Source organism: Streptomyces blattellae (genome assembly GCF_009709555.1).
Classification (GTDB): domain Bacteria; phylum Actinomycetota; class Actinomycetes; order Streptomycetales; family Streptomycetaceae; genus Streptomyces; species Streptomyces blattellae.
On the sequence record NZ_WJBG01000127.1, the window covers coordinates 57,672 to 114,519 of the forward strand.

Genomic DNA, 56,848 nt, shown 5'->3' on the forward strand with positions numbered 1-56,848 from the left:
TCGGGTATGCGCCGCTCGTCCATGCGGGCGGCGAGCTGATGCCTGAAGTCCTCGCGGGTGAGGTCGGCTTCCTCGGCGAACTCATCGCTGTCCGCCCCCTTCCCCCACAGGTCGGCCTTGCACACCACCGGCAACAGGGCACCGGCGGGAAACGGCCGGGGGTGATCCGGGTCGACGGCCTCGCCGGTGACCAGCGGCAGGAGGTCCGTGGCCGCCCCGCCGAACAGCCTCCGGCCGAGGAGAAGCAGCAGCGCGTCGGCCTCCAGCAGGGCGGTTCCGGCCCGTTCCGCGTGCAGTGCGTCGCCCGCCTGCACGCCGGGGGTGTCGACGTAGCGCAGTCCGGCGGAGCGCACCGCGTCGGCCCCGAAGGTCTCCTTGCCTCCGCTCACGGTCGCCCATGCGGGGACGGGGGTGCCGTCCTCCGCCAGCAGGCGGCGCAGCAGACTGGTCTTGCCCGCGTTCTGCGGGCCGTAGAGCACCACGGTCACGTCCGGATCGGCCTCCCGGACGGCCCACTCCCCCTCCAGGACCGCGGCCGCGCGGTCGCCCACCGCCTTCCGGACGGCGGCCAGGGCGCGGTCCGGCCAGTCGGCGGGGGTGTTCCTGGTGCTGTCGGCCGTGTTCATCGCCGTCCGCCCTTCCTTCGCCCGTCGTGGGTGTGCCGGTCGCCCGCGGGATCGCCCAGCCGCAGGCGGGCCCCCTCGATGGCTGCGGTGTACCGTTCCGCGCGTCGGCGAGTCGCCGTGAGTTCGTCCAGCAACTCGCCCTGTCTGCCCGTCAGTTCCACGGTCAGGGACTCCAGCCGGCCGCACACCTCCTCCACCGCGCCGCAACCGCCGCGCACGCCCCGCGCCCAGGCCTTGGCGGACTCACGCATCGTCTTCAGGAGGGAGACGCGGGACGCCTCCAGCTTCGCCTCACGGCCGGCCTCCGCGCCGAGAGCGCTGATCATGCTGACGGCGTTGGCGATCTTGAGGAAGACGCCGACGTTGTTCACATCCGCCAGAAGGTCGTCGAGCTGCCCGGCGTCGAGCACCACGTCGAAGTGCGCCGCCAGCGCGACGAGATCGTCGGGCCGCAGCTCGGCGGCCGGAGTGAGACCGACGGTGGCGCCCGCCAGGACCTCCCTGCTCCAGGCCCGCAGCGACTCCCTGGAGAGGAACGAGAGGTCGGCGCGGGACCCGGTGTCCGGGAACGCCGCGGCGTAGGCCGGCGAGGCGGCCCTGCGCTCCACGGCGTTCGCCACCGACGTCAGCCACGCCTGTGCCTCCCGCTCGCAGTCGGCGCGGTGCCGCTTCCAGTCACCGGCGAACTCGTTGTCCTCGGCCCAGGACTCCAGGCGCCTGCCCCTGGCCTTGCGGACCGGTGCGTCCACGCCCGCTTCCAGCGTCTCGTGCACGAGACGGGTGGTGAACGCGACCGCCAGGCGCTCGGCCCTGCTGGTCATCGAGGTGACCAGGCCCCGTCCGGTGCGGGCGCCCGTCGCCGCCTCGTCGGCGAGCCGGCCCGTCTCGGTGATTCTGCGTTCGAGATCCTCCGCGTGCCTGAGGGTCCGGGAGCGCAGCACATCCAGGCGGGCGGCCCCGCCGTGCAGCAGGGTGACGTCCCTGGCGTTCGGCTCCAGGGCGAGGCGCAGCCTCCGTACGGACGCGGCGAAGTCCCGGAAGCCGTCCCACGCACGGAAGTCGTCGTAGTGACGGCTGTGTGCGGAGCGCAGGCCGTACGGTGCGGCCGCCATGGACACGATGTGCTCACGGTGCGGAGGCCGGCCGGCGGGGGTCGGGGCGATTCGTTCCAGCGCGGAGGCCAGCTCCCTCTCCGCGTGCCCGATGTGGGCGCGCAGTTCGTCCGCGTCTCCGGCGACGGCGATCCGGTCGATCTTGTTGATCACCCACAGGATCCGGCCCTGTTTGCCGACGTGTCCCGACCCCGGTGCGCCTCGCAGCAGGAGCAGGAGATCGGTGCGCTCTCCGACCGCCATGAGGGGAGAGAAGAGGTGGATGACGGCGGCGGCGTCGGCGAGGGCCGTGCGGGCGGCCTCGGAGTGGCCTTCCCGCCCGCTCTGGAATCCGGGCGTGTCGATCAGGATCAGGTCCTCCCAGTCGTAGTGCACGGCCCGCCAGGTCTCGGGACCGGCCGCGCTGGTCAGCGACTCGGGAACGGCCTGGCCCGACTCCACCAGGAGACGGTGGATGAACGCCGACTTCCCGGTGCTGAGGTTTCCGGCGACCGCGATCCGCGGCCTCGGGTCGGCGGCCAGCGCGTCAAGTTCTGCCAGCAGACCGGCCGCGTGGGGGTCACCGGCGAGCTTCCGGTGCAGCGCCCCGAGCCACTCCGTTCCAGCGCCCGGCGCCGGGCCGTGCGGGTCGCGCCGGAACATCTCGCGCAGCCGGTCCAGGACGTTCGGGGCGAAGCGGGGCGGCCGCCACCGGCGCCGGCCCTCCGCGGCCCTGTCCCCCTCGGAGAGGTTGTGCGGGTCGTCGCACCAGTCGGCGCCGAGCCAGAACCGGTCGGCCTCGGCGGGATGGGTGACACCGGCGGCGGCCTCGGCACGCCCCATGGCCTCCGCCAGGATGTCGGCGGCGGCGCGGCCCTGCGGCAGCTCGTCCACCGTCCTGGCCAGCCATGCCGTGTCACGGGACGCGGCCTCGGCGATGCGGCGCAGGGCGACGGCCTGCCGGACGAGCGGTCCCGCCTCGGCCAGTACGGCATGCCGCACCATGCCCGTGCAGTGTGCGGCGACCCGCTCCCGCAACGCCTCGACCTCCCGGTACACGGCCTCGCGCACCTCTTCCCGGTGGTCCGCCCGGGCCGCGTCCCGTAGCTGCTGCCCGCGCCGCAGACCGAACCGGGCGGCGAGCCGGCCGGCTCCGGCGACGACGGCGAGCCCGGCCGCGGCGGCCCAGCCCACCGGGGTCGACAGGAACACCACCGAGGCGACGGAGAGACCGGCCGACAGCAGGCCCGCTCCCGCACTGGTGTAGCCGGCGCCGCGGCCGAACGCGCGGTATCCGGCCCCTGCCTTCCCTTTCACCTCCTTCCCCAGGCCGCCCACCTGAGCGTCCACCTCAAAAAGCCCCGCCTTGAGATCGTCGACGACCAGGCTGACGCGGCTCTCCAGGTAGGAGGTGAAGGAACCGACCGCCTCCTTGATCACCGCCGTCAGTTCGCCGGGCCTGAACACGGCCGCGTCGAACTCCTCCCGGGACAGCTCCTTCCGTTCCCGGAATGCCTTCTCCACCAAGTTCTCGGCGCGGGCCTGCAGCGTGCCGCGAAGCTTGCCGAAGCCGGCGGCGAGCAGGTGGTCCAGGTGGGCGGGGGCCTCCGCACGCGCCGGCACGGCGAAGGACCCGCCCCGCAGCCTCTGCAACTCCCGCAGGGCGCGCAGCATGCCCGCGTAGGCGTCCTCGCTGTCCCGGTCCGGCGCCGATACGCCCCCGGAACCCCCCTCACCACCGGGAGCGACCCGGGGAGCCGCGTCAGGTCCGGTGCCGTTCCCGTTTCCTGTGCCGTTCCCGTTCCCGGTGTCATCCCCGTTCCCGGTGTCGTCCCCGGGCGGGAGGAGGTCCTCCGGAAGACCCAGGACACCCAGCAGCTCCTCCAGGGCCGCCTCGATCGTCCTGGCACCTTCGAGGGCCGGTGCGGCCAGCGCCCTGTCGAGTTCGCCGGCGAGCCCGCCCAGCGCGCCCGCCGTCTGCGTCAGCAGACCGCCGTAGCGCAGCTGCGCCGCGCCGCTGCCGACGGCCTCGGTGAGGAGGGCTTCCAGGACCGGCAGGTTGGACCGTCTCAGGAGCGTCGCCCGGTCGGCCCGGCGCCGCATGGTCCGGATACTGTTCCCGTCCTTGCCTCGGTACGGCTCGGTGGCCCGGGCGGCGACGGCGCGCTGGGTGTTCAGCGCGACCACGGGGACGTGCGGAAGCCCACAGGTCGCGAGCCACTCGCGGATGTGCCCGGCGTGCTGCGCCACGGTCGTGGACAGGTGGACCCGGACCGCGCGCTCGGCCACCTGATCCGGGTCGCGCCAGATCGGCACCTTGCAGTTCAGCACGACCACGGCGGGCTTGCGGTAGGCCAGGACCCACTGGGCCACCTTCGTGAACTCGCCCTCCAGCTGACTGTCGTCGTCAAAGCACAGCATCACCACGTCGGCCACCAGGACGGCCTGCCTGGCCGCCTCCTCCAAGTGCCGGTTGTCGCCAGCACGCCCCCAGCCGTTGGTGCCGGGCGTGTCGAACAGCCGCAGACCCGCCCACCGGACGTCCTCCACCTCCGTCGTGTGGTCGGGTCGGCCCGGGGAGATCCGCGCCCCGTCACCTGCGATGAGCGCCTCGACCAGCGAGCTCTTGCCCACCCCTGTACGGCCGAAGAGGACGACGTTGAAGGTGTCCAGCGCCCGTAACCGGCCACCGGCCAGTTCCCGCACCAGTTCGACGGCACGGCGCCGCAGCCGGCGGTCCTCGGCGTACAGGGCACGCTGTTCTTCCGTCAGGGCCGCGCCGCCGGACAGATCCGTGGGCCGGCCCACGGTCCGTTCCACTTCCCGCAGCCTGGCCGCCAGATCCCGGGCCAGCGGGGCGCTCTCCGCCACCGCCCGCGCCGCGGCCGCCCCCAGCCTTGACTCGTCCATGTCCGCCTCGCCCCCGTCCGACCGTCCGACCGGCCGACCTTGCAGTACATGCAGCCTCTTCGTGCCCAATTGCAAGGAAAAGCAACCCTGTTGGCGACACACGTGGTATCCGGGCCCTTGACCGGGGCCGGACGGGAATCAGCGGTCGGCGGTCGCGTTCGCGCGTGTGTGCCCGCAGTGCGGCCGAAGTCTTCGGAGGTGCGCGGGCCGGTCACGGCACCACTTCCCAGTGATCACCCGGTTGCCCGGACGCCGGGGACGGACCTCCTCTGCGAGGGCCCGTTCAGCCGCCCCAGGCCCAGTCGGCGACCTCGGGCAGGTCGGTGCCGTGTTCGCGGATCCACTCGCGGTGGCGCAGGCGGGCGTCCTCCATTCGCTGGCGTACGGCCGCGGCGCGCACCGCGAGGCCCGGTACGCGGTCGATGACATCCATGACGAGCCGGTACCGGTCCATGTCGTTGCCGACGACCATGTCGAACGGCGTGGTGGTGGTGCCGATCTCCTTGTATCCGCGCACGTGCAGGTGCCTGTGGCCGGTGCGGCGGTAGGCGAGGCGGTGGATCAGCCAGGGATAGCCGTGGTAGGCGAAGATCACCGGCTTGTCCGGGGTGAACAGGCCGTCGTACTCGAAGTCGCTCATCCCGTGCGGGTGTTCCTCGCTCGGCAGCAGCCGGGCGATGTCCACGACGTTCACGACGCGTACGGACAGCTTGGGCAGGAGGCCGCGCAGCAGCTGGGCCGCGGCCAGTACTTCCTGGGTGGGCACGTCGCCCGCGCAGGCCAGTACGACATCGGGTTCGCCGCCGTCCTCGGTGCCGGCCCAGTCCCAGATCCCGGCGCCGCGGGCGCAGTGGACGCGGGCCTGGTCCATGGTCAGCCAGTCGAAGCAGGGCTGCTTTCCGGCGACGACGACGTTGACGTAGTCGCGGCTGCGCAGGGCGTGGTCGGCCACGGACAGAAGGGTGTTGGCGTCCGGCGGCAGGTAGACCCGTACCGCCTCCGGGCTCTTGTTGAGGATGTGGTCGACGAAGCCTGGGTCCTGGTGGGAGAAGCCGTTGTGGTCCTGGCGCCAGACATGCGACGTCAGCAGGTAGTTGAGGGAGGCGATGGGAGCCCGCCAGGGCAGCCGGCGGGTGACCCGCAGCCACTTGATGTGCTGGTTGACCATGGAGTCGACGATGTGCACGAACGCCTCGTAGCAGGAGAACAGCCCGTGCCGGCCGGTGAGAAGGTAGCCCTCCAGCCAGCCCTGGCAGGTGTGTTCGGACAGGATCTCCATCACGCGGCCGTGCCGGTCGAGGTGCTCGTCGACATCCAGGGTCTGGGCCTGCCAGGCCTTGCCGGTGGCGGAGTACACGGCCTGGAGCCGGTTGGAGGCGGTCTCGTCGGGGCCGACCAGGCGGAAGTCACGGCGGTCGGCGGTGGCCCGCATGACGTCCTCAAGCAACTCGCCAAGGACACGGGTGGGTTCATGCAGGGTGGCGCCGGGCTTGTCGACGGGGACGGCGTAACGCTCCAGCGGCGGGAGGGGCAGTTCGCGCAGCAGCAGCCCGCCGTTGGCGTGCGGGGTGGCGCCGAGCCTGCGGGTGCCGTCCGGGATGCAGGCCAGTACCTCGGGGCGCGGGCCGCCGTGCTCGTCGAAGAGTTCCTCCGGGCGGTAGGAGCGCAGCCACTCCTCCAGCTGGCGCAGGTGCTCGATGTTGTCCCGCACCGCCGCCAGCGGGACCTGGTGGGCACGCCAGGTCCCCTCGACCGGCAGGCCGTCGACCTGCGCCGGGCCGGTCCAGCCCTTGGGCGTGCGCAGCACGATCACCGGCCAGTGGGGACGCTCGCCCGAGCCGTCCTCGCGGGCGGTGCGCTGGATCGCGGCGATGCGGTCCAGGGCGGTGTCCATGGCCTGGGCCATCGCCCGGTGGACGGCGGCCGGGTCGTCGCCGGTGACGTGGACCGGGTCGTGCCCGTAGCCGCGCAGGAGGTCGTCGAGTTCGCTCTCGGGGAGCCGGGCCAGCACGGTGGGGTTGGCGATCTTGTAACCGTTCAGGTGCAGGATCGGCAGGACGGCTCCGTCGTGGACCGGGTCGAGGAACTTGTTGGAGTGCCAGGAGGCGGCCAGCGGTCCGGTCTCGGCTTCGCCGTCGCCGATCACGCAGGCGACCACCAGGTGTGGGTTGTCGAGGGCGGCCCCGTACGCGTGCGAGAGCGCATAGCCCAGCTCGCCGCCCTCGTGGATCGAGCCCGGCGTCTCGGGCGCGACATGGCTGGGCACCCCGCCCGGGAACGAGAACTGCTTGAACAGGCGGGCCATCCCGGTCGCGTCCCGGGTGATGTCCGGGTACGTCTGGGTGTACGAGCCCTCCAGCCAGGAGTTGGCCAGTACGGCGGGCCCGCCGTGCCCGGGGCCCCAGATGCACAGGGCGTCCAGGTCCCGGGCCTTGATGACGCGGTTGAGGTGCGTGTGGACGAGGTTCAGGCCCGGGGACGTACCCCAGTGGCCGAGCAGGCGCGGCTTGACGTGCTCCGGGCGCAGCGGCTCGGCCAGCAGCGGGTTGGACAGGAGGTAGATCTGGCCGACGGACAGGTAGTTCGCGGCCCGCCAGTGGGCGTCCAGGTGGCGCAGTTCCTCATCGGTCGGCACGTTGCCGTTGTCCTGGTGCTCATGCTTGGTCTGGGGCATGAATGGCTCCGTCAATGTGGTTGCGAGCGTCATCGAGTGGGTGAGTGGGAATGGCCGACAAGAAGAAGCGCCCCGAATCGCTGCCGCGCCCGGTGTACGAGCGGGAGCTGCTGAGGCTGCAGACGGAACTGGTGAAGCTGCAGGAATGGGTGCGCGCGGAGGGCGCCCGGCTGGTCGTGGTGTTCGAGGGACGGGACGCGGCGGGCAAGGGCGGCACGGTGAAACGGGTCGCGGAGCATCTCAACCCCCGAGTCGCTCGGATCGTGGCTCTGCCCAAGCCCACTGAACGCGAACGCACTCAGTGGTACTTCCAGCGTTACATCGCGCACATGCCCGCGGCAGGAGAAATCGCACTGTTCGATCGAAGTTGGTACAACCGGGCCGGTGTCGAGCACGTCATGGGCTTCTGCACGAAGGAGGAGTACCAGCTCTTCCTGCGCCAGTGCCCGATCTTCGAGCGGATGCTGGTGGAGGACGGGATTCTGCTGCGAAAGTACTGGTTCTCGGTGAGCGACGCGGTCCAGGAGGAACGCTTCCGGCGGCGCCTGGAGGATCCGGTGCGCCGCTGGAAGCTGTCGCCGATGGACCTGGAGTCGATCACCCGTTGGGAGGCGTACTCCCGGGCGAAGGACGACATGATGGTGCACACGGACACCGCCGAGGCGCCGTGGTACGTCGTCGAGAGCGACGACAAACGCCGGGCGCGGCTGAACATGATCGCCCACCTGCTGGACTCGGTGCCGTACCGGGATGTGCCGCCGTCGGTGCTGAAGCTCCCGGAGCGGCCGCCGTCGACCGGTTATGTACGCCCGCCGCGCGATCTGCAGACCTACGTCCCGGATCACGCGGCGAACCTGTGACCGGGTCATGCCCGCTGCGGTACGACGGCGACGGGGCAGGCGGCGTCGTGCAGCACCGAGTAGGCGACCCGGCCCAGTTGAAGCCCGAACTGGCCAGGGCGGCGCCGGGCGCCGACGACGAGCAGATCGGCGTGGCCGGACTCCGCCACCAGGGCCTTGTGGGCCGGGCCCTCGACGGTCCGTCGGCGCACCCGCACGGAGGGATGCTCCCGTGCGGCGTCCTGTAGTGACTCGTCCAGGCTCTCCGCGGCGCGCTGATCGTGGTCGCCGACGCCATGCCCGGTCGTCAGCGCGTCGCCGGGTGGCTCGTGAGCCGGGCGCCGCCAGGCCCGTACCAGCTGGAGAGTGGCGTACCGGTTCGCCGCCTCCTCGAAGGCGAAGCGCACGGCCGCCGAATCCGGCCCCTCGCCGACTCCGAGCACGATGCGCTGCCGGGTTCCGGGCCGGGTCCCGTGCCTGCCACGCAACACGATCACCGGGCAGCCCGCGCGAGCGGCGACCGCCAGACTGACCGAGCCCAGCACCAGCTCGGCGATGCCGCTGCGGCCACGAGAGGCGACCACCAGCATGGAGGCGCCGCGCCCCGCATCGACCAGGGCACGTACGGCGTCGTCCGGCAGTACGTCGGTGAAGACCTTCAGGTTCGGGAAGCGGTCCTCGGCCCGCCGTGCGGCCGAGGCCACGATGTCGTCGGCGAGCATCTGCTCCGAGGGTCTGCCCAGATCCTGGGCGAGTGCCGCACCTTCGTACCGCTCCCACAGTGAAGCGAAGACCACGCGCAGCGGCACACCGTGCAACGCGGCCTCCTCCGCGGCCCAGTCCACGGCCCGCAGGCTGGGCGCGGATCCGTCGACCCCGACGACCACGGGCAGCTCCATGCTGCTCATCTCTCTATGCCTTCCTCTCACTCGGTGTCAGTCAGATCAGTCGTGCGGTACGACGGCGACGGGCGTGCCCGCGTGGTGCAGGACGGCGTGTGTGACGGGGCCGATGTGGGCGCCGAACGGCGAGCGGCGGATGCGGCGGCCGACGACGACCAGGGAGGCGTCACGTGAGGCGTCGACGAGGTGGTCGGCGCCCTTTCCGACACGGGATTCCTGCACGATCTCGACGTCGGGGAACTTCTGCCGCCAGGGGCGCAGCAACGGCGTCAGGGCGGCGGCGTCCCGCTCGGCCAGTCGGGCGTTCGGTACGGCGCCGGGCGGCAGGCCGTAGGTGATAGAGGGCGGCGGATTCCAGGCGCGGACCACGCGGAGGGCGGTCTTCCGCCGGGTCGCGGCGTCGAAGGCGAACTCGGTCACCGCGTCGGCGGGGCTGTCGGTGTCGAGGCCGAGCACGACCGGCCGGTACGGGGTGGCGGCGGACGGGATCCCCGACGGATCCATGACGTGCTCGTCGGCGGCCTGCTCGCCGGCCCGTACGAGGACGACGGGCCGCTCGGAGTGCGCCACGACGGCCAGCCCGACCGAACCGACCAGGAAACCGCCGATCCCGCTCAGCCCGCGGGAACCGAGGACGAGCAGCTCGGACTCCTTCGCCAGGCCGGGCAGCACCTCTACGGCCTGGCCATGGAGCTGCTCCACGGTGACCTCGACACCGGGGTGGCGCAGCCGGAGGCCGACGGCGGCTTCCCGCCAGATCCTCTCCAGCTCGCTTGGCTCGGTCCAGTGCTGGTGGGTCTCCCCACCCAGGAGCGGGGCCTGGGCGATGGGGTCCGGCGCCGGCGCCCACACGTTGACCAGTTTCAGCGGCAGCCCGCGCAGCTTCGCCTCGCGAGCCGCCCATTCCGCTGCGGCGCGGCTCTCCGGCGAGCCGTCGAGGCCGACGGTGACGGTGCGGGACATGTCGGTACCTCCTGGGGACAGGTACCGGATCCCTGAGTGGAATCCGTCTTGGAAGCCTTGAGAGGGGCGATTCCAGCGTCCTGTGTGCGGCCCATGGCGTGGAGAGGCCGTTCAGGTCCTTCCAGGGGGCCTGTCGGCCCTGACAAGGGGTCGGCGAGCAGTACGCCGGTTGCCGCTCACTGCGCGCGGCGTGTCCCCTTGAGTTCCCGTCCGGTGACCATTTCGGACGCGATCCGTACGAAGACCGCGTCCTGCAGGGGCATCCAGGAGGTGGGGCCGGTCTGTGCCAGCCGCTCGTGGTCGGTGGGATCGGTGACCACGCCGGCCCGTCCGGTGACGACCACGCTCCAGCCGGACTGGGTCGCCGCGGTGAACTCGTCCGCCTCGAAGGCGACGACGACCCCGTCGATGGCGTGTACGAGGTCCGACGCGGCCGAGCTGCACAGCACAACGGACGCGTCCGCGTCCAGGGAGAAGTTGACCGGCAGGACCGCGGGCAGCGCGTGCCGGGTGTAGACCACGCGGCCGACCGGCACCTTGGCCAGCAGGCGCAGGCACTCCTGCCGGTCGAGTGCGCGAAAAGCGTCGTTCTGGGACATCAGCTCATCGTCCCCGCGGAGGACCGCGGGGTGGTAGGGCCGGTCGGCCCTTTGCGCGCCCCCGCCTGCCCGGTCGTACTTGGGGTCTGTCTGACCGTGGCAGGGACTGTCGGCCCATGCCACCGGGCGGACCGGATGCGGACAGTGGGGGCGGGGCTGCGTCCTGCCGGCAAGGGGCCTGCGGGGCCGGTGCGACCCCGGAGACGCGCCGTACGTCGGTGAGAGGGAAGGGATGGACAGCATGGTCCAGCTGTTGCGGACGAAGGGACACAGCTCACCGTCGGGTGCGCCGGCGTCCGGCCGGGCTTGGCTGATGCTGGCTCTGGCCACCGTCGGTTTCGCCGTGAACTTCTGGGCGTGGGCACTGCTGAGCCCCCTCGGACCACGGTTCAAGGACAGCCTCGCCCTGTCGTCGTTCGAGCAGTCGCTCCTGGTGGCCGTGCCGGTCGTGGTGGGCTCGCTGGGCCGGATCCCGGTCGGCGCGCTGACCGACCGCTTCGGCGGGCGCGTGATGTTCCCGATCGTGTCGGCGGCCACCATCGTGCCGGTGCTCTACCTCGGCCTGGCCGGGCACTCCTCCCTCGCGGCCCTGCTGGCCGGCGGGTTCTTCCTCGGCATCGGCGGCACCGCCTTCGCCGTCGGTGTGCCCTTCGTCAGCGCCTGGTTCCCGCCCGAGCGGCGGGGTCTGGTCATCGGCGTCTTCGGCATGGGCATGGGCGGCACCGCCATCAGCGCCCTCACCACCGTGAAACTGGTCGACGCGAACAGCATGTCGACGCCGTTCCTGATCACCGCGGCCGTCCTCGCGGTCTACGCGCTGGTGGCCGCGCTGATACTCCGGGACGCCCCCGGGCGTACGGTGCCGGCCGAGCCGCTGGCCCGCCGCCTGGCCGCCACCCTGCGTCTGGGGGTGACCTGGCAGGCGGCCGCGCTCTACGCGGTGGCCTTCGGCGGCTACGTCGCCTTCTCCGTCTACCTGCCCACCTACCTCAAGACCGGCTACGGCCTCACCCAGGCCGACGCCGCGAACCGGATGGCCGGGTTCGTGCTGATCGCAGTGGCGATGCGCCCGGTCGGCGGCTGGCTGTCGGACCGCGTCGGGCCCGTGCGCGTACTGGCCGGCACGCTCGCCGTCGTACTGACCGCGGCGTTCGTACAGTCGGCGACCCCGTCGCTGGCGCCGGTGGGCACGATCGCGTTCCTGTCGATGGCCGCCGCGCTGGGTGCGGGCAGCGGTGCGGTGTTCGCCCTGGTGGCCCTGCTGGCCCCGGCGAACAAGGTCGGCTCGGTCACCGGTGTCGTCGGCGCCGCGGGCGGTCTGGGCGGCTTCCTGCCGCCGCTGGTGATGGGCTCCCTGTACGGTGCGTACGGCTCGTACTCGATCGGCCTGGTGCTGCTGGCCCTGGTGTCCGGCGCCGCCCTGGCCTTCAACAGCACCGGCGTCCGCCACGCGCTCGCCCGGCGCGCGTCCGCCGCCCACTCCCACTGAACGCGCTCGGGCCACGGCGTCGACCAGGTCGGCCGAACGCTCGCCCTGGTCGCCGGTCTCGAAGCACCGCATCACCGCCGAGTCGACCAGCGGTGCCGTTCGCGGTGAACCGTCACGCGACGGATCGACGTCGAGTTCCCCGCTGATGCCGCCTCCGGCACGCACCGGACCGGTCGGCGCCCGGCGGCGGTCCGGCCTCGCCGGCGAACGGCCGGTAGGCGTACGTCGCATCTGCCGCGTGCACGACACGCAGAGTGGCATCGTGCAGGCCGACGATGACGGTACGGGACATGAGTCTTGAGTCGGTCTCCTTCCGGGGTGCGATCGGGCCCTCCCGGGGACGGCCCCTGCGGCAGGAAGGCCCACAGGTCCCGTGTGCGGCCGACCGGCCCGGTGACAGGGCACCGCAGGCGATCGCGGCCACCCGTCCGGTCTCTGTGGCGGTGGCCCCGGTCTTCTTCGGCTCGAACGTCGCGCTGTCCAGGGGCACTTGGAGCGGCTCGGGGCGCGGTTCCGGCACGGGGCAGTGTGAGCGGTGCAGCAGGGCGTACGCGACCTGGCCCAGACGCAAGCCGGACTCGTTGCCGCGGCGGCGGGCGCCGATGACGCCGGAGGCCTCGCGGGTGGCCTCCAGCAACGCGCGCGCAGGGCCGGTGCGCACTGTGCTGCCCCGGGCTCGTGGCAGGCACCAGGGAGGGCAGTTCGGGGGTGACATGCCGATGCGTCCAGGAGTGCGGCACACGGAGTCGGGCACCGCGCCGCTCGGCCTCCTCGAAGGCGCAGGCGGCTACGTCCGCGTCAGCGTCGTGGACTGTGCGTGTGCGCGGCCAGACGCAGACTCACGGAGCCGAACAGCCGGCGGTGAACCCGCCGAGCCCACGCGTACCGACGACGGTGAGCGCCGCGCGCTCGCTCTCGCGGACCAGCGCCCGCACGGCGCCGTCCTCCGCAACCTTGGTCACCAGCACCAGCACCGGCCCGGCCTCGTCGCGGTCGGGCACGGCGTACACGACGTGAAGTGCGGCGCCGCGGCGCACCGCCTCGGAGGTCATTGTCCGTCTTTCCCTTCGGTTCCGTCTTGCGGCGGCTCCGCGGACGAGTGCGTGCCGTACGGCCCCAGGGCCCGGCACGGAGAGCCGAGGGACGGACTTTCCGGAAGCGCGGGTTCAGGAGGGGAAGGGGAGGTTCACTCCGTACATGCTGCGTCCGCCGATGAGTTCACGCCCGGTGACCAGCTCCGGCTCGATGCGGACGAAGACCTGGTCCGCCGAGGGCACCCACGAGCGCGGGCCGGTCCGGGTCAGCCGCTCCTTCTCGGCGGGGTCGGTCACCGCGGTGGCCCGGCCGGTGACAGTGACGCTCCAGCCGCCATGCGCGACGGTGTCGACCTCGTCGACCTCGAAGGCGACGACCGCTCTGTCGATCGCGCGAACGAGTTCCGACGCCGCCGAGGTACACAGGAGTACCGCTCCGTCGGTGTCCAGGCAGAAGTTCACCGGCAGCACCGCCGGCAGGGCCTGGCGCGTGTGGACGACGCGGCCGACGGACACCTCCGCCATGCGGCGCAGGCACTCCTGCCGTTCGAGTTCGCGGAAACCGTCATGGGAATACATCAGCCGGTCCGTCTTCCTGTGCGGCCTGTGCAGCGCTACTGCTCGTTGGATCCAGGTTCCGCCGAACGGGAGCCGAGGGTGACGGGCCATCGGTCCCGACGGTGCCGGAGAACGGCCCCCTGTCAGACGGCGTCGACAGGCACGACCGCGTCGGCGACGTCCTTGATCCCGGAGTACGGGACGTCCTCCCAGGCGGACTGACCGGGTCCGTGCATGCCGGGGCGTGGACCCCACCGGAAAGCCAGGTCATACCGCATACGGCCGCCCTCCCCCGTCGTCCAGCACCTCGCGCGGGGCGCGGCGCGGTGTGGCGGGGCCTTCCGGGCCGTAGCCGAGGCGGATCAGCATCTGTGCGTGGCCCGTGTGCTCGGGCGCGGGGTTCAGGGATCGGCGCAGGTCGGGCCACTCCATCGATTGGTGCAGGAGGGACGCCCGCAGTCCGTGGACCGTGGCGACGAGAAGGGCGTGCTCCAGGGCTTCGCCGGCGCGCAGCCAGTCCGTGCGGCGATCGTGTCCCGTCGTCAGCAGCGCGATGACGGGGGCCGCCTCGAACGGCTGGGCACGGAGCCGCTCGGGGCGCCGCTGGGCGGTGAAGTCGCGCATGGCGATGTGCTCGCGAGCGTCCTGGGGGCCGAGGACCGTCTGCGGCGTTCCGAGGTCGCTGGGCCCGTCCAGGTCCCGGTGGACCCAGCGGCGGCTCTCCGCCCCGCGGTCTGGGTCGTTCCTGTTGCGTTGCTCGGCTTCCGCGGTGAGGCGGAGCAGCCGCGCCGTCTCGGTGGGAGCGGGGAAGGTGAGCACTGCGCCTTCCATGCGTGCGGCCTCGGTGAGCTCGGCGCGCACGTCCGTCGGCAGCGGTCTGTCGGAGAACGGGAGTCGGCTGCTGTGCCGCCGCCAGATCGCCCCGTACAGGTCCGCGCGGCGCCCGTTGTGGCGTTGGGCTGCGGGACCGGTCGGCCGTACCAAGGCGAGCAGGCTCGGGTCCTCGGGGTCCGGCAGCAGACGGGTGACCGGCGTCCAGCCGAAGTGGGCCACCGCCACACGCAAGTTGAAGACCGCCGCCCCCACGGAGAGGTGCAGAGCGCGACCGGCGGGATCCGTATGGTGCAGGCCTCGTTCCGGAGCGGCGCGTACCTCCAGAGCGACCGCCTCGGGGTCCAGACGGTAGCGCCACGGCTGTGTGTTGAAGATCGAGGGTGCGGCGACGGCGGCCGCGAGGCACTGCTCCACGATCGCGGCATCCAGTTGCGTGAAGTGCATGACGCCCTCCTCCCGATCCGGCGTCCTGATGCTGTCCTCCGAGTGTGAGCGCCCGAACAGAACACGGTGAGGGGCCGACGGTCCCTTCCGGGGGTCCGGTCGGACTGCTCCCGTCCCGCGCCCCAGCGGAGCAGGCCCGAGACCTGCCGGCGGCAACCGAGGTCGAGCCGTCGAGCCTGTCGCGGCAGCCGGCGGCGGTGCGCCGCTGCGGGATCGTCACCGCCACCCGCACCGGGAGGCAGTGGTGTACGAGCCGGCCGGCGGCGGTGTTGCCGGGCTGCCGGCCGCGGCACGCCGGATCCTGTCCGTGCTGCCGGCCGGGCGGCAGAACCTGCTCGACGAACTGCGGCGAACGGAACCGGCGCGGTGACCGGCGGAGTTCGCCGGTTTCGCATGCCGCGGCACCGGGGCAGACCCGCAGCGGCCATGGAGCGCGTCCGGCCACCGGTGCGGCGGGACGTCGTCTCCGTTCTGGTGGGTCCCGACGCGGTACGGGCAGCCCGGGAGGGAGTGGCCGAGGACTATGACGGGGAGGTCAGCGCCGAGCCAGGAGACGGCCGCCGTACCGCTCAGCGTCGCGGATCTTGCGCAACAGGCCGATCTTGTGCAACAGGCCCATGCCCCCTCCCTGACGGGCCATTGCCCCGCTCTTTGCGCTTTGCCGGGGTGCTCTTGGCACCATCGCTACGACGGCGGTTTCGCCTCCGGCCGGCCGGCCTGCAAGTCAGCGAGCAGTTCGGCCTGCCCGGCCAGCACACCGGACAGGATCGTCCGCGCGACTCGGAGCAGTTCCGCCACATGTGGGCTGGTCAGCGAGTAGTACACGGTCGACCCCTCCTTGCGGGTCACGACGAGATTGGCCCTGCGCAGGACCGCCAGCTGCTGGGACAGGTGCGCGGGCTCAATGCCCACCTCGGGCAGCATCTCCGCCACCGCGTGCTCGCGCTCGCTCAACAGCTCCAGGACCCGGATGCGCGCCGGATGCCCCAGTGTCTTGAAGAACTCGGCCTTCAGTTGGTACAGCGGCGTACTCACAGTGCCGTCTCCTCCCCGGCACAAGAGCGCGGCCCCACCGGCCGGATCTCGGCGCATCGCATCCACCTGCTCGTCAACAACATGCGGCCCATCCTCGCGTGCGGCACTGACAGGACCGAACCCGCACCCAGGAACCGGCTGCCGTACCCCAGCAGGGCCGACCTCGGGAATCCCGCTGCGGCCACCCCTGCATGCTGAAGCTGCCCTTCGGCCGCCGGTCGGCTCTCGCCGACCGGGACACCACCGCCGCCGAGCCGATCGTCATCGGACCCCGACGCGCCGGGTCAGACCTTCTTGACCACGCTGGACTTGAGCTGCATGGCCCCGAATCCGTCGACCTTGCAGTCGATGTCGTGTCCGTCCACGCCGTCGACGAGACGGATGTTGCGCACTTTGGTGCCCGCCTTGATCCCGGTCGGACTGCCCTTGACCTTCAACGTCTTGACCACGGTCACGGTGTCGCCGTCGGCGAGGACATTGCCGACCGCATCCTTGATCACCTCGGTGCCGGTGCCGCCCGCCGGTTCCTCGGACGGCGACCACTCGTGCCCGCACTCCGGGCAGAGAAGGAGTGCGCCCATCTCGTAGGCGTACGCGCCGGAGCACTTGGGGCAAGGGGGGAGGTTCTCACTCATCACACACATATCTTTCAGTCTCAGGTCGGACACGTCTCACAATGGACCGGGATGTCCGGGTCCTACTCGATGGTCATTGCTCGTGAACTTCCTTGCGGGTGCCGCCCCTTCACAGGCACGGGGTGATCCAGATGCTCTTGCCCCCGCCGTCAGCTCAGCGCTCCGCCCCTCAGGCCAGGCGGAAGCCGATGACCGTCTGCGGGTGGATGCGCACGATCGTGTCGTGCGGGCCGTACGTCCAGCCGGTGATCGTACGGCGGTAGTGCGCGGCCTCGTCCGCATCGGTGACCACCTCTGCGGGGCCGGTCGTGGTCACCGTCCAGCCGGTACCGGTCGCGGCACGTACGTCGTCCACGTGGTAGGTCGCGGTCGGCGGCACGGAGGCACCCTGTACCGGTGTACGCGCGATCAGTCGGCCGTACTCCCACAGGTGCCGTGCGGGGCGTACGACGGGCAGGTCCCGACGCACGTACACCAGCCGGCCGAGGCTGCTGCCCTCCAGTAGCCACAGTGCCTCCGCGCCGGAGACCTCGACCATGCGCGGCGTGGCGGGGGTGGTACTCATGGGACTCGTTCCTCACTGATTGTCTGCGGGCATCGGGGCCGTCTTCTGGGGCGGGACGGTGGGCAGGACCCCTGCCGACTCCAGGTGGTCGCGCGCGCCGTGGATCGCCTCCGGGGTGGTGGCGTACTCCCGCCCATGCCGTCGCAGCAGGTCGAGCGCGCCCACCGAGTCGAGGACCTGCCGCTGTCCGGGCCGGATCCCGGAGGCCATCACCACGATCCCGCGGCGATTCAGCTTCTCCAGGGCGTCCTTGAGCACGAGAGCCCCGGTCGCGTCCATCGTCGACACCCGCGACATCCGCAGGATCACGACGCGCACGTCGGCCACCTCGGTCAGCTCCAGCAGGAAGCGGTGTGCCCCGGCGAAGAACAACGGCCCGTCGATCCGGTACGCCACGATGTGCTCGTCCAGCAGCGCGTGCTCCTCGGCGCTGTGGTCGCCCTTGTCGAGCGGTACCTGGTCCAGGCGGGCCTGCTTTGCCACCGCTCTCAGGGCCAGGGCGCCCGCCACGACCAAGCCGATGATCACGGCGTAGACGAGGTCGAGGACGAGTGTGGCGACGGCGGTCAGGACGAGGATCACGGCGTCCGAGCGGGTCGCCTTCGCCATCGCCTTCAACGAGCCGACCTCGACCATGCGGATGGCGGTGGCCAGCAGCACGCCCGCCAGCGCGGCCAACGGGATCCGCGCGACCAGGGGTGCCGCCGCGAAGACGATCACGGCGAGGATCGCCGCGTGGATGAGCGCGGCGAGCCGGGAGCTCGCGCCGGTGCGGACGTTGACGGCCGTGCGCGCGATCGCGCCGGTCGCGGGCACACCGCCGAACAGCGGTGCGGCGATATTGGCCAGGCCCTGACCGAGCAACTCCCGGTCCGGGTCGTGCTGCTGACCCACCGTCATGCCGTCCGCGACCGAGGCGGACAGCAGTGACTCCAGCGCGGCCAGCGCGGCAACCGCCACGGCCGGGGCGAGCAGCGACCCCAGCGCGCCGGGGTCGAGGAACGAGAGGGAGGGCGCGGGCAGGCCGGACGGCAGGTCGCCGATGGGGGCGGCTGCGTCCAGGTGGAGGAACCGGGCGACGACGGTGGCGGCGATGACCGCCAGGATCGAGAAGGGGACGGTCGGCCGCCACCGGGCGCCGACCAGCATCACCGCGGCCACCACGACCGCGAAGCCGACCGCCGTCCAGTTCGGGGACTGTGCGAACTCCTCCGCCGCCCGCCAGGTCACCACCAGAACCCGGTCGCCCTCCGGCTTGGGCACGCCCAGCGCGTTCGGGATCTGCTGCAGCGCGATCACGCACGCGATACCGAGGGTGAAGCCCTCCACCACGGGCGCCGGCACGTACTGCATGTACTTGCCCGCCCGCAGCACGGCCAGCCCCACGAGCATCACGCCCGCCATCAGCCCGACGGTCAGCACACCTGTCGGCCCGTACTGGCCGACGATCGGCACCAGCACCACCGTCATCGCGCCCGTCGGACCGGACACCTGCAGATTGGACCCGCCGAACAACGCGGCCAGCGCGCCCGCGACGACGGCGGTCGCCAGCCCCGCCTCCGCGCCGAGCCCGGAGGACACCCCGAAACCGAGGGCCAACGGCAGCGCCACGATCGCGACTGTCAGGCCCGCGAGCAGGTCCCGGCGGGGATCGCGCCGCATCTCCGCGAGGTCGGAGCGGCCGGGAAGCAGCGTCGCGAGCCGGGCCCACGCCCGGCCGGTTCCCGAGGTCATCGCGCGGCGACCTCGGCATCCCGCAGTTCGGCCAGCAGTTCGTTGCGCCCGGCCAGCATCTCGGTCAGGATCCGGCGCGCTGCCTTCATCAGGTCCGCGACATCGCCGCCGGCCAGCGCGTATACGACGGTCGAACCCTCCCGGCTCGACGTCACGATGCCCGAGCGGCGCAGGACCGCCAGCTGCTGCGACAGGGCCGACGGCTCCACCTCGATCGCCGCCAGCAGCTCGCGCACCGGCTTCGGCCCGTCCTGGAGCAACTCCAGCACCCGTATGCGCACGGGATGCCCGAGCATCCGGAAGAACTCGGCCTTGGCCTGATACAGCGGAACGGACACAACCCCTCGACTTCCCCTGGCGGCATCCCGCCCGTCGGGGCAGATGACTGCGCTGGGCCGACGACCACCGGGCACGCGGGCACAGCGACCCCAGCATGTATGGAGTTGCGAAATTTTGCAATTCACACATCTGTTAGTAGCGCTCCGCTCCGGGCCTCCGGACGCGAGTGAGACAGTCGACGGGAGTCCGTGGGCGGTGGATGACCGCGTAGGCCGAGAGCCGCCTACCCCTCCCCCACCGGCACCCGCCACACCAGCCGCGCACCGCCCTCCGGAGGGCTGGTCACCTCCAGCGTGCCGCCGAGCTGCCCGGCCCGGTCGGCCATGTTGCGCAGGCCGCTGCGGCGGCCCCCGGACGGGATGCCGACGCCGTTGTCGGAGACGGTGAGGCGCAGTTCCCGGCCGTCGGTCTCCACGACGACCTCGGCCCGGTCGGCGCGTGCGTGCCGGGCGATGTTGCTCAGGGCCTCGGAAAGTACGGCCATCACGTGCGCGGCCGTCTCCTTGGGGATCTGCGTGTCGAGCAGCCCCTCCATGCGCAGGCTGGGTGCGTATCCCAGCACCGGCGCCGCCTCCCCGGCCGTGCGGACGATCCGGGCTCGAAGGCCCTGCCCGACGGCGTCCTCGCGCGAGCGCAGCCCGAAGATCGTCGACCTGATGATCTTGATGGTCTCATCCAGGTCGTCCACGGCCCGCAGCACTCGCTCCGAGGCCTCCGGGTGCTCGATGAAGCGGCCCGCGCTCTGCAGCGTCATACCGGTGGCGAACAGGCGCTGGATCGCCAGGTCGTGCAGGTCGCGGGCGATCCGGTCACGGTCCTGCAGAAGTGCGATCTGCTCGGAGTCCCTGCGGCGTTCCGCCAGCTCCATGGCGACCGCGGCCTGCGCGGCGAAGCCCTGCAGCGGCTCGGTCTCCTTCTCGGTGAACACCGTGGTGCCTGCCGCGCGGACCAACAGCACCACGCCTCGTACGCCGTCGCCGCTGCCGATGGGGACGGCCACGGCCGGGCCGAGGCCGGTGAAGCGCCGAGGACCCGACGAGACCCGGTCGCCTTGGGAGACGTCCGAGCTGGTGACCGGAGCGGCGTTGGAGAAGGCCCGGCCGATGAGGCCGTCGTCGACGGACAGGACCAGCCCGCGGTGCGCCTCTGCTTCCTGTCCGATGGCCAGCTCCACCGTGAGCGAGTCGGTGTCCTCCATCGGCACAGCGACCACGGCCAGGGCCGCGGCGGTGTTCTCCCTGGCCCGTTCGGCGATCAGCCGCAGAACCTCGCCGCGTTCGCTGCCCGACATCAGGCTGTGGGTGATCTCCGCGTTTGCCCGCAGCCAGCGTTCACGCAGCCGGGACTCCTCGTACAACCGGGCGTTGTCGATGGCCACGCCGGCCGCGACGGCCAGGGTCGCGAGCACGGACTCGTCTTCTTCGTCGAACTGGGCGCCACCGCGCTTCTCGGTGAGGTACAAGTTGCCGAAGACCTGGTCGCGGACGCGGATCGGGACGCCGAGGAAGGTGTTCATCGGCGGGTGATGGGCCGGGAAGCCGTACGAGGAGGGGTGCTCGGAGATCTTCGGCAGCCGCAGCGGCTCAGGGTGGGTGATCAGTTCGCCGAGGATGCCGTGGCCCTCGGGAAAGTGGCCGATCCGGGCGATCTGCTCGTCGCTGACTCCGACCGTGTGGAAGGCCGACAGATGCTTGCCGTCCGGGCCGATCACGCCCAGGGCGGCGTACTCCGCGTCCACCAGCACAGCCGCGGCCTGCACGATGCTGCGCAGCGCCTGCTCAAGGTCCAGCTCACGGCCGACCGAAAGTACGGCCTCCAGCAGGCTGTGCACCCGGTCACGGGTACCGCGGGCCGCGTCCAGGCGTGCCTGGAGTTCCTCCAGCAGTTCGTCCAGCCTCAGCTGGGGCAACCGTACGCGGGCCTCCCCGCGCCCCGTCGGGCTTCCCACCGGTGATCCTCCCGGTTCCCTCGACACACCCACCGCCGACCCAGTCGGTCATGGGCAACGGTATCGGTACAGGTGCGGATGCAGGTACGGGGGCGGTACGGGATCAGGGGCGCGGCCAACGGCCGGGTCTTGGGAAACGGGCGGCGATGTCGTCGACGGGGTCACGGAGCCGGTGACAGCGGCCCCAGTCCTGAGGTATGGGCCGAAGCGATGGTCTGCCGCTCCATCCGGCACCGACGTCAGGTCTTCAGTGTCCTCAGTGTCCTCAGTGGCTTCAGTGCCCTTCCTGCTTGAGCCGGTCCTGCGCCTGAGTCGCGATGACGGCGGCCTGGATGCGCCGCTCCACACCGAGCTTGGCCAGCAGGCGGGAGATGTGGTTCTTGACCGTCTTCTCGGCAAGGTAGAGCCGCTGGCCGATCTGCCGGTTGGTCAGACCTTCGCCGATCAGGGCGAGAATCTCCCGCTCGCGGTCGGTCAGCCCCGGCAGCGCGTCCGGTTCCTTCTCCTGCTCCTGACCGCCGCGCAGCCGGGCCATCAGCTTGGTGGTGGCGCTCGGGTCGAGCAAGGACTGCCCCCGGGCCACCGTGCGGACGGCGGAGACCAGGTCCGAGCCCTGGATCTGCTTGAGCACATAGCCCGCCGCGCCGGCCATGATCGAATCCAGCAGCGCCTCCTCGTCATCGAACGAGGTCAGCATCAGACATGCCAGGTCGGGCATGCGCGAGCGCAGCTCCCGGCACACCGTCACCCCGTCCCCGTCGGGCAGCCTCACGTCCAGCACGGCGACCTGCGGGCGCAGAGCGGGGACGCGGACGAGGGCCTGCTCGACCGTACCGGCCTCACCGACGACCGTGATGTCCGGCTCGTCGTTCAGCAGGTCACGTACCCCGCGGCGTACCACCTCGTGGTCGTCCAGCAGGAAGACCTCGATCGGGCTGCCGGGGCCGTTCCGATCGCTCTCCGCCATCCTCTGCTCCCTGTCCCGCGTCACACGCCGATGTCCACAACGGACACGGCCGATACTCTATTCGAGATCTTGCTGGCTTCCGGGCCCGAGGACCAGGGCCGGTCGGCCCTGTTTTCCGCGGCCTTCCGTGCTCGACGGCTACCCACCGCGGTCGGGTCCCGAACCGGCGTGCTGTCCGTGACCCGTTGAATCAGGCCCGCAACCCCTGGAGTCCGTCGTAGGTGGCCATGACGACCTCCAGTCCCCGAGTGTCGTCTGCCGGCTCACGCATCTGATTCGTCACGTACGCGACCGCCATACGTGCGTCGGGTTCGATCATGACCATAGATCCGCCCCATCCGCCCCACCCGTAGGTGCTGCCGAACAGCCCGTAGCCGAGGCCGTAGCGCATCGGCATGCCCAGGACGCGGTCCTCGCCGCTGAACTGCTCCTCCCACGCGCGGTCGCAGCCCGCCCGTGACAGCAGCCGCACCCCGCGTACGGCTCCTCCGCAAGCCATCACCGACTGCACACGGGCGATCGAGCGGGCATTGCCGAATCCGCTCGCCGCGGGGATCTCCGCGCGGCGCCAGGCCTCGCTGTTGCCGTCGCGGACCCGGATTCCGGTCCCTGCGGCGCGAGTTGCGCTGTCGCCGGGCGCGCTCGCGGTGTAGTCCTCGTCCCGGTTCGGGGGCGGCACGGCGAGCGCCACCCGGTGGTCGTCCTCGGCGGGCAACCCGATGTGGAAGTCCGCGCCCAGCGGTCCGGCCACCTCGTCGGCGAAGAAGGCGCCCAGGCTCCGGCCGGTGATCCTGCGGACGACCTCGCCCACGAGGAATCCCTGGGTGATCGAGTGGTATCCGGCGGCGCTACCGGGTTCCCACTGCGGAGCCTGCGCGGCCAGCCGCGCCGTGGCCGCGGGCCAGTCGTAGAGATCGTCGGCTGTGAGCGGCCCGTCCCAGTCGGGCAGGCCCGCGGTGTGTGCCAGAAGGTGCCGCACCAGCACGTCTTCCTTGCCTGCCGCTTCGAACTCCGGCCAGTACCGGGCGACCGGTGCGGCCAGGTCGAGTTCGCCGCGGTCGGCGAGGACCAGTGCGCACAGAGCCGTCATCGTCTTGGTGACGGACCAGACGTTGACGATCGTGTCCCGCTGCCACGGGATGGTGCGGCCTGTGTCGGCGAATCCACCCCACACGTCCACCACCGGCTCGCCGTCCACGAAGACCGCCACCGAGGCCCCGACGTCTCCGTCGTCCAGCGAGGCGGCCAGCGCACTGGGCACGGCGGAGAACAGTTGATCGTACGAGCCCTGTATGTCGGCCATGGGCCGTGTTTAGTCCGCGTCCATCGGCCAGGGCAACCCAATTCTCGCTCAGCGAGCGTTGCTCGTGCTCCGGTCGGCCACCCTGGCCGGCGGAAGAACCCGCACCGAAGCGCGTACGGACGCCAATCCGGCCGCGGAGGCGGCAGGATGCTCGCCTGATGCTCTCGAAGCGGGCCATCCGGAGCCGGGCGCGCGCCCCGTCGCGGTCGCCCAGGTTGTGTCTCCGGATCGCCCTCATCCGCCAGGGCTGGACAGGGCCGATGAGGTTCTCACCCCCGGGCGTCAGCCGGACGGGCCTTGGCGGTCAGCCGCTGTCATGGGGTCCGGCTCCTGCGTCGCTCGACGGTGTCGCCTTGCTTGCATGCCTCATCCGGTCCTCGCGGGCGGCTTGCTCACGCGAAGGGCCGCCGCGCCGTCGTCGGCCGTGTACCCGACCAGGCGCAGCGTGTCCTCGACGATGATCCGTTCCTCGTCGGCCGGAACCACGAGAACGTCCGTCTCCGAGTCGTGCGCGCTGATCCGCCGGATCCCTGACCGGCCTGCCGCGTTGCTGGTCTCGTCGAGCCGGATGCCCAGCCACGTCATGTCGGCACAGATCGATGACCGGATCACCGCGGCGTGCTCGCCGATGCCGCCGGTGAATGCCAGGACATCCACACCGCCCATCGCTGCCGCGTAGGCGCCGATGTACTTCTTGATCCGGTACACGTACATGTCGGCCGCGAGCCGGCATCGCTCATTGCCCCGCTCCGCGTGTTCGAGCACATCCCGCATGTCGTTGCTCACGCCCGACACCCCGAGCATGCCGCTCCTCCGATTGAGCAGCGCTTCCACTTCATCGACGCCAAGCCCACATCGACGTATGAGGAAGAAGACCACACCCGCATCCACGTCACCGGACCGCGTCCCCATGACCAGGCCTTCGAGCGGGGTGAGTCCCGCAGAGGTGTCGACAGCCGTTCCGTGTTCGACGGCGGTGACCGATGAACCGCTGCCCAGGTGGCAGACGATCATCCGCAGCTGTTCGGCCGGCCGGTCCAGGAGCCTGGCGATCTCCCTCGTGACGTAGCGGTACGACGTTCCGTGAATGCCATGACGGCGCACCTTCTGGTCCTCGGCGTACTCGACCGGCAGGGCGTAGTAGGCGGCGTGGTCGGGCATCTTCCCGAAGAACGTCGAGTCGAAGACGGCGACATGGGGGACATCCGGCAGGAGACGCATTGCCTCGCGGACGCCGAGGACGTTGTACGGGTTGTGCAGCGGTGCCAGGTCGTCGTGCCGCTCAAGTTCACGCAGCACCTCCTCCGTGATCAGCGTCGAGTCGTCGAAAGCGTGACCGGAGTGGAGGACGCGGTGGCCCACCGCGTCGATCTCCGACACCTGGCCGAGGACGCCGATCTCGCTGTCGACCACCGTGCGGAAGATGAGTTCGAGTGCCGCGCCGTGAGAGGGAGCGTTCGCTGTCCTGCTGATCCTTTTGCCGCCGGTGACGACGGACATGCGCGCATCGGGCGTGCCGATGCGCTCGACCAGGCCGGACATGAGAACGGTCGCCGTCTCCGCCTGGGCCACTTGGTACTTGAGAGATGAACTGCCTGCGTTCAGAACAAGGACGATCATGACAGCGCCTTTCGAGCTGCGTGCGGTTCGCTGCGTGCCTGGGCGGCCTGGTGACCGGTGGTCCATCAGGGCCCGATCCGTCAGACGAACCGCACGCGTCTCGTGCCGTGCCTGTCGCGAGGGACGCAAGTCGCCTACGCGAACAGGTGGTCGGCCATCCAGTCGGCCAGGAGCCGGAACGACTTCGAGGCGTGCTCCGGAGCGCCGTGGAAGGTGCTCGGGTACTCGACAAGCCGCTTGTCCTCGGACCGTGCCTCCGCGAGGAGCCGCCTTTGCCCCTCGATGCCGAACAGCGGATCGCGGTCTCCGTGCACCATGATGAGCGGGCACTCGATCTTCTCGGCGATGCCCTCCATCGTCATCCGCGACATCAGGCCCTTCACGGCCTCGTCCTCGGTGTCCAGGAGGACCGCGAAGTGATGCACGTAGTACCGGTACCGCTCGTCGCCGGTGATCATGTCGATGAGGTTGTACCCGCCGGCGTACACGGCGCAGGCGTCGATCCGATGGTCGAGCGCGGCGGTCCTGGTGACGTAGTAGCCGCCGGCGCTGCCACCGTAGATCCCGATCTTGCTGAATCGCGGATCCTGCTTGATGAAGTCGACGATCTTCCCGATGCCCTTCTCACACTCGACCTCAAGAGCCCCGCCGTTGAGGTACCGGGTGATTCCCTGGCCGGGTGCGTCTATGGAGATGACCGCCAAGCCCCGCTCCACCATGAGCATGGCGTGGCTGTGGAACTCTTCCTTGAACCCGGTGGCGCCCCCGATCATCAGCACGATCGGGCACGGCTCCGGAGCGTCCTTCGGCAGGTAGATCCAGCCGTGCATGTCGAAGCCGTGGTAGGGGATGTTGACCTCTTCGAGGGGCGGGTCGAACAGCGCCGCCGCCTTGGCGAAGTCGGCGGTCGTCTTCTGGTTCAGCCGGACCTTCTCCTCGGTGATGTCATGGATCTCGTACGACGCGACCCGGTAGAACGACGCCGCGGAGAGGAAGAAGTACCTGGCGCTCGCGCGGTGTCCGGCGTCGAGTTCGGCCTGCGCGTAGGCGTCCTGGCGGTCGCCGATCTCTTCGGCGACGTTGACCCAGTCCTCGCCGTCCCCGTCCACCCGCTTGAGGAGGTCGGCGACCGCCGAGGCGTCGACGCCGCTCGCTACCATCCGTTCGCGCGATTGACCCCAGGGCCGCTTCCGCGGTCCGGTTTGCCTGGCCGGCTCTTCCTGCACAGCCAGTGCTCCTTGCCCTTGTGCTGCTTTGCCCGTCATCGAAACCTCCAGCGTGAACCCCCCGCACAATCAAGGGTGTTCCGCATCGGTGATCTCGGACAGGGCCCAAAGGCCTCGCCAGACGGCCCTCCAATGCCTCGCCGAACGGCCCTACCGGCCGGCCCCGCATGACACCGGGATCTGCAGCCGGCGAGGGATTGAACATCGCACAACGACGTGGGGACGAGCGGCTGACCGTCACGCGCAGTGCCGTTCGGACCACCACTCGACCAGCGTGCAGTCGCCGCCGTTCCTGCGAGTCGCGCCTCTCAGAGAGGCCAGGATCCGTTCACGCCCGGCAGACGAGAAAGATGCTGACTGGCAGCCAGGGACACGGCGGGTTCGGCCACTTCGGCAGGCGCCGGGGGTTTCTCGCCGCGTTCGGCCGCGACGATCACGGCCCGGTGTGGCCCAGGTGGTACTGCCACGTCTCGGACCCAGCGGGCAGCCGACGACGGAAACGACCGACCCTGCCGAGGTCTGCGGCGGGATCGGTGCGTGGTGATCGGTGACTGCGGCGCCGGACAGCGATCGCGCCCGGACCCTCGGGTCCGGGCGCGATCAGGTGAACCGGTCGGTTCGCCGCGCTGCTGCGGTCAGGCCGTCGCGGGCTTGGGGGCGTTCGGGTGGGCCACCTTGGGCAGTACCTCGGCGGACGGGCTGGTCCGGCGCAGGTGCAGGAAGCCCAGCCCCGCCAGCACGAGCATCACTCCCGCGCCGACGAAGGCGGAGATGGCGGCGTACAGGGCGATCTGCCCGACCTGCCAGAAGGCGTAGGCGCTCAGCAGCGCGCTGCGCAGCGCCTCGCCCTTGAACAGGCTTTCGGCCTGTGCGGCCAGCTCGGCGTTGTCCGGATCAGACACCGACTTGAGCGACACCTCCGCGTAGGTCTGGCCGTCCGCGACGTCCTCCAGGTGGACGCCGATGAAATGGTCGGCGTAGGCCTTGGCCTGGGCGCCGGTCGTCAACTGCTCCCCGGCGTACTCGTTGATGTAGGGGCCGATCCTCGGGTCGTCCAGTTGCTCGTTGCCCTCCTCCGGGAAGTAGATCTTCTGCGCCACGAGCTGGTCCTGCACGCTGTCGTTCGCGAACTGGTGGCCCCACAGGGCGAGGCCGCCGACGGCCAGGAGGAGGACGGTGAGGACCACTCCACCCATGGCGATCAGCGCGTCGAAGGTACGACGGTTCATGAGACGTTCCTTTCCGAGTCCCGGGGGTTCCCGGTGCCGTGTCAGTTCCTCCATCGTCGGGATCACGTGCGCTCCGCGGAGGGGGCCACAAGTCCTTGTGCGGCATACTGAAGGTCCTGACGTCCGAGGCCCTATGGCGGGGCGGCGGGCCCGGGCAGGTGCGGGCAGCCGGGGCCGGGCACGCGCTGTCCCGGCAGGTGAGGTACGCAGGTGGTGACGGCGGTCGTGAGCGGGATGATCCAGGGTCGTACGCGCCGCAGTTGAACGCCGCGTGCCCGCCGTGGGGCAGCCGGCGCTTGGGGACGCGAGGCGTGATCCCCCCAGAGATCCGTCGACATGGCCACCGAAATTTTCACGACGGGACAACGCCCGTGGTTTCGGGGCGACGCCGTGGTGATGTCCAGGTGTGGCCTGTCCCGGCGATGAAGATGAAGCCGCCGAGGAGATCGGGCCGGTACCGCATCTTCTTCAGCCAGGTGCGGATGAGGTGGGCGAGGTGTCCATGGTGCAACCCGCGTCCCCCGCCTGCGGGCTGCCGGCAACTCGCGTATCAGCGCGGCCTTGTGCCGAGTGGAGGGATCGCAGGAGCGCCCAGGCCGGCCCGCTGCAGCGGGCCGGCCTGGGCGCGTCCGACAACTCGGCGCGGCCCTCGTCCGGGGGGCCGGCGCGTACGAACCTCGGAGATGACCTGTGCGTCCGCGATCACACCGTTCCGGCGGGGATCACGGCCACTGAGCACTGCCCGTCGCGTAGCACCGCCCTGCCGACCGACCCCGGCAGCAGGTCCGCGACGCGGCCCCTGCCGCGTGCGCCGATGACGACGAGTTGGGCGTCGGCGCTCGCGTCGACGAGAGCGCGACGCGCCCAGTGCCGGAGCCGCCGGAAGCGCACCGTGACGTCGGGGTACTTCTTTTGCAGGTCAGTCGGCGCGTACCGGTCGTCGTTCCCGCGCGTGGGGAGGACTACCAGGTCCGTGCCGCGCGCAGAGGCTTCGGCGAAGGCGAATTCGGCCGCTTCCCGGGTCGCCGGCGAGGCATCGCCGACCAGCACCACAGGTCCGGTCCGGTGCACCCGGCCGCGCACCACCAGCACCGGGCAGGCGCAGCGAGCGGTCAGCTGCCCGGCGACCGAGCCGCGCGGCGGGCCCGCCGAACCGTCGCCCACCACGGTGAGCGCCGCGAAGCGCGATTCCGACTGCAGTACCCTCGCGGGCTCGCCCATGAGGACCTCACGGGTGATCTCCACCTGCGGGGCGACACGACGGGCTCGCCGCTCGGCCTCGGCCAATGCGGCGTCGGCACCGTCATGCAGCCCCACCCCGTTCGGATCCCAGGGCGGTGCACCAGGCGGCACGGGCTCCGCCGGCCACGGCAAGGCTTGCGCCAACCGCAGTCCCAGGCCACGCCGACCGGCCTCCCACGCCGCGGCTTCCACCGCATCGAGGCTCGACGGTGAGCCGTCCACTCCCACCACGACCATGCCGCTCATCGCAACTCTCCCCTCCTTGTGCGGTCCCAGGACACAACCGGATGCCGCGCATCGAGCGGGCGGCAACCCCACGCGGAAGGACGTGGCGCCCGGCTACCTCTGCCGGGCCGCCGCACGTGCCTCCACGGGCTCTCAGCCTCTGCCCGCCGCCCGCGTCCCGCATGGGCCGTACGGACCACAAGAACTCACCGTCCGGCCCTCCCCCGGCGGCCGTCCGGCGACGGGCCTGGGAGCGGTGAACATGCGCCGCAGTCCCCTTCTTCTTTGTCGTCCGCAATCCGCTTCTTCTTTTGTCGTCCGCAATCCGCTTCGCGTCTTCCGCTTCGCGTCTGTCGCGCCGACGCCACGCCGGAGGTGTGCCGTGACGGTCTGTCGTCGTCGGACTCGACGGCTCCGCAACGAGCGCCACAGCCGCGTGGTGGACCGCCCGCGAAGCCCGGGACCGGAACCGTCCGCCCTGCTGCGCCAGCGCTACGCCGATCTGCCGCAGTGCCCGGCTGTCACCGCCGGGCCGACGATCCCGCCGTCGAGACCCCTGGTCGCTCTGGGCGACAGCCCAGACAGCCTCGCCGATTCCCTCGACGCCTTCCTCGGCGACGGGGACCGCGAACCCAAGCCGTTCGCGGCAGGGGAAGTGCCCCGGACCGCCGGCGCCCCGATGATGCTCTTCGGCGGACAGGGCAGTCCGTACCGGGGCATGGCACGCCCGCTCTACGACCGCTTCGCCGTCGTCCGGGACGTTCTGGACGAGTGCGAGCGCTTTTACAAGGAAGCCGGTGGCACCTCACTGCTGGATCCGCTGCTCGACACGTCAGCCACCGAGACGGGAACGGTCTGGGAGACGAGCACGGCGCAGCCGGCGCTGTTCGCCGTGGGTCCCGGACATCGACTACTTCGTACGTCAGGCCCGCGATCCCGTCCACTTCGACGCCGCACTCGAACACGTGAACATGTCGGACCTCGCCACCGTGCTCGACATCGGTCCCGGAAGTGCCCTCAGTGGGATGCTCCGCCGGTCGCCCCCCCCCACACACACATCAAGGCCCAGGTCTCCCACCGACGCGGCACCGGGCTGCGAGCCCTGTGGGCGGCGGCCGCGGAACTCCATTGCCTCGGCCTGCTGTCTGACCCGGTGCGTCTGCTGGAGGGAAGTACGGGCCGGCGTATCCCGCTGCCCCGCTATCCCTTCCAGCACGCACGGCACTGGTCAGGTCCCGAACTGGTCGTGCCGAGTCCCCCCGCCCTGCCGAGAAGGCCACCCCGAACGGCTTGCCGAGCGAGACCAATCGATCGAACAAGGAGAACGACATGACACAGACGGCGTTGGACCGGGTGACCGAACTGGCTGCCCAGCATCTCGGATGCCCGGTGTCGGAAGTGGCTCCGGACCGTGAGTTCGTGGACCTGGGAGCGGACTCCTTCCAGATGGTCAGCGTGCTGCGGGAACTCGAAGAGGGTTTCGGCGCCCGTGTCATGATGCGAGAGCTGTTCGAGGAGGCGGCAACTCCCCAACTGCTCGTGAAAGTAGTGCCGGAACGCATGCAACCAGGAGCCGGGGCGGCGGTACCGGCGCCCGCACCGACCGACTCGGAGTCGGAGCCCGCCCCGGCCGCGCCGACGTCGGCCGAGGTGTTGGAAACCGCGCCCGCGGCCACTGCAGAACAGGGCTACGCCAGTCAGAACGCCCTCGATCTGCTCGCCCGCCAGGTCCAGGTGATCGCCGAGGGGCAACTCCACCTCCCAGCCGATGGACGACGAGGCCCGCTGAACCACCGCCCGGCGCCTGCTGCACGACGACACCCTCAAGCCCGAAGACCGCCTCGCCGGACTGCTGTTGCTCCTCCATGCCCAGCGGCCCGCCGCCATCCCCCGGCTCACCATCGACCACATCGAGGAGACGGCGGAGCCGTCCGCATCCGCCCCGGCGCCGTCCCGGTCGAGCTTCCCGCACCCGTCGCTGAACTGGCCCTCCAACAGGTCGCGGTCCGCCGCAGCCATGCCGTCCTCGCCGCCGCACGGCTCCGCACCCTCGTCATCGGCATCACCGACGCCGTCACATGGCAGCGAGCCGCCGCCGGAGACTGGGCCGCCTACGCCGCCGAGGTCAACCGCCGCACTCCACCACAACGTCCGATCCATGAACCAGGAGCACCGACATGAGATTCGACGATCACCGTGTGGTCATCACCGCCGCCGGCCGCGATTTTGGACGCACTTTGGCCATCCGTCTCGCGGACCTCGGCGCCGAGGTCTTCCTCTCCGCACGCACTCTCGCCGCCGCCGAACGTGTCCGCGACGAGATTCGCGGCCGAGGGCACCAGCAGGTCCACGCCTTCGCCTGCGACCTGACGGACCCGGCCTCGATCCGCGACTTCGCTGCCGGCATCGCCCGTCACACCGACCGCATCGACGTGCTGATCAACAACGGCTCCCGCTACCTCGAAGGACCAGCCCTCCAATCCGCATCCGACGCCGACGTCGTCGACACCATCGCCTCCGGCGCCACCGGCACCGTCTTGGCCGTGAAGAACTTCCTCCCTCTCCTGCTCAACTCGGATAAGCCGGACGTGGTGACCATGATCTCCGCCTGCGGAACGGCCGGTCATCACCGCTCGGACGCGCACGACGCCTTCTACGCGGCCAAGAGCGCCCAGGCAGGGTTCGCCGAGATCCTCTCCAAGCGCCTGAGGCCCCAGGGGGTCCGGGTGATTTCCCTCTACCCGCCCGACTTCGACAACCCCGACCCGCTCTCCGAGCAGTGGGAGGCCACACCGCGCGAGGCCAAGGACGCCCTCACCGCGCAGTCACTCGTGGAGTGCATCCTCTTCGCCGTCGCCCAGCCCCGCGACTGCTTCATCAAGGCGTTCCACTTCGAACAGGTCTGACCGATTCCCGGCACGTCCACGCACAGCGACTCACCCCTCGGTCCGGGGCCCATGGACCCCGGACCGAGGGCATTCAGACAGTGTGCTGCGCGCACCGCGCTCGCTACCGAGCCCGATCGTCGTGACCCGCTGACCCGGTCAAGGGCACTGGTCCCCAACTGGTCCCCAACTGGTCCCCAAGAACGATCAAGGGCCGGTTTCGGAAACCTCCGAAACCGGCCCTGACCTCCAACTGTCTCCAGTCGGGACGACAGGATTTGAACCTGCGACCCCTTGACCCCCAGTCAAGTGCGCTACCAAGCTGCGCCACGTCCCGATGCCCGTCTGACCTGGGGTTTCCCCTGGCCGAACGTGCATGGAAACAATACCGCACTCGGGCAGATGGTCGCGCACTCGTTTATGCGGGGCGAACATCGCAGAGCCTCGCTTGACCTCATGTTTGGTTGAGGTTGCACGATCGTCGGCATGACGATCACCGAGGAAAACGGGCGGACGTACGGCTACGCCGACCTGCCCGGGCTCATGAGCCTGATGTCCGGCGACGAGAAGCACGGACTGGCGGCGACGTCCACGCTGGATGCGCTGTGGGTGCTCTACGACCGGGTGCTGCGAGTGGGCCCGGAGCTGACGGACGACCCCAAGCGGGACCGGTTTCTACTGTCCAAGGGGCACGGGCCGATGGCGTACTACGCGGTCCTGGCCGCGAAGGGCTTCGTTCCGCTGGAGTGGCTGCCGGATTTCGGTTCGTACGACTCCCCGCTCGGCCACCACCCCGACCGGGTGCTCGTGCCGGGGGCGGAGATCGGCAGCGGTTCGCTGGGGCACGGGCTGCCGATCGCCGTCGGTATGGCGCTGGGGCTGCGCGCCCAAGGGCTCGACGAGCCGCGGGTCTGGACGCTCGTCGGAGACGCCGAGCTGGACGAGGGCAGCAACCATGAGGCGATCGCCTTCGCCGGGCCCGCCGGGCTGGAGCGACTGCACACCGTCGTCATCGACAACGCCTCCGCCACGTACGCACGGCCCGGCGGGATCGCCGCCCGTTTCGAGGCCGCGGGCTGGTCGGCGGTCACGGTCGACGGACGTGACCACGAGGCGTTGTACGCCGCGTCCACCGCTCCGCACCCGGGGCGCCCGCACGTGGTCGTGGCCCGCGTCGAGCCGAAGTACGCCTGAGCACCACCCGCACACGCCCACTCCACTCGCTCCCACTCCACTCGCTCCCACTCCGCCTCGCTCCCACTCCGCCTCGCTCCCATTCCGACCTCACTTCCGCCCAACCCCGCGCCCACACCACCCCACGCCCACTCGACCTCAACAGAAGGGCTCGAACCCCATGGACACCATGCGCGACCGTTTCGCACCCGTCGCCTCCCGGCTGCTCGACGAGGATCCGCGGGTCGCGGTCGTTCTCGCCGTGATCGGCTCGGACAGTTTCGAGGAGGCTCGGCGGCGCCATCCTGACCGGGTGATCGACGTCGGTATCCGCGAGCAGCTCTTGGTCGGGGCGGGCGCGGGGCTGGCACTCACCGGGATGCGGCCGATCGTGCACACCTTCGCCAGTTTTCTCGTGGAGCGGCCGTTCGAACAGGTGAAGCTGGATCTCGGGCATCAGGACGTCGGTGCGGTGCTGGTGAGCGCTGCCGCGTCGTTCGACTGGCCGGCCGGCGGCTACACGCACATGGCACCGGGCGACGTGGCGCTGCTCGACACCCTGGACGGCTGGACCGTGCATGTGCCCGGGCATCCGGACGAGGCGGAGACTCTGCTGCGGCATGCGGTCGCCGCCGGTGAAGACAAGGTGTACGTCCGGTTGTCCCTCCAGTCGAACACGACCGGACGCCCGGTCGACGGGGCGCCGCGCCTTCTCACGGTCCGCGAGGGCCGCTCCGGCGCCGTCGTCGCCGTGGGCCCGGTGCTCGACGCCGTGCTCGACGCCACCGAGGGCCTCGACCTGACCGTCCTGTACGCGACGACCGTACGGCCCTTCGACGCGGACGCACTGCGCCGGGCCACGGAGGGGGCCGGAACCGATGTCGTCCTCGTCGAGCCCTACCTCGCGGGTACGTCGACCGCCGCCGCGAACGACGCGCTCGCCGACGTACCCCACCGTGTCCTGGGCCTGGGCGTCGGCCGTCGTGAGCTGCGGCGCTACGGCGGTGTCGAGGAGCATGTCGCCGCTCACGGCCTGGACGCCGGGTCGCTTCGGGAGCGGATCACGGGGTTCGTGGGCCGCTAGTCCGCGGCCAGCAGCCCCAGCTCCGGGTGGGCGTCGAGGAGCCGGGTCGGCGCTGCCTGGCGCCAGGAGTCGGCGAGGATGTCTCTCAGCTCGCCCTCGTCCTCCAGTGCGGCGAGCCGGACCCGGACCCAGGCGAACATCGCCTCGTGCTCGGCGATCCAGAACTTCTCCGGCTCGGCCAGGACCAGCTCGTCGCGCTCCTCCTTGGGGCAGCGCACGGCGATGGAGGCCTCCTCCTCGGGCAGTGTGGCGAACATCTTGTCCGCGACCCGGAACGTGGGCATGCTCCAGGCGATCTTCTCCGTCGTGCCCGGCAGGGACAGGGCGATACGTCGTACGTCTTCGGCATCCGGCATGAGACGCACCGTAGCGGCTCCCACTGACAATCAGCAGGTGAGAGCGTCCGCTCCGACCTGCTTGAAGTAGATGGTCGTCGGCCGCAGCACCCCGTCGGGGCTCGCCGCGTAGTCGGGAATCGCGCCGAGCGGGGTCCAGCCGGCGGAGCGGTAGAGGCGTTCGGCGAGGCTGTCGGTCTCGGTGTCGAGGTGGAGGAGGGTGATGCCCGCTTCCGCTGCCGCCTGTTCTGCGGTGTCGAGGAGCGCACGGCCGAGGCCCTGCCCCCGCGCGTCGCGGTGCACCATCAGCTTGACCAGTTCCGCGCGGTGACGGCTGTTGGGCTTGTCGGGGAAGGCCAGGCTGACCGTGCCGACCACCCGGCCTGTCTCGTCTCGTGCCACCCACACCGCGAGCCGTCCGGCGGCCAGGGCGGCGGCCCGGTCCGTCCACCACGCCACGGCCGCCGCGCGGTCGAGCGGCGCGAGGAAGCCGATGGAGGCACCCGAGTGCACGGTGTCGGTCAGCAGGTCGGTCAACTCCTCGACCATCGCGCGCAGTTGATCCGCGTCCATGCGTATGACGGTCATGGCAGCACCACCGCCAGCACATACCGGACCTCCTCGGCGCCGGTGCACCGGAACCGCGTCGGCCCCCACACCCGCAGTCGCAGGCAGTCACCCGCGTCGAGCCGGTGTTCGATGTCCTGCGCGGTCACCTGAAGGACTCCCTCCAGGACCCAGATGTGCTGCTCCAGTCCCGGCACGGGCGGCCGGTCGTACGCGATGTCGGCGCCCGCGGCGAGCCGCCCCTCGACGAGTTCACCGCGCAGCCCGGCATGCGGTGGGGACACCGACCGCCGTACGAACCCCGAGGACCGGTCCTCCCACACGTGCTGCTCGGCCGCCCGCACCAGCAGTGCGGGCTCCTGCTCGACCTCGCTGAGCAACTGGGACATGGTCCGTCCGTAGACGGCGCAGAGGCGGTTGAGGAGGGACGCCGTGGGGCTGACCTCCGCGCGCTCGGCACGGGACAGCGTCGACCGGCTCACTCCGCTGCGCTCCGCCAACTCCCCTAGGGACCAGCCCCGTTCGGCCCGCAGCTCGGCGAGGCGGGCACCTAGCCGGGTGTCCACGGGGTCCGGCACGGCTTCTACTTGTTTCACATCCGGGATGCTATCCCATATACGAGAGGCCGCGCCCGTGAGGTCCACGCCGTGCGGCGCGGAGGTCGTCCGAGGAGTGCTCCAGGCAGGGCTGGAATCCCCCGCTCTCGCAGGCGAGGACGACGTACGTCGTGGCACGGATTGCCGGGTACGGCCCCAGCCACGGGTCCTTGGCCAGCTCCGCCAACGGAACCTCCCCGGCGTCCGGGCAGGCCGGCGGCTCCCCCGGCGTCCTGGACCCTGATGCGGACGCGACCGGGCGGGCTCCCAGGACGTGATGTCGTCGTCGACGAGGGCATCGGTGTCCCGCACCGCCGCATCCGGTATGTCACCGCTGTCGCCGCCCCGCCCCCGGCCACGGCGTGCTACCGGTCCGCGCCGATGAGGTGGGCCCGTAGTCCGAAGCACTGCACGTCCGCGCTGCGCACCCAGCACGCGGCCAGGTCCAGGCTGCCGTCGGCCACCCGCGGCATCGACGATCTTTCGCTTGGCGTGTACGAAGTAGCAGACCGGTGGGCTGGCGAGTGGCCGCTCCCCGTCAGAAGACCGAAAGCCAGAACACCGAAGGTCAGAACACCGGAAGCCCGTCGGCCTCCCGCCGCTCAAGCCGGGCGACAAGATCTGCCGCCGCCGACTTGATGGTCTCCAGGCCCGGCTTGCCCCAGGGCCGCGGTGCCACGTCGAAGACGCAGATGGTGCCGAGCACCATGTCCGTACTGTCGATGAGCGGTGCGCCGAGATAGGAACGGATGCCGAACTCGTCGACGACGGGGTTGCCGGCGAACCGCGGATAGTCGCAGACGTCCTCCAGGACGAGCGCCTTCCGCCGGACCACCACATGGGGGCAGAACCCATGGTCGCGCGGGAGGGTCCGGCCGAACTCCGGACTGGTGCCGTCGCGCTTCACGAACGGGTCGGTGGCCGGGAGATGCAGGCCCGCGAAGAACTGCCGGTTCTCGTCGATGAAGTTGACCATGGCGTACGGCGCTCCGGTCAGCTCGGCGAGACCGTCCGCGAAGGCGTCGAGGGCGGGCTCGGTCCGCTCCCCCAGGCCCAGCCGACGCAGGCGTTCGGCCCGGGCGGGGGCCTCCTTGTCCTCGGGCGTGAGCAGCAGACGACCGGCCGGACGCGGCGGGTCGTAGCTCATCGGCGCACTCCGTCGCTGTGGGAGTGACTCATAGGCGGGCTCCGTGGGGTGTGCGGGGATCACATGTGGGCGCCGTGGCTCGGCGTCGGGGCCGGGGCGTGGGCGATGAGGTGCCGTACCAGGGCCAGCAGGGTCTGGACGCCGGAGCTGGAGATCCGGGCGTCGCAGCGCACGACGGGGATCTCGGGGTCGAGGTCGAGGGCCGCGCGTACCTCCTCGGGGGCGTAGCGGTAGGAGCCGTCGAACTCGTTGATCGCGACGATGAAGCCCATACCTCGCTGCTCGAAGAAGTCGACGGCGGCGAAGCAGTCCTCCAGTCGGCGGGTGTCGGCGAGGATGACCGCTCCGAGGGCGCCCTCGGAGAGTTCGTCCCACATGAACCAGAACCGCTCCTGTCCCGGTGTGCCGAACAGGTAGAGCACATGTTCCGGGTCGAGGGTGATGCGGCCGAAGTCCATGGCCACCGTCGTCTCGACCTTGTTCTCGATCCCGTCGAGGTTGTCGGTCGCGGCGCTGACCGTGGTGAGCAACTCCTCCGTGCTGAGCGGCGCGATCTCGCTGACGGCGCCGACGAAGGTCGTCTTGCCGACCCCGAACCCTCCCGCCACCAGGATCTTGAGCGCGGTGGGGAAGGGATCGGCGCCGTCGTCGTAGTCAGAGCTGTCGTCGTAGTCCATCGAGCACTGCCTCCAGAAGGGCCCGGTCAGTGGGGTTGTGGTGGAACTCGGGGGGCTTGGTGGTCAGCGCCCCGCAGTCGACGAGGTCGGACAACAGCACCTTGGTGACCACCGCCGGCAGCTTCAGATGGGCGGCGACCTCGGCGACCGAGACGGGCGCATGGCACAGGTCGAGGGCCTGTGCGTGCTCGGGGCCGAGGTAGCCGAGAGGCGTGGCCCCGGTGGCCATTACCTGCGACAGTAGGTCGAGCGCGACGGTCGGCCGGGTACGGCCGTTGCTGACCGTGAAGGGGCGCACCAGCCGTCCGGCCGCGTCGTCGAGCCAGGGCCCGTCGCCGGCCGCCGCCACGGTCAAGGCCTCAACGCCGTGGATTCGACGGCCTGCTGACGGGGCGCGGTCATCAGATAGGGACGGACGCTCTTGACCAGCATCGCCATCTCGTAACCGAGCACCGCCGCGTCGGCCTCCCGGCCGGCCAGCACGGCGAGGCACGTGCCGGATCCTGCGGTGGTCACGAACAGCAGCGTCGAGTCGAGTTCGACGACGACCTGGCGGACGTCTCCGCCGTCGCCGAACCGAACCCCGGCGCTGCGGCCCAGGGAGTAGAGACCGGAGGCCAGGGCGGCCATGTGGTCGGCGCTGTCCGGGTCGAGGCCGTGGACCGACTTCACGAGCCCGTCGCAGGACAGGAGTACCGCGCTGGTGGTGTGCGGTACGCGCTGCACGAGGCCGCTCATCAGCCAGTCGAGATCGGATACACGGCCGGTCGGCGCTTCGCTCGCCATGGTGGATCGACTCCTTGAGGTACGAAGGTCTGCGGGAGCGCTGGGTGTGGGGGTGGACGGCGGGGTGGGGGTGGCTACGGAAGTGGTCATCCGGCTGGTGCGCTCCCGTCGTGCCGGGTGGTGGTGTGGTGGTCCGGGCGGGGCGGCACGAGACGCGCCTCCGTTGTGTGGGCCTGATCCATGGGCGGTACGTCCATGGAATGGGCCCTGGTCATGGGGCCAGCATCTGTGTGGGATGCGTCCGAGCGGGTCGGCGCGAAGCGCGTCGGCTCGGTGCGCACCGGTTCGATGTGTGCCGACTCCATGTGTACCGGCTCCATGTGTACCGGCTCCGCGTGTGCGGGGCCCATGTGTGCGGGGTCCGTAGCACTGGACACCATGTGTGGCCCGGAGTTCGTGTGTCCCGACCCCGTGTCCGGCGTCTCGAAAGGCGGCGTGGTGTCCGCATGCCGAGAGACCTCGCGCGACGAGCCCATGTGCGCCGAGTCCATGTGCACCGCATCCATGTGTGGAGAGCCCATGTCGTCCTCCATGTGCGCCGCATCCATGTGCGGCGAAGCGCCGCTGTTCCCGGAGTCCGTGTGCGCCAAGTCCATGTGTCCCACCCCCGTTTGACCCGACTCCACGCGACCCGACTCCATGTGACCCGACTCCATGTAGCCCGACTCCATGTGACCGGACCCCATGTAGCCCGACTCCACGTGGCCTGACCCCCTATCGCCCGCCCCCACGTGCTGCTGCGACTCCGCAAGGCCGATCCCGCGTTGGAAGGCCGCCATGAGGCCGGGATCGTGGCCGACGAGGTGGTCCGTGTCCTGGCGCGGTGCCGGTCCGTCGCGCAGTTGGGGTGCGATGTGTTCCTGGGCCCGGCGCCGGGGCAGTTGGGGCTTGCCCATGGTGCCGCGGACAGTGCCGGTGTGCGGCAGGGGCGGTGTGCCCGCGCGCTCGGCGACCAGCGGACGGTCTTCGGGCCGGATGCCCGGCAGGGCCTCCGCCGGGTTGGGCCGCTCCTCGTGGACGCGCACGGGCAGCGGCATCGACAAGCCACTGTCCGGGCTCGGTGCGGCGGCCCGAGGAGCCTGCTGCCGGGGCGGCACAGCGGTCGGCGCCACGGGCGCGACCCGCTGCCGCCCCGCGTCGGGCGCCGGCACGGGCCGCGCATGCTGCTGTGGCGGAACGGCCGCTCCCGCCCCGCCACCGGTGTCCTGCGGCGGCCGCACGGCTTGCTGGGCACCCGGAGGCGTACCCAACAGCCCTTCCGGCACCACGAGTACGGCTTGGACACCGCCGTAAATGTTGGTCTGCAGACGCACGTTGATGCCGTGCCGCCGGGCGAGCTGGGAGACGACGAACAGCCCGATGCGGCCGTCGGCGAGCAGGCTGGCGACATTGACCTGGTCGGGGTCGGCGAGCAGGGCGTTCATCTTGTTCTGCTCGCCGACGGGCATGCCGAGTCCGCGGTCCTCGACCTCGACGGCTAGCCCGGAGGTGACCAGGTTGGCGCGCAGCAGCACTTGGGTGTGCGGGGCGGAGAACACCGTGGCGTTCTCCACCAGTTCGGCGAGCAGATGGATCACGTCGGCGACGGCGTGCCCGCGCAGGGTGCCGTCGATCGGCGGTACGAGCTTGACGCGCGAGTACTGCTCGACCTCGGCGATGGCCGAGCGCAGCACCTCGGTCATGGAGACCGGGTTGCTCCACTGCCTGCGCGACACGGCGCCGCCGAGTACGGCGAGGTTCTCCGCGTGGCGCCGGATGCGGGTGGCGAGGTGGTCCACGTGGAAGAGGCCCTTGAGCAGGTCGGGGTCCTCGATCTCGTTCTCCAGCTCGTCGAGGATGGAGATCTCGCGGTGCACCAGCGACTGCAGGCGACGGGCGAGGTTGAGGAAGACCTCCAGCTTCTGCTCGCTGCCGGCCTGACTGGACAGCTGTGCGGCCTGGACGACGGCGGTGACGGCGCCGTCGTGTGCGCGGGCCAGGTCGGCGGCGAGCAGTTCGAAGTCGTCGGCGTCCTCGGGGGGTCCGCCGCGCGGCTTGCGCTTGGGCGGGCCGTCGCCGCGCCGCAACGCTTCGACGAGGGCCTTCAGATCGACCTCGGCACGCGCGCTGCTCCGCCGCATCGCGCCGAGCCGGTCGCTCACGGACTTGGCCGCGCGGTCGGCGGCCACGGCGGCGACCGCGATCCCGACGCAGGTCACGGAGACCGCGCCGGCGAGCACGCCCCACAGGGTGACGCTGGGCTGCACCCCCGTGGTGCGGACGGTGAACAGCACGGCGGCGCTGGCGCTGAGGGCGACCGCGACCGGCGGCAGCACGGCGAGACGCAGGAGCTGGGGCCGTATGTGCGTCTCGGGCAGCGTGGTTACTGGGCGGGCGACCGGCCGCCCGTGCCTGCCGCCCTCGCGGCGGTCTGCGCGTGCTGCCGGTGCGCGGAGCTGAGACATCGGTGTCCTTGTGCTGGTCCGTCGGGCCTGGTTGCCAGGGGGTGTCGCGTGGCCGCCGCCGGTTTCGCGGGCCCCGCCGGTGCCCCGGCCGCGCTCGCGTCGGGAGGGCGCCGCGCCGACGCGGTCGCCGGTCACCGGCTTCCCCCGGCTCCCGGCCCGGGTCGGGTCAGGGGCGATCCCATCCCGTCGGCTCCCTCCGCCGCCTCGCAGTTGCACCTGCCGGACTCCGCTGCCTGATCCGTTCTGAATCCTGATCCTCACGACGCCCCCGGCGCGGTTGCGCGAATCGGGCATACGCCATCACGGTGCCGGTCGAGCGAGCCGTGAAATTCGGCCCTGCGTCGCCCAGCGGACACTCACAGTAGTCGCTTCTGCATCATGTGCGGTGGGCAGTTGACAAAGTCCCACGGTGAGCGTCCCGCTCTGGTATGAGGCCTCGTACGACAGGCCGATAAACCTCTCGAACCCCCGTTCCTGAACGAGAAGAGAGTGATCGCTGCTGGTCAGAAGTGGTCACAAGCAGACGGCGAGGGCCGGGGAGCTCTTCACTCCCCGGCCCTCGCCGTCCAAGCTTTTCCGCGCTTTTTCCGCGTTCGATCAGTTCGCCGGTACGGCCGTGGCCTCGCCGCTGCCCTCGGCAGCACTGCCCGGAACGTCACCGGCCGTAGCTGCCGGGGCCTCGGTCGCGGTTTTCGTCGATACGTCGGTGCGCTGGTCGAGGTCCGGCCATCCGCCTGCCGGGGTGGCCGCCACCTCACGCCACCAGGGCGCGGACGGCACGGACTCGGCCGTGGGTTCGAAGGGCTCGCCGGGACGAGGCACGGCCACGCGGGCGCCCTCCGCACGGCCGGCGGCCATGGTGCCCTCACCGGGTTCCGCCCACGGGTGCATCGCCAGATTGAAGGTGGCCCAGTGGATCGGCAGCATCACCCCGGCGGGCGTCCCGCGCTGGAGGTCCAGGTGGGCGCGCATGCCTTCTTCGGGGGTCATGTGGATGTCGGGCCACATCTCGGAGTAGGCCCCGATCTGGATCATCGTGGCGTCGAACGGTCCGTAGTCGGCGCCGATGTCCTTGAAACCCTCGAAGTAACCGGTGTCTCCGCTGTGGTAGATCCGGTGGTTCTCGCCCGCGACCGACCAGGAGGCCCAGAGCGTGTGCTGGGTGCTGCGCAGCCCGCGGCCGCAGAAGTGGCGGGCCGGGGTGGCGGTCAGGGTGAGGCCGCCGATCTCGGTCGACTCCTGCCAGTCCAGCTCGCGCAGCCGGTCCGCGGAGACACCCCAGTGTTCGAGGTGGGCGCCGACACCGAGCGGCACGGCGAACAGGGTGTCCGTGCCCGCCAGCGTCTTGATCGAGGGCATGTCCAGGTGGTCGTAGTGGTCGTGCGAGATGACGACGACGTCGACGGGACCGAGCGCGGCCAGCGGCAGCGGCACCGGGTGCAGCCGCTTGGGGCCGGCGAAGGCGAACGGGGAGCAGCGCTCGCCCCAGACGGGGTCGAACAGCACGCGCCGACCGTCTATCTCGGCGAGCACGCTGGAGTGCCCCATCCAGGTCAGCCGCAGTCCGGTGGCGGGCGGCCGGGAGATGTCGGCGAGGGTGGTGGCGTGCACCGGAATCGTGCCCTGCGGGGAGCGGTGGGCGCGAGGGGGGCGGGAGTCCGTGTCGAACAAACCCTTCGCGACGTCCAAGGGTGAGATGGAGGGCCGGGTCCGGGTCTCGCCGCCGGGGTTCAGGAAGACCCCGTCCTTGAAGTGGGGCGACCGGCGGATGCGCGCCAGACGCTCCCCCACGGGTTCCGCGCCGAACGCATCGGGCTGCAGCGCGCTGAGCCCGGAGCTCAGAGAACGGATTCCGGTCACGGTACCTCCAGGGGGGAATTCGCCGAGGCTTCCATTATGGGCGATCCCTCTGACAACCCCGGAACGCCCCGGTCACGGCGCGATGTCCCACCTGCCTCCGCCCGCCGGGAACTTCTGCTCGGAGTCGCCCCACACCTGCACGTCCACCTCGTCCCCGACCGTCACCTTGCCGGGCCGCAGGACCGCGAACCTCGCTCCGAACGCGACTCCGCCGTCGGTCGCCCGGCGGTATCCGGCGAGCGTGCGCAGCGGTTCCGGGCCGTCCCTGGCCCCGGTTTCCTGGTCGACCAGGGTGACGGCGCAGCGGATGGCGAGCTTGGCGTAGCCCAGTTCGGCGTCGCCGAGGGTGATGCGGTGGGCACGGTCGTGTGCGGTTCGTCCCAGCCGCCGACGACGTTCGGACGGAAGCGGTCCATCGGCAGCGGGCTGCCGCCCTGCTCGGCCACCTTGGCGTTGAGGAGGTCGAGGGTGGAGCGGGCGAGGATGTGCAGTGCGCAGCTGTCGGCATAGCCGGAGGTGCCCGGTGTCCGGCCGTCGGTCACCCGGTCGTGCTCGGGCGGCACGCGGACGAGCCTGCTCGGTGCGCGGAGCACGTCCGACAGCCAGGCGGCGGCCGTGTCACCCTGGTCGATCCCCCGATACGGGTTCCCGAACAGGTCGACCGGCCGCCGCGCCCCGGACGTGTCCACATCGACCTGCACCGCCTCGAACCCCGGCGTCCGCAGCACCAGTCGCTCCCCGCCGGCGCGGATCTCTGGCCGGATGAGCGCGAGCCGCGGATCCCGCCGCTGCGTCCGGAAGACTCCCGCCTCGCTGACGACCATGAAGCTGCGGTCGTACGCGAGACCGGCGGGTGTCACCATCGCCTCGCCCGGCGAGATCCCCGCGCACCCCTTGACGGGGTAATGGATCAGTTCGACGACATGGGCCATGTCCTGCCCGCTCCCTCCGATCCGCGACCGGTGCGCTTTCCCGGAGAGAACCTACTGATGCCACCCGCCGGCCGCTCAACCGGTTTCGCGTTGACACGCCACGCCGCCTGTTCCAATACTGACTCGTCATTCAGTAACGCACATGTCGAGGAGCCCGCATGACCACGCCCCTGATGTCGCTCGTGTGGAGCGACCACGTCACCGGGCGGCAGGGCTTTCTGGTCGTCGACCGGCTCGTGCGCGGTGTGTCCAGTGGGGGTCTGCGGATGCGGGCGGGCTGCACCCTCGACGAGGTCACGGGACTCGCACGCGGCATGACCATGAAGGAGGCGCTGCACTACAACCCGGAGGGCCGGTACGTCCCCCTCGGCGGCGCCAAGGGCGGCATCGACTGCGATCCACGGGACCCGGACGCGTACGGGCTGCTGGTGCGCTACCTGCGCGCCATGCGGCCGTACATCGAGACGCTCTGGACCACGGGCGAGGATCTCGGGCTCACCCAGGAGCTGGTGGACCGGGCGGCCGCGGATGCGGGGCTCGTGTCGTCGGTCCAGGCCGTGTATCCGCTGCTGGACGACGAGGCAGCGGCCCGGCGCCGGCTCTCCGACGCGTTCGCAGTCGACGTGGACGGCATCGGGCTCGACGAACTCGTCGGCGGCTGCGGGGTCGCCGAGTCGGCGCTCACCGCGCTGGACCGGGCGAGCGTGCCGTACGCCGGAACACGCGTCGCCGTGCAGGGCCTGGGCACCATGGGCGGGGCGACGGCGCGCTTCCTCACGCGCGCGGGGCTGACGGTCGTGGCCGTCGCCGACATCAAGGGCACCATCGCCAATCCGCGGGGGCTCGACGTCGAGGCCCTGCTCGCCGCGCGGGACGCGTACGGGACCGTCGACCGCGGCGTACTGCGTCCCCGTGACCGGGAACTGCCGGGCGACGCCTGGCTGTCCGTCGATGCGGAGGTGCTGGTGCCCGCGGCGGTCTCGTACGCGATCGACGCCGCCAGCCAGGAGCGGATCACCGCCCGCTGGATCGTCGAGGCGGCCAACATGCCCGTACTGCCCGAGGCGGAGGAGCTGCTGGCCGCCCGTGAGGTCACCGTGCTGCCTGACGTGGTCGTCAACTCGGGGACCAACGCCTGGTGGTGGTGGACGCTGTTCGGTGACATCGGCGCGGACGCGGACCAGGCGTTCGCGTACACACGCCGTTCGATGCGCGCCCTGGTGGACCTGATGCTGGCCCGCGCGGAGACGGACGGGACGACGCCGCGGGCCGCCGCGCACGCCATCGCGGCGGACCGGCTGCCGCTGATCGCCGCGCGGTTCGGGTGGTACCGGTGACGAAGACCGTTGACATGTTCTGGGTGAGGTGAGCGCGTGGCGAGGGTGCGGTTGAACGTGGCTGAGCGGCGCGAGGAGCTGCTGAAAGCCGCCATCGGGCAGATCGAGGTACGGGGAGTCTCGGCCGTCCGGATCGCCGACGTCGCCACGGCGCTGGGGGTGAGCAACGCACTGGTGATCTATCACTTCTCCACCAAGGAGAAGCTCGTCGCCGCCGCCTTCGCCCACGCCGCCGAGGACGACCTCGCACAGCTGCGCCGGCTGCTCGGCCGCCGGACGACGGCACTGCGCCGGCTTCGGGCCGCCGTGCGCTGGTACGCGCCCACGGGCCAGGCGAAGGGCTGGCGGCTGTGGATCGAGGGCTGGGCGGCGGCGCTGCGCGAGCCCGCCCTGCGGGAGGTCGCCCGGGACCTCGACATGGAGTGGAAGGCCGCGATCGCCGAGGTCATCGCCGAAGGAGTGGCCGCGGGCCAGTTCCACTGCCCGGATCCCACCGGCGCGGCCTTTCGCCTCACGGCCCTGCTCGACGGACTCGCCGTACAGATGACCGCCTACACCGGCGCGGTGTCACGCGCGCGTGCGCAGGAATGGGTGGACGACGCTCTCGCCCGCGAACTGGGACTGCACCGGGAGGCGTTCACCAGGTCGGGGCGGTGAACGGGGCGAACCTGGGGTTCCGAACGAGGAGTGGCGGGGCGCGGCACCGGTCCGTACGCGCCCTGCGACCAGGTCACCACACCGCTCACCGCCCTGCTGAACGAGAGGCCCTTCCGAACCACAGGCTCAAGCCACGGACGAGATCCGCCCCTTGATGTCGTCGGGCGACAGCGCGCCCTTCGCCGTCACATGGTCGCCCGACGACTCCCCCCGCAGCCGCCGCCCGATCCACGGCACCAGGTACTCGCGTGCCCAGTGGACGTCGTCGCGCCGGATGCCGAGGGTGCCGCGCGGTGGCAGCGGGGGCCAGGGCTGGTCGGGGTCGGCCGGGACCTCCAGTCCGAGGACCTGGCCCGCGCGCAGCGCCACGCGCGTGTGCCCCTCGGCCGAGAGGTGGAGCCGGTCGTCGTCCCAGGCCCGCCGGTCCTGAACGGTCTTCAGGGACCACAGATCGAGCACCGGGCAGCCGTACCGGTCGGCGATGGCCCGGACATGCCCGTTGTAGGTGGCGATCTTGCCGCGCAGATGCTTCAGCACCGGGACGCCCCGGGTGTCGAAGCCGGTCGTCACCATGACGGTGCCGACGGCCGAGGTGAGCCGGACAATCGCTCGCTCGTACCGCTCGGCGACCTCGTCGGGGTCGGTTCCGGGCCGAATGATGTCGTTGCCGCCCGCACAGAACGAGACCAGCTCCGGGGCGAGTTCTACGGCCCGCGGGAGTTGGTCCGCCACGATCTGGTCGAGCAGCTTTCCCCGCACGGCGAGATTGGCGTACGCGAAATCGCCCTCCGGCCGCCGGTCCGCGAGGAGCACCGCAAACCGGTCGGCCCAGCCGACGAACGCCCCGTCGGGGCCGGGGTCGCCAACGCCCTCGGTGAAGCTGTCCCCCACCGCCACGTACGACCCGATCACTGATCTCTTGTCATTCTTCGAATCGTCTGCCACAGCGCCCCATGATTCACCTTGGGATGTGAGCTACGCGACCGTAGGAAGGGGTTGACGGACGGTGAGAAAAGCCACGTCTAAAGTGTTCGCCAATTCAGGAATAGATTCAGCCCTCGGCTTTGATGTTCTCCATTACGGCCGGCACCGAAGGCCGGACCCGGGGATCGGGGTCCGGCCTTCGGTGGCGTGGGGGACGCTTCAGGCGCCGGGCGTCAGCTGACGGAGACACCCTTCGAGCGGAGGTAGGCGACGGGGTCGACGTCCGAGCCGTAGTCCGGGGTGGTGCGGATCTCGAAGTGCAGGTGCGGACCGGTCACATTGCCGGTCGCTCCGGAGAGGCCTATCTGCTGACCCCCGGTCACGGTCTGGCCGCTGGAGACGGAGATCGAGGACAGGTGGGCGTACTGCGCGTAGTAGCCGTCGGCCAGCCTGACGACGACCTGGTTGCCGTACGCGCCGCCCCAGCCCGCGGAGACGACCGTGCCCGCGCCCACGGCCTTGAGCGAGGTGCCGGTCGGGACGACGAAGTCGACGCCGGTGTGGTAGCCGCTGGACCACATGCTGCCCGCCATGCGGTACGGGGTACCGACGCCGGCACCGGCCACGGGGAGGGTGAAGCCGCTGGCGGTACTCGTGGTGCCGGAGGACTGACCGGTCGCCGTGTTCGAGGACGACTCCGACGAACCAGAAGCAGATGAACCGGAAGAGTCGGAGGAACCAGATGAAGCGGGCGAATTCGACGAAGAAGAGGATGACGATGAAGATGAATCCGCCGAAGAGGACGACGACTTGGTGGAACCGGTCGTGGCCTTCTTGCCGATCGAGAGCTTCAGACCGGGGTGGATCAGCGACGGATCGTCGCCGACGGCCTCGCGGTTGTCCGCGTAGAGCTTCCGCCAGCCACCGCTGACATTCTGCTCGTCGGCGATCTTCGAGAGGTAGTCACCGGCCCTCACGGAATAGGTCCGCACACCAGAGCCCTTGGCTGCGGCGGCCTTCTCGGCGGTCTTCTTCTTTTCGGCCTTCGGAACCGACTGAACGGCCATTTCCGAAACCGGCTTGGCGGGAGCCGCATGCGCTCCGGTGGCCCCCAGGAGCGGGAGGGCGAGCGCGGCGCCGCCGGTTCCGGCGACGACGATCGAGCGGGTGAAGCGCAGGGTCTTGGTACGGCGGTGCTTACCCTTCGCGGGCATGGCGAATTCCTCTCCGGCGCCTACGAGGTGAGCTGTCGGGTGCGGACTGGAGATGTCCGGCCGCGCCGGGCGCGACTTGACCCCTAGCCTGTTCCGGAGGCCGGAACAGGCGATGGTGCCTGTGGGTCCCCCGCTCCTGCCGTTCACGGGTGAGTTGAGCGGTCTCCGGGCGGCGGCAGGATTGGGCGTCCGTCCGGATTGGTGGCGAACGTAAGCGACCAAGACGCAAACGGACAAGCAAGAGGTTCCATACCTGCGCGTTTCTCTTGATCCCTTGCGAGAAAACGCAGTCACCCTCCGTGAATTCCACCCCCGGCATCGGATTCAAATCCCCTGGAATGACATGTGAATTACGTGAACATGACGGGCGACGCTCGGTCACGAATATGACGCTGCTCACGCACCGTCTCCCCAGCGTGCTTTATTCCAGAGCGAGTTGGAATGAAGATGACAATTCTGGACAGAACACTCAGATGCGACGCAGCTGGAGAACTGCCGCATCGAGGTCGCCACTCAGCCCCGCACGCACTCCGTGGTGCAGCAACACCGCACCCCGGTGAACTTCGCCCGTTTCGCGGCATTCGTACGACGCTGTCGGGTCGAGGCCCCGCAGCCGCAGCGCCGGAACGGGCTCGCCGTAATGCTGCGCCTCCAGCCATGCGAGGACGACGGTCTCGCCACCGAGCACGTACTGCACGGCACTCGGCCCGCCCTGCGGCGGCCGCAGCCGATAGAGGTCCCCGCGCTGCACGAGGGGCCGGATCTCTTTGTAGAGACTCACCCACTTCCGGGCCTCGGCAAGCTCGTCGTCCGTCCACTTCGTGAGGTCACCGCCGACTCCGAGCACCCCGGCCATCGCGCTCACGAACCGGAAGCGGAGCGTGCTGACACGGCCGTTGAGCTGGGTGTTGGGGCTGTCGGTGACCCACGCGGCCATGACCCGCGCCGGGTGGATCTGGCTGAAGCCGTGCTGGATGGCAAGCCGGTCGAGCGGGTCGGTGTTGTCCGAGGTCCACACCTGATCCGTACGGCTCATGACCCCGAGGTCGATCCGGCCGCCGCCGCCCGAGCAGGACTCGAAGTCGACGCCGGGGTGCGCGCCCCGCAGCCGGTCCAACAGGGCATAGAGAGAGCGCACATGGTCGACCCACAACCGCTGCGGATACGCCTCTTCCGGCCAGCCCGCATCAGTGAAGCAGCGATTGAAGTCCCACTTCACATAGTCGATCGGGGCACTCGACAGGAGCGCGTCGAGTCGCTCCCAGAGGTAGTCCCGAACGTCGTCGCGAGCCAGGTTCAGTACGAGCTGATTGCGGAATTCCACCCGCTTGCGCCCGGTTTGATGCTGCACCCAGTCGGGATGGGCGCGGTACAGGTCGCTGTCCGGATTGACCATTTCGGGCTCGACCCAGATACCGAACCGCATACCGAGCCCGTGCACGTGGTCCGCGAGCGGCTTGAGCCCGCCGGGGAAACGGTCGGGGTTGGGTGTCCAGTCGCCGAGGCCGGCCCGGTCGCTGGTCCGGGCCCCGAACCAGCCGTCGTCGACCACGAACAGCTCCACGCCCATGTCCGCGGCCCGCCGCGCCAGCGCCCGCTGCTGCTCCTCGGAGATGTCGAACTCGGTGGCCTCCCAGGAGTTGAAGAGCACCGGCCGGTCCTCGCCCGCGTCCGGAATGACATACATCCGCTGGTACGCGTGCCAGGCCCGGCTCGCCCCGCCGTAGCCGCCGTCGCTCCACAGACCGGCGAAGACGGGCGTCGTGAACGACTCGCCCGCCGCCAGCCGCAGCAGGCCCGAGTCGTCGTATCCGGCGCCGCCGGTGATCTGCACGCGCGCGTCGGGGAGTTGGGCCACGGCGATCCGCCAGGACCCGGACCAGCCGAGCGCGCAGCCGTAGACCTCACCGCGCTCCTCCGTCGCGTCGGTGTCCAGCGCGACCCAGGGCAGGTGCTGGTGTCCGGTGTGGCCGCGGCGGCTGCCGATGACCTTCTCACCGTAGGTGAGGTCGGAGCGCACGAGCCGGGACTCCGCGGCCCAGCGCCCGTGCAGCTGGGAGAGCCGCCAGCCGTCTCGGTCGGGCAGGGTCCAGGTCGCGGAGTCGGCCCGCAGCAGCTCGACCTCCGGCCCGTCGTTGTCGAGGGTCGCCCAGCGCTCCACGACGTCGTCGCGCATCCGGTAGTGCAGGGTGACGGCCAGGCCGCCGTCGCGGAACCGCAGCCGCAGCGCGTCATCCTCGGCCTCGTATGCCTCGAAGCGCCACTCGGTGCCGCGCCGCTCCTGCGTGCGTACCGAGAGGGCGGGCCGGGCGAAGCGGGGGCCGCCCTCGACGGGGTACTCCTCGCGCCCGTCGAGCGGGGACTCGAAGGGCCAGTAGTCCGGCAGCGGACGGACGGCGAGGGCCTCGGCGTCGGCGAGCGTGATCCGCGGGCCCCAGTGCAGGTGCAGCAGTTCGTGGTCGTCGGTGAGATGGATGGCGTAACCGCTGGTCGGCCCGGTCAGGAGCCACGTACGGCCGTCCTCGGAGATATCCGGCATCACTTCTCCACAGTTCCGAACAGGTGCACTCAAGTACCAACATCATCTCTGCCCGTGAACCCTGGAACAACGCCTGTGGACAACTCATTGCCCCAGGAATCCATGTCGTATCGTCGAGTGCGTGCCCGTCGACGAGCCGCGCCGACGAAGCCGCCTGGGAGGGGAGCCCTCGTGACGCAGCAGATCCCGTCGACCGAGCCGGAGCTGGCCGGGGTGCGCAACTTCCGTGACGTCGGCGGACTGCCGACCACGGACGGACGGCGGGTGCGGCAGGCGGTGCTGTTCCGCAGCGGCCACCTCGCGCACGCGACCGAGGAGGACACCAAGTTCCTCGACTCGCTCGGCCTGCACACGATCTTCGACTTCCGCAACGCGGCCGACCAGAAGCTGGACGGCCGGGACGTCGCGCTGCCCGGCGTACGGAATGTGAACCTGCCGCTGAGCGACCCGGCGGACGGCGCCGGGTTCTGGAAGATGGTCCGCGAGGGCGACATCGACGAGCTGCGGACGATCCTCGCCGACGGCAAGGCCGCGAACCGGATGATCACCTCGTACCGCGCGATCATCAAGGAGCGCACCGCCGAGCACTCCCGCGTGCTGCACGCGCTCGCCGAGGACAGCGTGCCCGTCCTGATGCACTGCGCGGCGGGCAAGGACCGCGCCGGCCTGTCCATAGCCGTGACACTGCTCGCCCTGGAGGTCGAGCGCGAGGCGATCGTGACGGACTATCTGGAGTCGAACGCCAAGCACCGCCGCTACCAGGTCCGCCGCAGCAGCAGCTCGGCCTCCGCCTACTCCCCCGAGGTCATGGAACTGCTCAGCCCCCTCTTCGAAGCCCGCACCGAATACCTCACCGCGGCCTTCGAGACCATCGAGGAGACCTGGGGCGGCGTCGACGCCTACCTGGAACAGGGCCTCGCAGTCACCCCCGAGACCCGCGAGCGGCTGCGCGAGCGGCTGCTCGACTGAGGACGCACGGCTATTGCCTCGCCCCCAGCTCGAAGAGCAGGTAGACGAAGGCCGCGAAGACATGCCCCGCCGCGATGTAGATGATCAGGCGCACCCACAGGGCGCGCGGGAACTTCTCCTCCATGTCGCTCATGGCATGACTCCGGGGTCGGGGCCCAGGCACAGTGCGGCCGTCGGGCTCTGCAGCAGGGTGTGGACGAACAGCAGCTCCAGCCCGTCACGGTCCTCGGCCGCGATCCGATGCGGGGTCAGCGAGTCGAAGTGCGCGCTGTCGCCGGGCACGAGCAGGTGTGCGGTGTCCCCCAGGCGCAGCCGCAGCCGCCCCTGGAGCACGTGGAGCCACTCCTCGCCGGGATGCACGCGCACGATGTCGCCCTGGGAGCCGTAGGGCACGTGCAGGCGGAGGGCCTGCATGCCGCGGCCGGACGCCCCGGCCTGCCGATACGTCCAGCCGCCCGCGGCGGTGGGTTCCATGTCGGCGGCGCGCACGACGGCGTCCCGGTCGGCGACCGTCTCGCCGAGCAGCTCCGAGACGGTCGTACCGTAGATGCGGGCAAGGGCGAGCAGCATCGGCAGCGAGGGCTGCCGCTGTCCGGTCTCCAGGCGGGACAGGTGGGCGGGCGACAGCCCGGCGGCACTCGCCGCGGCCTCCAGGGTGAGGGAGGCGCGGCGCCGCAGAGCACGGAGCTGCGGCGCCACGACGGGCAGGTCGGAAGGGCTCATGCCCTCCATTCAGCCGGAGACTTGCCTGTGGGGCAAACTTATTGCCTCACAGGCAAAAGCGCCCGTAGTGGTTGGCCACCGCCTGCTTCACCAGTGTCTTCCCGAAGTCCCACATCAGAGCGCTACCGCTGTGGGCGTCGTCCATCACGGCCGTGAAGGCGTCGACGAACCGGTCCACCTCCCGCTCGCCGACGATCAGCGGCGGGATCAGCTTGATGACCTCCAGGTGGTCGCCGGAGACCTGGGTGAGGATGCGGTGCCGCTGGAGCAGCGGGACGACCACCATCTGCGCGAAGAGCCCCTTGCGGGCGGTCTGCAGCACCGTCCAGCGGCTGCGCAGCTTCAGCGAGCTGGGCCTGCCGAACTCGATGCCGATCATCAGGCCCCGGCCGCGGACATCGGCGAGCAGCTCGTACTTGTCGACCAGGGCCGCGAGGCGGGACTTGAGCAGTTCGCCGGTGACACGGGCGTTCGCGACGATCTGCTCGTTCTCCATGACGGACAGCACGGCCAGGCCCGCCACCATGGCCTGGGCGTTGGAGCCGAAGCTCGCCGAGTGCACCAGCACACGGTCGATCGACGAGTAGACCTTCTTGAAGATCCAGTCCTTGCCGAGGGTGGCGCCCACCGGCATATAGCCGCCGGAGAGCGCCTTGGCCACACAGACCAGGTCGGGTTCGACACCGTCCTCGTGCTGGTAGGCGTAGAAGTCCCCGGTCCGGCCAAGCCCGGTCTGCACCTCGTCCGCGATCAGCAGTGCCTTGTGCTGGTGCAGCAGGTCCTGGGCGGCGCGCAGATAGCCGGGCGGGGGCTGAAGAACGCCCTTGCCCTGGATCGGCTCGACGATCAGTGCGGCGACATCGCCCTTCTTCAACTCCCGTGCCAGCGCCCCGAGGTCACCGAGCGGTACGGCCGTGTCGGGCAGCAGCGGGGCGAAGCCGTCGCGGAAGCCGTCCTCGCCGTTGACGGACAGCGAGCCGGCGGTCAGGCCGTGGAAGGAGTGCTCGCAGTACAGGATGCGGGGCTTGCCGGTGGCGCGGCGCGCGAACTTCAGCGCGGTCTCGACCGCTTCGGTGCCGCTGTTGCCGAAGAACACCCGGTCCAGATGCGGGCTGTGCGCGAGCAGCCGCTCGGCCAGCAGCCCGGGCAGCGGCGGGCAGTCGAAGCGGGTGAGGTCGGCGAGCTGTGCGTCGAGCACGTCGTGCAGCGCCTGGCGGACGACGGGGTGATGGCGGCCCAGGCCCATCACCCCGAATCCGGCGAGCATGTCCAGGTAGTCGGCGCCGTCCGCGTCCCAGAAGTACGCGCCCTCGGCCCGCTCGTAGACCTTGTCGAAGCCGATGGTGTGCAGCATGCGCGGGAGCTGGTGGTTGAGGTACTTGGTGTGCAGCTCGTAGCGCTCGGCTCCGCGCTCGGCCAGCAGTGCGCCGAGGTCGAACTCCGTGGTCATTCGGGTTTCTCCTTGGGTGGGCCGACGGTGGCTTCCCGGACGGCCAGGCTCGCGCTGATCCGTCCGGCGACCTCGACGGGCGTGAGGCCGATGTCGGCGAGCACCTCGCCGCGTTTGGCGTGCGCGAGGAACTGTTCCGGGATGCCGAACCGCCGCACGGGCACGTCGACGTCGGCGTCACCGAGCGCCAGCGCGACCGCCGCTCCGACCCCGGACGCGCGGCTGTTGTCCTCGACGACGGCGACCAGCCGGTGCCCGGCGGCGAGGCCCGGGAGCGCCGGGTCGACGGGCTTGACCCACCGCGGGTCGACGACGGTGCAGCCGATGCCGCGGGCCTGGAGCAGTTCGGCGGCCTGCAGGCAGACGGGTGCCATGACGCCGACGGCGACCAGGAGGACCTCGGGCGAGTCGCCGCGGTGCAGTACGTCGATGCCGCCCACCCGGTCGACCGCCGGGACGCACGGCCCCACCGACTCCTTCGGGAACCGCAGGAGGGTCGGCGCGTCGTCCACCGCGACCGCTTCGCGCAGCTGGGCCCGCAGCTGGTCGGCGTCGCGCGGCGCGGCGATCCTGAGGCCCGGCACGACCTGGAGGATCGACATGTCCCACATGCCGTTGTGGGAGGCGCCGTCGACACCCGTCACGCCGGCCCGGTCCAGCACGAAGGTCACTCCGCAGCGGTGCAGGGCGACGTCCATCAGGAGCTGGTCGAAGGCGCGGTTGAGGAAGGTGGCGTAGACGGCGACGACGGGATGCAGCCCACCGGTCGCCAGCCCGGCCGCGCTCACCGCCGCATGCTGCTCGGCGATCCCGACGTCCCAGACCCGGTCCGGGAACCGGGCGGCGAACGTGCCGAGGCCCACGGGGTGCAGCATGGCCGCCGTGATCGCCACGACGTCCTGACGCTCCTGGCCGATCCTGACGATCTCCTCGCCGAACACCGAGGTCCAGGAGGGCCCGTTGGACGGCGCCAGCGACTCGCAGGTGAGCGGGTCCATCACACCGACGGTGTGGAAGTGGTCCTCCTCGTGCGCGAGAGCGGGTTCGTAGCCGCGCCCCTTCTCGGTGAGGCAGTGCACCAGCACCGGCCCGTGGAAGCGTTTCGCACGCCGGAGCGCGGACTCGACGGCGCCGATGTCGTGTCCGTCGATCGGGCCGACGTACTTCAGGCCCAGGTCCTCGAACAGGCCCTGCGGCGCGAACGCGTCCTTGAAGCCCTTCTTCGCGCCGTGCAGTGCCTCGTAGACGGTGTTGCCGACGATCGGCGTGCGCTGCAGCACGTCCTTGCCCCAGGCCAGGACCTGCTCGTAGCTGTCGGTGGTGCGCAGCGTGGCGAGGTGGTTGGCGAGGCCGCCGATGGTGGGGGCGTACGAGCGCTCGTTGTCGTTGACGACGATGATCAGCGGCCGGTTCTTGGCGGCCGCGATGTTGTTGAGCGCCTCCCAGGCCATGCCGCCGGTCAGCGCCCCGTCGCCGATCACCGCGACGACATGGCCCTTCTCTCCCCGCACCTCGCGGGCCTTGGCGAGCCCGTCGGCCCAGCCGAGCGCGGTGGAGGCGTGGCTGTTCTCGACGATGTCGTGCTCGGACTCCGCACGCGACGGGTACCCGGACAGGCCCCCTTTGCCGCGGAGCTTGGAAAAATCCTGACGCCCTGTCAGCAACTTGTGTACGTAGCTCTGGTGGCCGGTGTCCCACACGATGCGGTCGACCGGCGACTCGAAGACCCGGTGGAGCGCGATGGAGAGTTCCACCACCCCCAGGTTGGGCCCGAGGTGACCGCCGGTCCTGGCCACGGCGTGCACCAGGAACTCCCTGATTTCGTCGGACAGTTCGCCAAGTTGCGCCTCGGACAGCGCCTTCAGGTCGCGTGGTCCCCGGATGCTCTCCAGAATCGTCACGCTCGGGCCCCCTTCGGTCCGTGCTGTTCAGCTCACGGTGACGGCCGGCTCCCCCGACGCGACGCCGTCCTGTTCCATCTGTGCGGCGATCTTCATCGCCTCGTCGATGAGGGTCTGAACGATCTTCGACTCGGGCACGGTCCTGACGACCTCGCCCTTGACGAAGATCTGCCCCTTGCCGTTGCCGGAGGCGACCCCCAGGTCCGCCTCCCGCGCCTCACCGGGACCGTTGACCACACACCCCATCACGGCCACCCGCAAGGGCACTTCCATGCCCTCCAGGCCTGCCGTGACCTCGTCGGCCAGCTTGTACACATCGACCTGGGCACGCCCGCAGGACGGACACGAGACGATCTCCAGGCGCCGCTGCCTGAGCCCCAGCGACTGAAGGATCTGGATGCCGACCTTGACCTCCTCGGCGGGCGGAGCACTCAGGGACACCCGGATCGTGTCCCCGATCCCCCGCGACAGCAGCGCCCCGAAGGCGACGGCCGACTTGATCGTCCCCTGGAACGCCGGGCCCGCCTCGGTGACGCCCAGGTGCAGCGGGTAGTCGCACTGTTCGGCCAGTTGCCGGTAGGCGTCGACCATCACCACGGGGTCGTTGTGCTTCACCGAGATCTTGATGTCCCGGAAGTCGTGCTCCTCGAACAGCGACGCCTCCCACAACGCGCTCTCCACCAGCGCTTCCGGGGTCGCCCTGCCGTACTTCTGCAGCAGCCGCCGGTCGAGAGAGCCCGCGTTGACGCCGATGCGGATCGGCGTGCCGTGGTCCTTGGCGGCCCGGGCGATCTCCTTGACCTTGTCGTCGAACTGCTTGATGTTGCCGGGATTGACGCGTACGGCCGCACAGCCGGCCTCGATCGCGGCGAACACGTACTTGGGCTGGAAGTGGATGTCCGCGATCACCGGGATCTGCGACTTGCGGGCGATCGTGGCGAGAGCGTCCGCGTCGTCCTGCGTCGGGCAGGCCACGCGGACGATCTGGCAGCCGGACGCGGTGAGTTCCGCGATCTGCTGCAGAGTGGCGCCGATGTCCGACGTACGGGTCGTCGTCATCGACTGCACCGACACCGGGGCCCCGCCCCCGACCGCCACCGGCCCGACCTGGATCCGCCGTGAGACACGGCGCTCCGCGATCGGCCGGACCGGTACCTCGGGGACGCCCAAGGGGATGGCGGTCATGAGATCACCCGCGGTTTCCGGCGGCGGTCTCACGCATCGCCCGCAGGGACTCCTTGAGGGAGCCCATGGTGGCCATGACCGCGGTCGGCTCATAGCCGCAGTGCGCCATGCAGTTGGCGCAGCGCGGGTCCTTGCCGCGGCCGTACTTGTCCCAGTCGGTCTCCTCGATCAGCTCCCGGTACGTGGTCACGTATCCGTCGCTCATCAGGTAGCAGGGGCGCTGCCAGCCGAAGAGGGAGTAGTTGGGGATCGCCCACGCGGTGCACGGGAAGTCGACCTTGCCCTCCAGGAAGTCCAGGAAGAGCGGGGAGTGGTTGAGCCGCCACTTGCGCCGGTTGCCGCCCGCGAAGGCCTTCCTGAACAGCTCGCGGGTCTGTTCCACGCCCAGGAAGTGCTCCTGGTCGGGGGCCTTCTCGTAGGCGTAGGCGGGAG

At 70.7% G+C, this 56,848-nt stretch carries 49 protein-coding genes, 1 tRNA gene, 3 pseudogenes and 1 riboswitch (2 of these 54 only partly in view); of the genes and pseudogenes, 11 read left to right on the forward strand and 42 right to left on the reverse strand.

Annotated features, from left to right (window positions below):
- The 3 genes from GFH49_RS40960 to GFH49_RS11720 all read right to left on the reverse strand — a co-directional run.
- Positions 1-626 carry the 5' portion of a GTPase gene (locus GFH49_RS40960; protein WP_155055779.1) on the reverse strand. It extends 1,336 nt beyond the left edge of the window, so only the first 626 of its 1,962 coding nucleotides appear in the window; it begins with the start codon at positions 624-626; its stop codon lies beyond the left edge, outside the window.
- Positions 623-4,627, reverse strand: a complete 4,005-nt coding sequence (locus GFH49_RS11715; RefSeq protein WP_155055780.1) for a GTPase — start codon at positions 4,625-4,627, stop codon at positions 623-625. The genes GFH49_RS40960 and GFH49_RS11715 overlap by 4 nt, the downstream gene beginning before the upstream one ends.
- A 283-nt stretch (positions 4,628-4,910) precedes the next feature.
- A complete protein-coding gene (locus GFH49_RS11720) occupies positions 4,911-7,301 on the reverse strand; it encodes a phosphoketolase family protein (RefSeq protein WP_155055781.1) in 2,391 nt (796 codons plus the stop codon).
- Positions 7,302-7,351: 50 nt separating this feature from the next.
- Here GFH49_RS11720 and ppk2 point away from each other — a divergent pair, with 50 nt between their 5' ends.
- A complete protein-coding gene (gene ppk2, locus GFH49_RS11725; protein WP_155055782.1) occupies positions 7,352-8,161 on the forward strand; it encodes a polyphosphate kinase 2 in 810 nt (269 codons plus the stop codon).
- A gap of 5 nt (positions 8,162-8,166) precedes the next feature.
- On the opposite strand, the gene GFH49_RS11730 is transcribed toward ppk2, so the two are convergent.
- From GFH49_RS11730 to GFH49_RS11740, 3 genes are all read right to left on the reverse strand, one after another.
- Complete coding sequence (locus tag GFH49_RS11730) at positions 8,167-9,039, reverse strand: universal stress protein (protein ID WP_155055943.1); 873 nt, start codon at positions 9,037-9,039, stop codon at positions 8,167-8,169.
- A 45-nt stretch (positions 9,040-9,084) separates the two neighbouring features.
- The gene (locus GFH49_RS11735) at positions 9,085-10,005 is read right to left on the reverse strand and encodes a universal stress protein (protein ID WP_155055783.1); all 921 of its coding nucleotides are present in this window, start codon (positions 10,003-10,005) and stop codon (positions 9,085-9,087) included.
- Positions 10,006-10,181: 176 nt separating this feature from the next.
- Positions 10,182-10,604, reverse strand: coding sequence for a pyridoxamine 5'-phosphate oxidase family protein (locus GFH49_RS11740; RefSeq protein ID WP_155055784.1), 423 nt, complete (start codon positions 10,602-10,604; stop codon positions 10,182-10,184).
- 313 nt (positions 10,605-10,917) lie between these two features.
- Here GFH49_RS11740 and GFH49_RS11745 point away from each other — a divergent pair, with 313 nt between their 5' ends.
- Entirely contained in the window at positions 10,918-12,093 is a 1,176-nt protein-coding gene (locus GFH49_RS11745) for an MFS transporter (RefSeq protein ID WP_196217954.1), read from the forward strand.
- A gap of 517 nt (positions 12,094-12,610) precedes the next feature.
- Here GFH49_RS11745 and GFH49_RS11750 read toward each other — a convergent pair.
- From GFH49_RS11750 to GFH49_RS11760, 3 genes and pseudogenes are all read right to left on the reverse strand, one after another.
- Positions 12,611-13,145 (reverse strand): annotated as a pseudogene (locus tag GFH49_RS11750) (universal stress protein); the annotation flags it as partial.
- 114 nt (positions 13,146-13,259) lie between these two features.
- On the reverse strand, positions 13,260-13,706 hold the full coding sequence (locus GFH49_RS11755) for a pyridoxamine 5'-phosphate oxidase family protein (protein WP_155055785.1): 447 nt from the start codon (positions 13,704-13,706) through the stop codon (positions 13,260-13,262).
- A gap of 246 nt (positions 13,707-13,952) precedes the next feature.
- Positions 13,953-14,963, reverse strand: coding sequence for an Acg family FMN-binding oxidoreductase (locus GFH49_RS11760; protein WP_155055786.1), 1,011 nt, complete (start codon positions 14,961-14,963; stop codon positions 13,953-13,955).
- 244 nt (positions 14,964-15,207) lie between these two features.
- Between GFH49_RS11760 and GFH49_RS41445 the strand changes: the two genes are divergently transcribed.
- Positions 15,208-15,333, forward strand: a complete 126-nt coding sequence (locus tag GFH49_RS41445) for a hypothetical protein (RefSeq protein WP_408055899.1) — start codon at positions 15,208-15,210, stop codon at positions 15,331-15,333.
- Positions 15,334-15,647: 314 nt separating this feature from the next.
- On the opposite strand, the gene GFH49_RS11770 is transcribed toward GFH49_RS41445, so the two are convergent.
- The 12 genes from GFH49_RS11770 to GFH49_RS11825 all read right to left on the reverse strand — a co-directional run bounded on the left by GFH49_RS11770 (position 15,648) and on the right by GFH49_RS11825 (position 29,052).
- A complete protein-coding gene (locus GFH49_RS11770) occupies positions 15,648-15,998 on the reverse strand; it encodes an ArsR/SmtB family transcription factor (RefSeq protein ID WP_196217946.1) in 351 nt (116 codons plus the stop codon).
- A gap of 284 nt (positions 15,999-16,282) precedes the next feature.
- On the reverse strand, positions 16,283-16,633 hold the full coding sequence (locus tag GFH49_RS11775; protein WP_155055788.1) for a zinc ribbon domain-containing protein YjdM: 351 nt from the start codon (positions 16,631-16,633) through the stop codon (positions 16,283-16,285).
- 169 nt (positions 16,634-16,802) lie between these two features.
- Positions 16,803-17,198: a pyridoxamine 5'-phosphate oxidase family protein gene (locus GFH49_RS11780; RefSeq protein WP_155055789.1), complete on the reverse strand. Its 396-nt coding sequence runs from the start codon at positions 17,196-17,198 to the stop codon at positions 16,803-16,805.
- A 12-nt stretch (positions 17,199-17,210) separates the two neighbouring features.
- Entirely contained in the window at positions 17,211-18,932 is a 1,722-nt protein-coding gene (locus GFH49_RS11785) for a SulP family inorganic anion transporter (RefSeq protein ID WP_155055790.1), read from the reverse strand.
- Positions 18,929-19,270, reverse strand: coding sequence for an ArsR/SmtB family transcription factor (locus GFH49_RS11790; protein WP_155055791.1), 342 nt, complete (start codon positions 19,268-19,270; stop codon positions 18,929-18,931). Before GFH49_RS11790 ends, GFH49_RS11785 begins: the two co-directional genes overlap by 4 nt.
- Positions 19,271-19,494: 224 nt before the next feature.
- Positions 19,495-21,219: a sensor histidine kinase gene (locus GFH49_RS11795; RefSeq protein ID WP_155055792.1), complete on the reverse strand. Its 1,725-nt coding sequence runs from the start codon at positions 21,217-21,219 to the stop codon at positions 19,495-19,497.
- Between the two features lie 274 nt (positions 21,220-21,493).
- The gene (locus tag GFH49_RS11800) at positions 21,494-22,186 is read right to left on the reverse strand and encodes a response regulator (RefSeq protein WP_155055793.1); all 693 of its coding nucleotides are present in this window, start codon (positions 22,184-22,186) and stop codon (positions 21,494-21,496) included.
- Positions 22,187-22,376: 190 nt separating this feature from the next.
- On the reverse strand, positions 22,377-23,489 hold the full coding sequence (locus GFH49_RS11805) for a serine hydrolase domain-containing protein (protein ID WP_155055794.1): 1,113 nt from the start codon (positions 23,487-23,489) through the stop codon (positions 22,377-22,379).
- 366 nt (positions 23,490-23,855) lie between these two features.
- On the reverse strand, positions 23,856-25,109 hold the full coding sequence (locus GFH49_RS11810) for an acetate/propionate family kinase (RefSeq protein WP_155055795.1): 1,254 nt from the start codon (positions 25,107-25,109) through the stop codon (positions 23,856-23,858).
- A 134-nt stretch (positions 25,110-25,243) separates the two neighbouring features.
- The gene (locus GFH49_RS11815; protein ID WP_196217947.1) at positions 25,244-26,269 is read right to left on the reverse strand and encodes an alpha/beta hydrolase family protein; all 1,026 of its coding nucleotides are present in this window, start codon (positions 26,267-26,269) and stop codon (positions 25,244-25,246) included.
- 701 nt (positions 26,270-26,970) lie between these two features.
- Entirely contained in the window at positions 26,971-27,564 is a 594-nt protein-coding gene (locus GFH49_RS11820) for a hypothetical protein (RefSeq protein WP_155055797.1), read from the reverse strand.
- Between the two features lie 702 nt (positions 27,565-28,266).
- A complete protein-coding gene (locus GFH49_RS11825) occupies positions 28,267-29,052 on the reverse strand; it encodes a universal stress protein (protein ID WP_155055798.1) in 786 nt (261 codons plus the stop codon).
- Between the two features lie 661 nt (positions 29,053-29,713).
- On the opposite strand from GFH49_RS11825, the gene GFH49_RS41450 reads away from it, so the two are divergent.
- The 3 genes from GFH49_RS41450 to GFH49_RS11840 are packed head-to-tail and all read left to right on the forward strand — an operon-like array spanning position 29,714 to position 31,937.
- Positions 29,714-30,364 carry an acyltransferase domain-containing protein gene (locus tag GFH49_RS41450; RefSeq protein ID WP_408055904.1) on the forward strand — a complete coding sequence of 217 codons (651 nt, stop codon included), beginning with the start codon at positions 29,714-29,716 and terminating at the stop codon, positions 30,362-30,364.
- Positions 30,361-31,212, forward strand: coding sequence for an acyl carrier protein (locus GFH49_RS11835; protein ID WP_155055800.1), 852 nt, complete (start codon positions 30,361-30,363; stop codon positions 31,210-31,212). The genes GFH49_RS41450 and GFH49_RS11835 overlap by 4 nt, the downstream gene beginning before the upstream one ends.
- Positions 31,209-31,937 (forward strand): SDR family oxidoreductase, encoded by a 729-nt coding sequence (locus tag GFH49_RS11840; protein WP_155055801.1) that lies wholly within the window; start codon positions 31,209-31,211, stop codon positions 31,935-31,937. The genes GFH49_RS11835 and GFH49_RS11840 overlap by 4 nt, the downstream gene beginning before the upstream one ends.
- Positions 31,938-32,179: 242 nt before the next feature.
- Here the strand turns inward: GFH49_RS11840 and GFH49_RS11845 are convergent.
- Positions 32,180-32,253, reverse strand: a tRNA-Pro gene (locus GFH49_RS11845).
- Positions 32,254-32,402: 149 nt separating this feature from the next.
- On the opposite strand from GFH49_RS11845, the gene GFH49_RS11850 reads away from it, so the two are divergent.
- Both GFH49_RS11850 and GFH49_RS11855 read left to right on the forward strand, forming a co-directional pair.
- Positions 32,403-33,110: a thiamine pyrophosphate-binding protein gene (locus GFH49_RS11850; protein WP_155055802.1), complete on the forward strand. Its 708-nt coding sequence runs from the start codon at positions 32,403-32,405 to the stop codon at positions 33,108-33,110.
- A gap of 160 nt (positions 33,111-33,270) precedes the next feature.
- Entirely contained in the window at positions 33,271-34,173 is a 903-nt protein-coding gene (locus GFH49_RS11855) for a transketolase family protein (RefSeq protein ID WP_155055803.1), read from the forward strand.
- On the opposite strand, the gene GFH49_RS11860 is transcribed toward GFH49_RS11855, so the two are convergent.
- From GFH49_RS11860 to GFH49_RS11915, 11 genes and pseudogenes are all read right to left on the reverse strand, one after another.
- Positions 34,170-34,529 carry an MmcQ/YjbR family DNA-binding protein gene (locus tag GFH49_RS11860; protein ID WP_196217949.1) on the reverse strand — a complete coding sequence of 120 codons (360 nt, stop codon included), beginning with the start codon at positions 34,527-34,529 and terminating at the stop codon, positions 34,170-34,172. The genes GFH49_RS11855 and GFH49_RS11860 overlap by 4 nt on opposite strands.
- 30 nt (positions 34,530-34,559) lie before the next feature.
- Positions 34,560-35,096, reverse strand: a complete 537-nt coding sequence (locus tag GFH49_RS11865; RefSeq protein ID WP_155055805.1) for a GNAT family N-acetyltransferase — start codon at positions 35,094-35,096, stop codon at positions 34,560-34,562.
- On the reverse strand, positions 35,093-35,671 hold the full coding sequence (locus GFH49_RS11870; RefSeq protein ID WP_155055806.1) for a helix-turn-helix domain-containing protein: 579 nt from the start codon (positions 35,669-35,671) through the stop codon (positions 35,093-35,095). The genes GFH49_RS11865 and GFH49_RS11870 overlap by 4 nt, the downstream gene beginning before the upstream one ends.
- 55 nt (positions 35,672-35,726) lie before the next feature.
- Positions 35,727-35,876 (reverse strand): annotated as a pseudogene (locus GFH49_RS40050) (LysR family transcriptional regulator); the annotation flags it as partial.
- A 363-nt stretch (positions 35,877-36,239) separates the two neighbouring features.
- Positions 36,240-36,818, reverse strand: coding sequence for a GAF domain-containing protein (locus GFH49_RS11885; protein WP_155055807.1), 579 nt, complete (start codon positions 36,816-36,818; stop codon positions 36,240-36,242).
- Between the two features lie 59 nt (positions 36,819-36,877).
- Positions 36,878-37,495 (reverse strand): GTP-binding protein, encoded by a 618-nt coding sequence (locus GFH49_RS11890; protein ID WP_155055808.1) that lies wholly within the window; start codon positions 37,493-37,495, stop codon positions 36,878-36,880.
- On the reverse strand, positions 37,473-37,844 hold the full coding sequence (locus GFH49_RS11895) for a DUF742 domain-containing protein (RefSeq protein ID WP_155055945.1): 372 nt from the start codon (positions 37,842-37,844) through the stop codon (positions 37,473-37,475). The genes GFH49_RS11890 and GFH49_RS11895 overlap by 23 nt, the downstream gene beginning before the upstream one ends.
- Positions 37,845-37,846: 2 nt before the next feature.
- On the reverse strand, positions 37,847-38,281 hold the full coding sequence (locus GFH49_RS11900) for a roadblock/LC7 domain-containing protein (protein ID WP_155055809.1): 435 nt from the start codon (positions 38,279-38,281) through the stop codon (positions 37,847-37,849).
- An 86-nt stretch (positions 38,282-38,367) separates the two neighbouring features.
- Positions 38,368-40,725 (reverse strand): sensor histidine kinase, encoded by a 2,358-nt coding sequence (locus tag GFH49_RS11905; protein ID WP_230396251.1) that lies wholly within the window; start codon positions 40,723-40,725, stop codon positions 38,368-38,370.
- 597 nt (positions 40,726-41,322) lie between these two features.
- Positions 41,323-42,585 carry an MBL fold metallo-hydrolase gene (locus GFH49_RS11910; RefSeq protein ID WP_155055810.1) on the reverse strand — a complete coding sequence of 421 codons (1,263 nt, stop codon included), beginning with the start codon at positions 42,583-42,585 and terminating at the stop codon, positions 41,323-41,325.
- A 72-nt stretch (positions 42,586-42,657) separates the two neighbouring features.
- A pseudogene (locus GFH49_RS11915) lies at positions 42,658-43,517 on the reverse strand (MOSC domain-containing protein).
- Positions 43,518-43,675: 158 nt separating this feature from the next.
- Between GFH49_RS11915 and GFH49_RS11920 the strand changes: the two are divergent.
- Both GFH49_RS11920 and GFH49_RS11925 read left to right on the forward strand, forming a co-directional pair.
- Complete coding sequence (locus GFH49_RS11920) at positions 43,676-44,854, forward strand: Glu/Leu/Phe/Val dehydrogenase dimerization domain-containing protein (RefSeq protein ID WP_155055811.1); 1,179 nt, start codon at positions 43,676-43,678, stop codon at positions 44,852-44,854.
- A gap of 57 nt (positions 44,855-44,911) precedes the next feature.
- Positions 44,912-45,511, forward strand: coding sequence for a TetR/AcrR family transcriptional regulator (locus GFH49_RS11925; protein ID WP_230396252.1), 600 nt, complete (start codon positions 44,912-44,914; stop codon positions 45,509-45,511).
- A gap of 126 nt (positions 45,512-45,637) precedes the next feature.
- On the opposite strand, the gene GFH49_RS11930 is transcribed toward GFH49_RS11925, so the two are convergent.
- The 3 genes from GFH49_RS11930 to GFH49_RS11940 all read right to left on the reverse strand — a co-directional run bounded on the left by GFH49_RS11930 (position 45,638) and on the right by GFH49_RS11940 (position 50,188).
- Positions 45,638-46,423: an SGNH/GDSL hydrolase family protein gene (locus GFH49_RS11930; RefSeq protein WP_155055947.1), complete on the reverse strand. Its 786-nt coding sequence runs from the start codon at positions 46,421-46,423 to the stop codon at positions 45,638-45,640.
- A 245-nt stretch (positions 46,424-46,668) separates the two neighbouring features.
- On the reverse strand, positions 46,669-47,649 hold the full coding sequence (locus tag GFH49_RS11935; protein WP_155055813.1) for a M23 family metallopeptidase: 981 nt from the start codon (positions 47,647-47,649) through the stop codon (positions 46,669-46,671).
- A 4-nt stretch (positions 47,650-47,653) separates the two neighbouring features.
- Positions 47,654-47,820: riboswitch (cyclic di-AMP (ydaO/yuaA leader) on the reverse strand.
- A 298-nt stretch (positions 47,821-48,118) separates the two neighbouring features.
- The gene (locus GFH49_RS11940; protein WP_155055814.1) at positions 48,119-50,188 is read right to left on the reverse strand and encodes an alpha-galactosidase; all 2,070 of its coding nucleotides are present in this window, start codon (positions 50,186-50,188) and stop codon (positions 48,119-48,121) included.
- 171 nt (positions 50,189-50,359) lie between these two features.
- On the opposite strand from GFH49_RS11940, the gene GFH49_RS11945 reads away from it, so the two are divergent.
- A complete protein-coding gene (locus tag GFH49_RS11945; protein ID WP_155055815.1) occupies positions 50,360-51,157 on the forward strand; it encodes a tyrosine-protein phosphatase in 798 nt (265 codons plus the stop codon).
- Positions 51,158-51,167: 10 nt separating this feature from the next.
- Here GFH49_RS11945 and GFH49_RS11950 read toward each other — a convergent pair whose 3' ends face one another.
- The 6 genes in view from GFH49_RS11950 to hpnH are tightly spaced (at most 37 nt apart) and all read right to left on the reverse strand, a layout consistent with a single transcriptional unit that may run on beyond the window.
- The gene (locus GFH49_RS11950; RefSeq protein ID WP_155055816.1) at positions 51,168-51,290 is read right to left on the reverse strand and encodes a DUF6126 family protein; all 123 of its coding nucleotides are present in this window, start codon (positions 51,288-51,290) and stop codon (positions 51,168-51,170) included.
- On the reverse strand, positions 51,287-51,889 hold the full coding sequence (locus GFH49_RS11955; protein WP_155055817.1) for a helix-turn-helix domain-containing protein: 603 nt from the start codon (positions 51,887-51,889) through the stop codon (positions 51,287-51,289). Before GFH49_RS11955 ends, GFH49_RS11950 begins: the two co-directional genes overlap by 4 nt.
- A gap of 37 nt (positions 51,890-51,926) precedes the next feature.
- Positions 51,927-53,330, reverse strand: a complete 1,404-nt coding sequence (locus GFH49_RS11960; protein ID WP_155055818.1) for an aspartate aminotransferase family protein — start codon at positions 53,328-53,330, stop codon at positions 51,927-51,929.
- Complete coding sequence (gene dxs, locus GFH49_RS11965; RefSeq protein ID WP_155055819.1) at positions 53,327-55,231, reverse strand: 1-deoxy-D-xylulose-5-phosphate synthase; 1,905 nt, start codon at positions 55,229-55,231, stop codon at positions 53,327-53,329. Before dxs ends, GFH49_RS11960 begins: the two co-directional genes overlap by 4 nt.
- A 27-nt stretch (positions 55,232-55,258) precedes the next feature.
- Positions 55,259-56,416 (reverse strand): flavodoxin-dependent (E)-4-hydroxy-3-methylbut-2-enyl-diphosphate synthase, encoded by a 1,158-nt coding sequence (gene ispG / locus GFH49_RS11970; RefSeq protein WP_155055820.1) that lies wholly within the window; start codon positions 56,414-56,416, stop codon positions 55,259-55,261.
- A gap of 4 nt (positions 56,417-56,420) precedes the next feature.
- Positions 56,421-56,848, reverse strand: the final stretch of a protein-coding gene (hpnH, locus tag GFH49_RS11975; protein WP_155055821.1) for an adenosyl-hopene transferase HpnH. 595 nt of this gene lie beyond the right edge of the window; 428 of the gene's 1,023 nt are visible here — the last part of the coding sequence; its start codon lies beyond the right edge, outside the window — the gene reads right to left on this strand; the stop codon is at positions 56,421-56,423.

Coding starts and splice junctions, on each gene's coding strand:
- GFH49_RS11715 (WP_155055780.1), bottom strand. CDS start 4,627: ATGGACGAGTCAAGGCTGGGGGCGGCCGCGGCGCGGGCGGTGGCGGAG.
- GFH49_RS11720 (WP_155055781.1), bottom strand. CDS start 7,301: ATGCCCCAGACCAAGCATGAGCACCAGGACAACGGCAACGTGCCGACC.
- ppk2 (WP_155055782.1), top strand. CDS start 7,352: ATGGCCGACAAGAAGAAGCGCCCCGAATCGCTGCCGCGCCCGGTGTAC.
- GFH49_RS11730 (WP_155055943.1), bottom strand. CDS start 9,039: ATGGAGCTGCCCGTGGTCGTCGGGGTCGACGGATCCGCGCCCAGCCTG.
- GFH49_RS11735 (WP_155055783.1), bottom strand. CDS start 10,005: ATGTCCCGCACCGTCACCGTCGGCCTCGACGGCTCGCCGGAGAGCCGC.
- GFH49_RS11740 (WP_155055784.1), bottom strand. CDS start 10,604: ATGTCCCAGAACGACGCTTTTCGCGCACTCGACCGGCAGGAGTGCCTG.
- GFH49_RS11745 (WP_196217954.1), top strand. CDS start 10,918: ATGCTGGCTCTGGCCACCGTCGGTTTCGCCGTGAACTTCTGGGCGTGG.
- GFH49_RS11755 (WP_155055785.1), bottom strand. CDS start 13,706: ATGTATTCCCATGACGGTTTCCGCGAACTCGAACGGCAGGAGTGCCTG.
- GFH49_RS11760 (WP_155055786.1), bottom strand. CDS start 14,963: ATGCACTTCACGCAACTGGATGCCGCGATCGTGGAGCAGTGCCTCGCG.
- GFH49_RS11775 (WP_155055788.1), bottom strand. CDS start 16,633: ATGAGTGAGAACCTCCCCCCTTGCCCCAAGTGCTCCGGCGCGTACGCC.
- GFH49_RS11780 (WP_155055789.1), bottom strand. CDS start 17,198: ATGAGTACCACCCCCGCCACGCCGCGCATGGTCGAGGTCTCCGGCGCG.
- GFH49_RS11785 (WP_155055790.1), bottom strand. CDS start 18,932: ATGACCTCGGGAACCGGCCGGGCGTGGGCCCGGCTCGCGACGCTGCTT.
- GFH49_RS11800 (WP_155055793.1), bottom strand. CDS start 22,186: ATGGCGGAGAGCGATCGGAACGGCCCCGGCAGCCCGATCGAGGTCTTC.
- GFH49_RS11805 (WP_155055794.1), bottom strand. CDS start 23,489: ATGGCCGACATACAGGGCTCGTACGATCAACTGTTCTCCGCCGTGCCC.
- GFH49_RS11810 (WP_155055795.1), bottom strand. CDS start 25,109: ATGATCGTCCTTGTTCTGAACGCAGGCAGTTCATCTCTCAAGTACCAA.
- GFH49_RS11815 (WP_196217947.1), bottom strand. CDS start 26,269: ATGGTAGCGAGCGGCGTCGACGCCTCGGCGGTCGCCGACCTCCTCAAG.
- GFH49_RS11820 (WP_155055797.1), bottom strand. CDS start 27,564: ATGAACCGTCGTACCTTCGACGCGCTGATCGCCATGGGTGGAGTGGTC.
- GFH49_RS11825 (WP_155055798.1), bottom strand. CDS start 29,052: ATGAGCGGCATGGTCGTGGTGGGAGTGGACGGCTCACCGTCGAGCCTC.
- GFH49_RS41450 (WP_408055904.1), top strand. CDS start 29,714: ATGCTCTTCGGCGGACAGGGCAGTCCGTACCGGGGCATGGCACGCCCG.
- GFH49_RS11835 (WP_155055800.1), top strand. CDS start 30,361: ATGACACAGACGGCGTTGGACCGGGTGACCGAACTGGCTGCCCAGCAT.
- GFH49_RS11840 (WP_155055801.1), top strand. CDS start 31,209: ATGAGATTCGACGATCACCGTGTGGTCATCACCGCCGCCGGCCGCGAT.
- GFH49_RS11850 (WP_155055802.1), top strand. CDS start 32,403: ATGACGATCACCGAGGAAAACGGGCGGACGTACGGCTACGCCGACCTG.
- GFH49_RS11855 (WP_155055803.1), top strand. CDS start 33,271: ATGGACACCATGCGCGACCGTTTCGCACCCGTCGCCTCCCGGCTGCTC.
- GFH49_RS11860 (WP_196217949.1), bottom strand. CDS start 34,529: ATGCCGGATGCCGAAGACGTACGACGTATCGCCCTGTCCCTGCCGGGC.
- GFH49_RS11865 (WP_155055805.1), bottom strand. CDS start 35,096: ATGACCGTCATACGCATGGACGCGGATCAACTGCGCGCGATGGTCGAG.
- GFH49_RS11885 (WP_155055807.1), bottom strand. CDS start 36,818: ATGAGCTACGACCCGCCGCGTCCGGCCGGTCGTCTGCTGCTCACGCCC.
- GFH49_RS11890 (WP_155055808.1), bottom strand. CDS start 37,495: ATGGACTACGACGACAGCTCTGACTACGACGACGGCGCCGATCCCTTC.
- GFH49_RS11900 (WP_155055809.1), bottom strand. CDS start 38,281: ATGGCGAGCGAAGCGCCGACCGGCCGTGTATCCGATCTCGACTGGCTG.
- GFH49_RS11905 (WP_230396251.1), bottom strand. CDS start 40,725: ATGTCTCAGCTCCGCGCACCGGCAGCACGCGCAGACCGCCGCGAGGGC.
- GFH49_RS11920 (WP_155055811.1), top strand. CDS start 43,676: ATGACCACGCCCCTGATGTCGCTCGTGTGGAGCGACCACGTCACCGGG.
- GFH49_RS11935 (WP_155055813.1), bottom strand. CDS start 47,649: ATGCCCGCGAAGGGTAAGCACCGCCGTACCAAGACCCTGCGCTTCACC.
- GFH49_RS11940 (WP_155055814.1), bottom strand. CDS start 50,188: ATGCCGGATATCTCCGAGGACGGCCGTACGTGGCTCCTGACCGGGCCG.
- GFH49_RS11950 (WP_155055816.1), bottom strand. CDS start 51,290: ATGAGCGACATGGAGGAGAAGTTCCCGCGCGCCCTGTGGGTGCGCCTG.
- GFH49_RS11955 (WP_155055817.1), bottom strand. CDS start 51,889: ATGGAGGGCATGAGCCCTTCCGACCTGCCCGTCGTGGCGCCGCAGCTC.
- GFH49_RS11960 (WP_155055818.1), bottom strand. CDS start 53,330: ATGACCACGGAGTTCGACCTCGGCGCACTGCTGGCCGAGCGCGGAGCC.
- ispG (WP_155055820.1), bottom strand. CDS start 56,416: ATGACCGCCATCCCCTTGGGCGTCCCCGAGGTACCGGTCCGGCCGATC.